At 56.3% G+C, this 51,453-nt stretch carries 57 protein-coding genes, 4 tRNA genes, 1 rRNA gene and 1 pseudogene (1 of these 63 running past the window's edge); 6 read left to right on the forward strand and 57 right to left on the reverse strand.

The window, feature by feature from the left end:
• On the reverse strand, positions 1-1,365 hold the 5' portion of the coding sequence (locus tag ACP7EE_RS14795; RefSeq protein WP_426235033.1) for a mechanosensitive ion channel domain-containing protein. 750 nt of this gene lie to the left of the window's left edge; 1,365 of the gene's 2,115 nt are visible here — the first part of the coding sequence; its start codon is at positions 1,363-1,365; its stop codon lies off the left edge, out of view.
• Between the two features lie 355 nt (positions 1,366-1,720).
• Between ACP7EE_RS14795 and ACP7EE_RS14800 the strand changes: the two are divergent.
• The 4 genes and pseudogenes from ACP7EE_RS14800 to ACP7EE_RS14815 form a co-directional block, all read left to right on the forward strand.
• Positions 1,721-1,987, forward strand: a pseudogene (locus ACP7EE_RS14800) (DUF72 domain-containing protein); the annotation flags it as partial.
• 35 nt (positions 1,988-2,022) lie between these two features.
• Positions 2,023-2,820: an endonuclease/exonuclease/phosphatase family protein gene (locus tag ACP7EE_RS14805; RefSeq protein ID WP_426235034.1), complete on the forward strand. Its 798-nt coding sequence runs from the start codon at positions 2,023-2,025 to the stop codon at positions 2,818-2,820.
• The gene (clsB, locus tag ACP7EE_RS14810; RefSeq protein WP_426235035.1) at positions 2,817-4,103 is read left to right on the forward strand and encodes a cardiolipin synthase ClsB; all 1,287 of its coding nucleotides are present in this window, start codon (positions 2,817-2,819) and stop codon (positions 4,101-4,103) included. The genes ACP7EE_RS14805 and clsB overlap by 4 nt, the downstream gene beginning before the upstream one ends.
• Positions 4,100-5,089: a lysylphosphatidylglycerol synthase domain-containing protein gene (locus ACP7EE_RS14815; protein ID WP_426235036.1), complete on the forward strand. Its 990-nt coding sequence runs from the start codon at positions 4,100-4,102 to the stop codon at positions 5,087-5,089. Before clsB ends, ACP7EE_RS14815 begins: the two co-directional genes overlap by 4 nt.
• 2 nt (positions 5,090-5,091) lie before the next feature.
• Here ACP7EE_RS14815 and ACP7EE_RS14820 read toward each other — a convergent pair whose 3' ends face one another.
• From ACP7EE_RS14820 to ACP7EE_RS14830, 3 genes are all read right to left on the reverse strand, one after another.
• The gene (locus ACP7EE_RS14820; protein WP_426204780.1) at positions 5,092-5,847 is read right to left on the reverse strand and encodes an alpha/beta hydrolase family protein; all 756 of its coding nucleotides are present in this window, start codon (positions 5,845-5,847) and stop codon (positions 5,092-5,094) included.
• The gene (locus ACP7EE_RS14825) at positions 5,837-6,946 is read right to left on the reverse strand and encodes a DUF3182 family protein (protein ID WP_426235037.1); all 1,110 of its coding nucleotides are present in this window, start codon (positions 6,944-6,946) and stop codon (positions 5,837-5,839) included. Before ACP7EE_RS14825 ends, ACP7EE_RS14820 begins: the two co-directional genes overlap by 11 nt.
• A 93-nt stretch (positions 6,947-7,039) precedes the next feature.
• Positions 7,040-8,035 carry a GlxA family transcriptional regulator gene (locus tag ACP7EE_RS14830; protein WP_426235038.1) on the reverse strand — a complete coding sequence of 332 codons (996 nt, stop codon included), beginning with the start codon at positions 8,033-8,035 and terminating at the stop codon, positions 7,040-7,042.
• Between the two features lie 101 nt (positions 8,036-8,136).
• Between ACP7EE_RS14830 and ACP7EE_RS14835 the strand changes: the two genes are divergently transcribed.
• Entirely contained in the window at positions 8,137-8,691 is a 555-nt protein-coding gene (locus tag ACP7EE_RS14835) for a cysteine hydrolase family protein (protein ID WP_426235039.1), read from the forward strand.
• A gap of 74 nt (positions 8,692-8,765) precedes the next feature.
• Here the strand turns inward: ACP7EE_RS14835 and ACP7EE_RS14840 are convergent, their stop codons facing one another.
• The 3 genes from ACP7EE_RS14840 to ACP7EE_RS14850 all read right to left on the reverse strand — a co-directional run bounded on the left by ACP7EE_RS14840 (position 8,766) and on the right by ACP7EE_RS14850 (position 12,143).
• Positions 8,766-9,971, reverse strand: coding sequence for an acyltransferase family protein (locus tag ACP7EE_RS14840; protein ID WP_426235040.1), 1,206 nt, complete (start codon positions 9,969-9,971; stop codon positions 8,766-8,768).
• Between the two features lie 240 nt (positions 9,972-10,211).
• The gene (locus tag ACP7EE_RS14845) at positions 10,212-10,736 is read right to left on the reverse strand and encodes a single-stranded DNA-binding protein (RefSeq protein ID WP_420648601.1); all 525 of its coding nucleotides are present in this window, start codon (positions 10,734-10,736) and stop codon (positions 10,212-10,214) included.
• A gap of 9 nt (positions 10,737-10,745) precedes the next feature.
• Entirely contained in the window at positions 10,746-12,143 is a 1,398-nt protein-coding gene (locus ACP7EE_RS14850; protein WP_420648602.1) for an MFS transporter, read from the reverse strand.
• Positions 12,144-12,334: 191 nt separating this feature from the next.
• Here ACP7EE_RS14850 and uvrA point away from each other — a divergent pair, with 191 nt between their 5' ends.
• On the forward strand, positions 12,335-15,169 hold the full coding sequence (gene uvrA / locus ACP7EE_RS14855; protein WP_426235041.1) for an excinuclease ABC subunit UvrA: 2,835 nt from the start codon (positions 12,335-12,337) through the stop codon (positions 15,167-15,169).
• Between the two features lie 65 nt (positions 15,170-15,234).
• On the opposite strand, the gene bfr is transcribed toward uvrA, so the two are convergent.
• The 50 genes from bfr to rrf form a co-directional block, all read right to left on the reverse strand.
• Positions 15,235-15,702, reverse strand: coding sequence for a bacterioferritin (gene bfr, locus ACP7EE_RS14860; RefSeq protein WP_420648604.1), 468 nt, complete (start codon positions 15,700-15,702; stop codon positions 15,235-15,237).
• A 149-nt stretch (positions 15,703-15,851) separates the two neighbouring features.
• Positions 15,852-17,306, reverse strand: coding sequence for a catalase (locus ACP7EE_RS14865; protein ID WP_426204792.1), 1,455 nt, complete (start codon positions 17,304-17,306; stop codon positions 15,852-15,854).
• Between the two features lie 241 nt (positions 17,307-17,547).
• Entirely contained in the window at positions 17,548-17,934 is a 387-nt protein-coding gene (gene rplQ / locus ACP7EE_RS14870) for a 50S ribosomal protein L17 (protein ID WP_007943777.1), read from the reverse strand.
• Between the two features lie 42 nt (positions 17,935-17,976).
• Positions 17,977-18,978: a DNA-directed RNA polymerase subunit alpha gene (locus ACP7EE_RS14875; RefSeq protein WP_003186012.1), complete on the reverse strand. Its 1,002-nt coding sequence runs from the start codon at positions 18,976-18,978 to the stop codon at positions 17,977-17,979.
• Positions 18,979-19,000: 22 nt separating this feature from the next.
• Entirely contained in the window at positions 19,001-19,621 is a 621-nt protein-coding gene (gene rpsD, locus ACP7EE_RS14880) for a 30S ribosomal protein S4 (RefSeq protein ID WP_003176404.1), read from the reverse strand.
• An 18-nt stretch (positions 19,622-19,639) separates the two neighbouring features.
• A complete protein-coding gene (rpsK, locus tag ACP7EE_RS14885; RefSeq protein WP_002555466.1) occupies positions 19,640-20,029 on the reverse strand; it encodes a 30S ribosomal protein S11 in 390 nt (129 codons plus the stop codon).
• A 30-nt stretch (positions 20,030-20,059) separates the two neighbouring features.
• The gene (gene rpsM / locus ACP7EE_RS14890; RefSeq protein WP_009045849.1) at positions 20,060-20,416 is read right to left on the reverse strand and encodes a 30S ribosomal protein S13; all 357 of its coding nucleotides are present in this window, start codon (positions 20,414-20,416) and stop codon (positions 20,060-20,062) included.
• 129 nt (positions 20,417-20,545) lie between these two features.
• Positions 20,546-20,662 carry a 50S ribosomal protein L36 gene (gene rpmJ, locus ACP7EE_RS14895; RefSeq protein ID WP_002555468.1) on the reverse strand — a complete coding sequence of 39 codons (117 nt, stop codon included), beginning with the start codon at positions 20,660-20,662 and terminating at the stop codon, positions 20,546-20,548.
• A gap of 27 nt (positions 20,663-20,689) precedes the next feature.
• Complete coding sequence (gene secY, locus ACP7EE_RS14900; protein ID WP_092277409.1) at positions 20,690-22,018, reverse strand: preprotein translocase subunit SecY; 1,329 nt, start codon at positions 22,016-22,018, stop codon at positions 20,690-20,692.
• Entirely contained in the window at positions 22,019-22,456 is a 438-nt protein-coding gene (gene rplO / locus ACP7EE_RS14905) for a 50S ribosomal protein L15 (RefSeq protein ID WP_042561340.1), read from the reverse strand.
• Positions 22,457-22,459: 3 nt separating this feature from the next.
• Positions 22,460-22,636 carry a 50S ribosomal protein L30 gene (gene rpmD / locus ACP7EE_RS14910; RefSeq protein WP_003176408.1) on the reverse strand — a complete coding sequence of 59 codons (177 nt, stop codon included), beginning with the start codon at positions 22,634-22,636 and terminating at the stop codon, positions 22,460-22,462.
• 2 nt (positions 22,637-22,638) lie between these two features.
• Positions 22,639-23,139: a 30S ribosomal protein S5 gene (gene rpsE / locus ACP7EE_RS14915; RefSeq protein WP_003186035.1), complete on the reverse strand. Its 501-nt coding sequence runs from the start codon at positions 23,137-23,139 to the stop codon at positions 22,639-22,641.
• A gap of 3 nt (positions 23,140-23,142) precedes the next feature.
• A complete protein-coding gene (gene rplR / locus ACP7EE_RS14920; protein ID WP_003186037.1) occupies positions 23,143-23,493 on the reverse strand; it encodes a 50S ribosomal protein L18 in 351 nt (116 codons plus the stop codon).
• A gap of 10 nt (positions 23,494-23,503) precedes the next feature.
• Positions 23,504-24,037, reverse strand: coding sequence for a 50S ribosomal protein L6 (gene rplF, locus ACP7EE_RS14925; RefSeq protein WP_003176412.1), 534 nt, complete (start codon positions 24,035-24,037; stop codon positions 23,504-23,506).
• Between the two features lie 12 nt (positions 24,038-24,049).
• The gene (gene rpsH / locus ACP7EE_RS14930; protein WP_420648606.1) at positions 24,050-24,442 is read right to left on the reverse strand and encodes a 30S ribosomal protein S8; all 393 of its coding nucleotides are present in this window, start codon (positions 24,440-24,442) and stop codon (positions 24,050-24,052) included.
• Positions 24,443-24,651: 209 nt separating this feature from the next.
• Entirely contained in the window at positions 24,652-24,957 is a 306-nt protein-coding gene (gene rpsN, locus ACP7EE_RS14935; RefSeq protein WP_007918460.1) for a 30S ribosomal protein S14, read from the reverse strand.
• A 13-nt stretch (positions 24,958-24,970) separates the two neighbouring features.
• Positions 24,971-25,510, reverse strand: coding sequence for a 50S ribosomal protein L5 (rplE, locus tag ACP7EE_RS14940; protein WP_003210069.1), 540 nt, complete (start codon positions 25,508-25,510; stop codon positions 24,971-24,973).
• Positions 25,511-25,530: 20 nt separating this feature from the next.
• Entirely contained in the window at positions 25,531-25,845 is a 315-nt protein-coding gene (gene rplX / locus ACP7EE_RS14945; protein WP_042561341.1) for a 50S ribosomal protein L24, read from the reverse strand.
• A gap of 11 nt (positions 25,846-25,856) precedes the next feature.
• A complete protein-coding gene (gene rplN / locus ACP7EE_RS14950) occupies positions 25,857-26,225 on the reverse strand; it encodes a 50S ribosomal protein L14 (protein WP_002555479.1) in 369 nt (122 codons plus the stop codon).
• Positions 26,226-26,248: 23 nt separating this feature from the next.
• The gene (gene rpsQ / locus ACP7EE_RS14955) at positions 26,249-26,515 is read right to left on the reverse strand and encodes a 30S ribosomal protein S17 (protein ID WP_003194644.1); all 267 of its coding nucleotides are present in this window, start codon (positions 26,513-26,515) and stop codon (positions 26,249-26,251) included.
• A gap of 2 nt (positions 26,516-26,517) precedes the next feature.
• A complete protein-coding gene (gene rpmC, locus ACP7EE_RS14960; RefSeq protein WP_002555481.1) occupies positions 26,518-26,709 on the reverse strand; it encodes a 50S ribosomal protein L29 in 192 nt (63 codons plus the stop codon).
• Positions 26,709-27,122 carry a 50S ribosomal protein L16 gene (rplP, locus tag ACP7EE_RS14965; RefSeq protein ID WP_003232424.1) on the reverse strand — a complete coding sequence of 138 codons (414 nt, stop codon included), beginning with the start codon at positions 27,120-27,122 and terminating at the stop codon, positions 26,709-26,711. Before rplP ends, rpmC begins: the two co-directional genes overlap by 1 nt.
• 12 nt (positions 27,123-27,134) lie before the next feature.
• Positions 27,135-27,821, reverse strand: a complete 687-nt coding sequence (gene rpsC, locus ACP7EE_RS14970; RefSeq protein ID WP_003176422.1) for a 30S ribosomal protein S3 — start codon at positions 27,819-27,821, stop codon at positions 27,135-27,137.
• Positions 27,822-27,834: 13 nt separating this feature from the next.
• A complete protein-coding gene (gene rplV, locus ACP7EE_RS14975; protein WP_003103908.1) occupies positions 27,835-28,167 on the reverse strand; it encodes a 50S ribosomal protein L22 in 333 nt (110 codons plus the stop codon).
• 11 nt (positions 28,168-28,178) lie between these two features.
• Positions 28,179-28,454: a 30S ribosomal protein S19 gene (gene rpsS / locus ACP7EE_RS14980; RefSeq protein WP_003228731.1), complete on the reverse strand. Its 276-nt coding sequence runs from the start codon at positions 28,452-28,454 to the stop codon at positions 28,179-28,181.
• A 16-nt stretch (positions 28,455-28,470) separates the two neighbouring features.
• A complete protein-coding gene (gene rplB, locus ACP7EE_RS14985; RefSeq protein ID WP_042561342.1) occupies positions 28,471-29,295 on the reverse strand; it encodes a 50S ribosomal protein L2 in 825 nt (274 codons plus the stop codon).
• A 14-nt stretch (positions 29,296-29,309) separates the two neighbouring features.
• On the reverse strand, positions 29,310-29,609 hold the full coding sequence (rplW, locus tag ACP7EE_RS14990; protein ID WP_002555488.1) for a 50S ribosomal protein L23: 300 nt from the start codon (positions 29,607-29,609) through the stop codon (positions 29,310-29,312).
• Positions 29,606-30,208 carry a 50S ribosomal protein L4 gene (gene rplD / locus ACP7EE_RS14995; RefSeq protein ID WP_150711089.1) on the reverse strand — a complete coding sequence of 201 codons (603 nt, stop codon included), beginning with the start codon at positions 30,206-30,208 and terminating at the stop codon, positions 29,606-29,608. Before rplD ends, rplW begins: the two co-directional genes overlap by 4 nt.
• 12 nt (positions 30,209-30,220) lie before the next feature.
• A complete protein-coding gene (gene rplC, locus ACP7EE_RS15000; protein ID WP_003186059.1) occupies positions 30,221-30,856 on the reverse strand; it encodes a 50S ribosomal protein L3 in 636 nt (211 codons plus the stop codon).
• A gap of 80 nt (positions 30,857-30,936) precedes the next feature.
• Positions 30,937-31,248: a 30S ribosomal protein S10 gene (gene rpsJ / locus ACP7EE_RS15005; protein WP_003186070.1), complete on the reverse strand. Its 312-nt coding sequence runs from the start codon at positions 31,246-31,248 to the stop codon at positions 30,937-30,939.
• A gap of 157 nt (positions 31,249-31,405) precedes the next feature.
• A complete protein-coding gene (tuf, locus tag ACP7EE_RS15010) occupies positions 31,406-32,599 on the reverse strand; it encodes an elongation factor Tu (protein WP_420648608.1) in 1,194 nt (397 codons plus the stop codon).
• 31 nt (positions 32,600-32,630) lie between these two features.
• Positions 32,631-34,736, reverse strand: a complete 2,106-nt coding sequence (gene fusA / locus ACP7EE_RS15015; RefSeq protein ID WP_420648609.1) for an elongation factor G — start codon at positions 34,734-34,736, stop codon at positions 32,631-32,633.
• Between the two features lie 30 nt (positions 34,737-34,766).
• Positions 34,767-35,240 (reverse strand): 30S ribosomal protein S7, encoded by a 474-nt coding sequence (rpsG, locus tag ACP7EE_RS15020; RefSeq protein WP_420648610.1) that lies wholly within the window; start codon positions 35,238-35,240, stop codon positions 34,767-34,769.
• Positions 35,241-35,347: 107 nt separating this feature from the next.
• Positions 35,348-35,719 (reverse strand): 30S ribosomal protein S12, encoded by a 372-nt coding sequence (rpsL, locus tag ACP7EE_RS15025; protein ID WP_003186084.1) that lies wholly within the window; start codon positions 35,717-35,719, stop codon positions 35,348-35,350.
• 216 nt (positions 35,720-35,935) lie between these two features.
• Positions 35,936-40,135 carry a DNA-directed RNA polymerase subunit beta' gene (gene rpoC / locus ACP7EE_RS15030; protein WP_420648611.1) on the reverse strand — a complete coding sequence of 1,400 codons (4,200 nt, stop codon included), beginning with the start codon at positions 40,133-40,135 and terminating at the stop codon, positions 35,936-35,938.
• A gap of 64 nt (positions 40,136-40,199) precedes the next feature.
• Complete coding sequence (gene rpoB / locus ACP7EE_RS15035; protein WP_420648612.1) at positions 40,200-44,273, reverse strand: DNA-directed RNA polymerase subunit beta; 4,074 nt, start codon at positions 44,271-44,273, stop codon at positions 40,200-40,202.
• 220 nt (positions 44,274-44,493) lie between these two features.
• Entirely contained in the window at positions 44,494-44,859 is a 366-nt protein-coding gene (gene rplL / locus ACP7EE_RS15040; protein ID WP_426235042.1) for a 50S ribosomal protein L7/L12, read from the reverse strand.
• A gap of 78 nt (positions 44,860-44,937) precedes the next feature.
• Complete coding sequence (gene rplJ / locus ACP7EE_RS15045) at positions 44,938-45,438, reverse strand: 50S ribosomal protein L10 (RefSeq protein ID WP_420648613.1); 501 nt, start codon at positions 45,436-45,438, stop codon at positions 44,938-44,940.
• Between the two features lie 196 nt (positions 45,439-45,634).
• The gene (gene rplA / locus ACP7EE_RS15050; RefSeq protein ID WP_420648614.1) at positions 45,635-46,330 is read right to left on the reverse strand and encodes a 50S ribosomal protein L1; all 696 of its coding nucleotides are present in this window, start codon (positions 46,328-46,330) and stop codon (positions 45,635-45,637) included.
• Positions 46,330-46,761 (reverse strand): 50S ribosomal protein L11, encoded by a 432-nt coding sequence (gene rplK / locus ACP7EE_RS15055; RefSeq protein ID WP_037017696.1) that lies wholly within the window; start codon positions 46,759-46,761, stop codon positions 46,330-46,332. The genes rplA and rplK overlap by 1 nt, the downstream gene beginning before the upstream one ends.
• A gap of 117 nt (positions 46,762-46,878) precedes the next feature.
• Positions 46,879-47,412 (reverse strand): transcription termination/antitermination protein NusG, encoded by a 534-nt coding sequence (nusG, locus tag ACP7EE_RS15060; protein ID WP_007916492.1) that lies wholly within the window; start codon positions 47,410-47,412, stop codon positions 46,879-46,881.
• A 9-nt stretch (positions 47,413-47,421) separates the two neighbouring features.
• Positions 47,422-47,790 (reverse strand): preprotein translocase subunit SecE, encoded by a 369-nt coding sequence (gene secE, locus ACP7EE_RS15065; RefSeq protein WP_420648615.1) that lies wholly within the window; start codon positions 47,788-47,790, stop codon positions 47,422-47,424.
• A 45-nt stretch (positions 47,791-47,835) separates the two neighbouring features.
• Positions 47,836-47,911 (reverse strand) — tRNA-Trp (locus ACP7EE_RS15070).
• Positions 47,912-47,964: 53 nt separating this feature from the next.
• On the reverse strand, positions 47,965-49,158 hold the full coding sequence (gene tuf / locus ACP7EE_RS15075; RefSeq protein WP_420648616.1) for an elongation factor Tu: 1,194 nt from the start codon (positions 49,156-49,158) through the stop codon (positions 47,965-47,967).
• A gap of 84 nt (positions 49,159-49,242) precedes the next feature.
• Positions 49,243-49,318, reverse strand: a tRNA-Thr gene (locus tag ACP7EE_RS15080).
• Positions 49,319-49,344: 26 nt separating this feature from the next.
• Positions 49,345-49,418: transfer RNA gene (locus ACP7EE_RS15085), tRNA-Gly, on the reverse strand.
• A 25-nt stretch (positions 49,419-49,443) separates the two neighbouring features.
• Positions 49,444-49,528, reverse strand: a tRNA-Tyr gene (locus ACP7EE_RS15090).
• 143 nt (positions 49,529-49,671) lie between these two features.
• The gene (locus ACP7EE_RS15095) at positions 49,672-50,106 is read right to left on the reverse strand and encodes a hypothetical protein (RefSeq protein WP_420648617.1); all 435 of its coding nucleotides are present in this window, start codon (positions 50,104-50,106) and stop codon (positions 49,672-49,674) included.
• 144 nt (positions 50,107-50,250) lie between these two features.
• On the reverse strand, positions 50,251-51,204 hold the full coding sequence (gene birA, locus ACP7EE_RS15100; protein WP_426235043.1) for a bifunctional biotin--[acetyl-CoA-carboxylase] ligase/biotin operon repressor BirA: 954 nt from the start codon (positions 51,202-51,204) through the stop codon (positions 50,251-50,253).
• A gap of 132 nt (positions 51,205-51,336) precedes the next feature.
• Positions 51,337-51,452: ribosomal RNA gene (gene rrf / locus ACP7EE_RS15105) — 5S ribosomal RNA — on the reverse strand.
• Position 51,453: the final 1 nt, after the last annotated feature.

Raw genomic sequence — 51,453 nt, forward strand, 5'->3', positions numbered from 1 at the left:
CCGCGTACTCGGCTGACGCGCCGAGCGTTTGCTGACCGGCGGTTTCAACGCTTCCTGAATCGCCGTGTCGAGCACCACCCACAACAGCCAGGTCACCAGAAAGATCAGGCCAATGCTGCTCAAGGCGTTGCTGATCGCCCGGCCAACCGTACTGCTCTGGGCGAAGTCGAGCAGCGACACGCCCCAGATCCGCCCGAGAATATCGATGAAGGCGACTGCCATGACGATGCGCAACAAGGCATGCGAGAGGCTGAGAAAACGCTCCTTGTAAGCGCTGCTGCGCTGTAGCGCCGTGGCTTTGCGCGACTTGAACAGGTGCTGCAGGATGGTGCTGAGAAACACCGTGCCAATCAACAGCACCATGGTGAACAACGCACAGCGCAGCGCCTTCTGGTTGTCTTCGCCGATACCAATCAGGTTGACCGCCGACACCAGCACCATCAGCACAATCGGCCAGTACCAGAGGCCGGAAAAAATCCGCAGCGATTCCTGTAGTGATGGCTGTTTCAGACGCTGACTCAGCGAGCGATTGCGGATCAAGTGTGCCACCGGCCGGCGCATGCGAATCACCACCAGGCCGAAGATGATCGAGGCGAACAGACCGGTGAATACCGCCACGCTGCTGGTGATGTTGCCGCCCAGCTGCCGCGCGATCTGCGGGCTGGTCAACGCATCGCTGAGCGCGGCGAGGAAGCCAATCAGGAACAACGGTTTCGGGCAGTAATCGCGCAGGATCTGCACGGCCGGGCGTTTATGGCCGGTGTTGAACATCACCACCACGCATAACAGTATCGAAGTGGAAAATATCCCGCTGCTGGTGGCGTAGGCCAGGCACAGCGCCAGCGCGCGGCCGACCGAGGCATCAAGAAAGTGGCTGACGTACAGCGTCAGTGGCAGGCAGACCAGCGCCGGCAATGTGTAGGGCAGCAGATAACCGATCAAATCCTGGCTGCGCTGGCGAGTGCGCAGCCAGCGACCTGCGCGCATGCGTTTGGCGAGCACGCTGCCGAGCACCGTCAACACCGCGAAGGTGCCGAGCCAGACCCCGGAGAGCATGAGGAAATCCCCGGCCACGCTCCAGCCCGAGCGGTTCGCCGGTTGATTGACCAGTTTGTCGACCTCATCCGCCGCACGGTCGGCACGCAGCCGCCAGGCATCGACCAGATGCTCGTTGAGGTCGAGTTTGTCCTGAACGTCGTCGATGCCCGAGCTGATGGCGCCGAGCAGTCCGCCCTGGACCAGCGGCTCGGGCTTGGCCGGCTCCTCGCTGGCGGCGGGGACGCCTGGCAACGTCACGGCTTGTGCGGCGGTGGCGCCGAATAACAGCAGCGCCCCGAATAGAATTGCGGCTCTGAACTTGATCAAAACGAATCGACCTCTTGGCTGAACCTGTCAGGAACTGATCAATATTTGCTCGGCAAGTTCAAGATCCCCTCACCCCTGCCCTCTCCCGGAGGGAGAGGGAGCCGACCGAAGTGTCTTGCGAGTGACATCGACCTGAAAGCCCGCAGCGCTTAGGGGTTTGGAACTCGAATTCAACTCGGTTTTTCAGGTCGATGTATAGCGCGAGACACCTCGGTCAGTCCCCTCTCCCCCGGGGAGAGGGTTAGGGTGAGGGGCTTTTGATCTTCGACCGTCCATAGCCTCACCGAAACTTTCCCCCGCCTGCCACAGTCATCAACAAACACAGGCAACACGAGGACTTTCGACGGGAGGCGACATGGCGGCGATTCACATTGGTATTTCAGGCTGGCGCTACGCCCCGTGGCGCGGGGATTTTTACCCTAAAGGACTGACGCAGGAACGCGAATTGCAATTCGCCTCGCGAGCCGTCAACAGCATCGAAATCAACGGCTCGTTCTACGCCCTGCAACGGCCGGAGCGCTATGCCCAGTGGTACGCCGAAACGCCCGCCGACTTCGTGTTCAGCGTCAAGGCACCGCGTTTCATTACCCAAGTACGCCGCTTGCGCGACATCTGCAAACCGCGCCCCGGCGAACCCGCTGCCGAAGGAGTGCTGGCATGAGCATTTCCGAGCCGGTCGGGTTTACCGACGAGACCACCGAGGTCACGCCGACCGTGCGCAGTTTCACGGTGCTGACGGTCAACACCCACAAAGGTTTCACCGCGCTGAACCGGCGTTTCATCTTGCCGGAACTGCGTGAGGCGGTGCGCAGCGTGTCGGCTGATGTGGTGTTTTTGCAGGAAGTGCACGGCACCCACGAGCACCATCCCAAGCGCTACAACAACTGGCCGACCATGCCGCAATACGAGTTTCTCGCCGACAGCCTGTGGCCGCAGTTCGCTTACGGGCGCAACGCCGTATACCAGGACGGCGATCACGGCAATGCGCTGCTGTCGAAATTCCAGATCGTGCGTCACGACAATCTCGACGTGTCGATCAGCGGCCATGAGAACCGTGGCCTGCTGCATTGTGTGCTGCGCTTGCCGGGCGATGACCGTGAACTGCACGCGATCTGCGTTCACCTGGGCCTGCACGAGAGTCATCGCAACGAGCAGCTTCGCTTATTGAATGAGCGCCTGTCCGAACTGCCGAACGATGCGCCTGTGATCGTCGCCGGTGACTTCAATGACTGGCGCCAGCGCGCCGATGCAGTGCTCAAACCGAGCGGCCTGCGCGAAGTGTTCGCCGAGCACCACGGCAAACCGGCGCGCAGTTTCCCGGCTCGGCTGCCCGTGCTGCGCCTCGACCGAATTTACGTGCGCAACCTCAAGGCCCGCCAGCCGAAAGTCCTGGCCAATCGGCCTTGGTCGCACCTTTCCGACCACGCACCGTTATCGGTGGAGATCGAACTATGAGCAGCGCACCGCTGGAGAAATCCGCCGTGGAAACCATCGCCATCACTCCGCCCGTGCGCCAGCCCGGCAACGTTGATGTCGAGTACCGCTGGCAGGGCAACAACCGTGTCGAATTGCTGGAGAACGGCGAGGAATATTTCCCGCGCGTGTTCGAAGCGATGCGCGCGGCGAAAAGCGAAATCCTGCTGGAGACATTCATCGTCTTCGAAGACAAGGTCGGCAACGAGTTGCAGCAGATTCTGATCGACGCTGCGCAGCGCGGCGTACGCACTACGGTGAGCCTCGACGGCTTCGGTTGCGGCGAATTGACCAGCGCTTATCTGACGGCGTTGAGCGATGCCGGCGTGCATCTGCAGATGTTCGATCCGGCGCCAAAACGACTGGGGATTCGCACCAATTGGTTCCGGCGTCTGCACCGCAAGATTGTGGTGGTCGACGGCACGTTGGCGTTTATTGGCGGGATCAATTTTTCCGGCGATCACCTGGCCGATTTCGGCCCTGAGGCGAAGCAGGATTACTCGGTGGAAATTCAGGGGCCGGCGGTGGCCGACATCCATCACTTCGCATTGCTGCAAAGTGGTCGTCCGGGCCGCGCACGGTTCTGGTGGCAACGCCGGCGCCAGCGTCGCGCAGACATGGCGTCGAGTGATCATGACGGCCAGATTCGCCTGGTATTCCGCGACAACGATCAGCACACCACCGACATTGAAGATGTGTACATGCAAGTGTTACGCACAGCCCAGCGGCGCGTGGTGATCGCCAACGCTTATTTCTTTCCCGGTTATCGCTTGCTGCGAGAAATCCGCAACGCCGCCCGTCGCGGTGTCGAGGTCCGGTTGATTCTGCAGGGCGAGCCGGACATGCTGGTGGCCAAACTTGCCGCGCGCATGACCTACGACTATCTGCTCAAGGCCGGGGTGCAGATTCACGAGTATTGCGAGCGGCCACTGCACGGCAAGGTCGCGCTGGTGGACGACGACTGGAGCACCGTCGGCTCGAGCAATCTTGACCCGCTGAGCCTGTCGCTCAACCTTGAAGCCAACGTGCTGATTCGCGACCGTGGGTTCAATCAGCACTTGTTCGAGCGCCTCGAAGACTTGAGCAACAATCACTGCAAGGCCATGGACGCAGACGAGCTGCCGCGCGGTCGCATCTGGCACTTGACCGTGGGCTTTCTGGTGTTCCACTTCCTGCGGGTTTTTCCGGCAATGGCCGGTTGGTTGCCGGCGCACAAGCCAAGGCTCACGCCCTTTGTGCATGTCGCCGGGAGTGTTGATAAATGAGCCAATCAGAAGCTTCCGTTGGGACGCATTCGGCTGCCGCGACCAAGTCGCGCTGGAGTCGCTGGAAACGTCCGCTGACCATCGTGTTTTTTCTGGCGCTGATTGCGCTGTTGACCACATTCGCCATGCGCATCGAATGGACCGAAGTCTTGCAAACGCTGGCCGACTTCAAGGTGCGCACGCTGATCATCGCTTCCAGCCTGACGCTGGTGAGCTTTCTGGTGTACGCCAGTTTCGACCTGATCGGCCGCACCTATATTCGGCAGGATCTGACCTGGAAACAGATCCTGCCGGTGGGCGTGATCAGCTACGCATTCAACCTCAATCTGAGCGCCTGGGTCGGCGGCATCGCCATGCGTTATCGGCTGTATTCTCGACTTGGCGTGAGCAAGGGCAACATCGCCAAGATCCTCGGCTTGAGCCTGGCGACCAATTGGTTTGGCTACATGACCATCGCCGGCGTGGTGTTCAGCAGCGGACTGGTCACCATGCCGCCGGGCTGGAAAGTCAGCAGCACTGCGTTGCAGGGTATTGGTGTGTTGTTGCTGCTGGTGAGCGCCGGATACCTCGCCGCGTGTCAGTTTTCCCGCCGTCGCGAGTGGTCGATTCGCGGGGTGGAAATCAATCTGCCGTCGTTGCGCATGGCGGTCTTGCAACTGCTGCTCGGCGCGCTGAACTGGTCGTTGATGGCGGCGGTGATCTTCACCTTGCTGCCGAGCAAACTGGACTATCCGATGGTGCTCGGGGTGCTGTTGATCAGCGCGATTGCCGGGGTCATCACGCATATCCCTGCGGGGCTCGGAGTGCTGGAAGCGGTGTTTGTGGCGCTCCTGCAACACGAGGCTTCGCGCGGAAGCCTGGTGGCGGGACTGCTCGCGTATCGGGCGATTTATTTTCTGTTGCCGTTGTTGATTACGCTGGTGATGTATCTGCTGGTTGAGGCCAAGGCCAAGTCGTTGCGGATTGAGAAGAAGCCGAGGCATTAGCATCAGGACTGGATAATACTCAAGCGCTCCCCGACCACCATCTCGGTGATCCAGTCGACCAGGATCGAGGTGTAGGCCTGCTGCGAGGTCGGCTCGCTCAACGCATGATCGGCACCGTCGATAATTCGGTGCGTCAGCGAATGGGTCTGCTGACACGCCGCGCGGTAGCTCATGATTGTCGCGTGCGGCACGTAATCATCGGTTTCCGACTCCACCAGCAACACATCCCCGGTGAAATTCGCGCAGGCGTGCAAGGCGCGATTGCTGTCGGCACGTACCAGCGTGCCGCGATAATCGCGCAGATCAGCTTTGTCCAGCTCGCGCTTGGGCGTGTGCCATTGCTCGTCGCGATACAGCGCCGGCACTCGCAGCGCCAGCCAGCGCACCGGGCGCAATGAGGTCAGGATTGCCGCCAGATAGCCGCCGTAGCTGGTACCCACGACCGCAATCGCCGAGGTATCGAGCGCCGGATGCGAAAGCAGCCGGTCATAGGCCGCCAGCAGATCGCGCAAATTGTCGTCCCGAGACACTCGACTCAGTGGAATTCCAGTACCGCCAGTGTGCCCGCGCAAGTCGAAGGTCAGGCACACACAACCCAGCCCCGCGATGCCTTTGGCCCGCTCCAGGTCGCGTTCCTGACTGCCGCCCCAGCCGTGCACAAACAACACGCCCGGCACTTTCGATTTGGGGCTGAGGAACGTTCCGCTCATCTGTTCATCATCAATGTCGATTTGAATGCTTTCGCTTCTAGCCGTCATAGGATTTGACCGTTACGTATTTGAGAAGAAAATCGCTGTTTTCCGCCGGGCCGCGATAGACCTCGATGGCGTCCGCCGGCAATGCCTGATCGATGTAGGTTTCCACCGAAGAGACGCGGATCGCACGCATCGATGGGTCATTGACGAAGCTTTGCAGCGCCGCCACTTCAGCACTACTCGCGCCGCCCATGCGCCAGGATTGTTCAAGTACGCCGCTGCGCTGCTTGCCGTTGCTGTCCAGCCCTTGGGCGATGTCGTAGTTGCGCCGCGAGGCATAGAAGCGCGGATAGGCTTCATCCGCTGCCGCGTCGAATATTCGCGCCTGCTCAATGGCCAGTCGCACATCGTCGCTCAGGTCCAGCGCCAGTAAAGCATCGTAACCCCCCTGCACTACCAGCAGGTTCGAGCCGCCGTAGACGTCCTCATCATGCGCGTCTTTGGTCAGATATTGGTCACCGCAGTAACTCAGCACCTTATCGGCGATGAAGGTCTGGCCGACGCTGTGGGTGATGACCTGACTCAGATCCTGTTCAAGTACCACGCCGTCGGCGAACAGTTGCTCGGCATCGGCACGGGCGAGCACTTGGTCGAAAGTGTCGAGGCTGTTGATAACTTCCTGACCGCGACCGGCACAAGCGTGGATCGGTTTGATACGGATCGGCCCGCTAGACAACAGATGCTCGGCAGCGGGACGTGCATCTTCCAGCGCGAACACGCTCAAGCCATCAAGCACCACATCGCGCACCCGCTCGGAAAACAGCGGCGACCAGCCTTGCGGCGCATGCGCCTGAGGGCTGCGCAAACCGTGGCTGATGGCTTTGGTGCAGATGAAATCATGCTCGACAAAACCGCCCCACAGATCGTCCGGACCTTTCACGCCCAGTTCTTGCGCGGCGGCAGCGCCGACCAGGGTTTGCGTGGGAAGTAGATACAAATCGCGCCCACGATGCTTTTGCGCATCGTAGCTGCCGCCGAACTTGAACCCGAGAATCTGCGCCAGCCAGCGGGCCAGGGCCTTGTTGGTCTGCACTTCGTGCTGTGGCGCGCCGGGGCGCACCGAATGCGCGACGACCAGTTTTCTGTGCGGTGTCGGGGTCATGCGTCCCCCTGTGATCGAATGAGTAATGTTGCCCTTAGCAACTGTAGACCGTGATCAGCGGCATGCGGCTCACACAATTGGCGGTGTTGCAGCTCATCGGGCTACGACGGCCGGCGGAGTTACCCCGAATCGACTGCGATAATCACTCGGCGCCAGCCCGGTGATTTTCTTGAATATCGCGCGAAATGCTCCCGGATCCTGATAACCCACTGTCCACGCAATGTGATCGATGGTGCCATTGGTGAACTCGAGCATTTCCCGCGCCTTGCCGACCCGCAAGTGCTGGCAGTATTCAGTGGGCTTCAAACCGCTCGCCGCGCGGAACCGACGCAGGAACGTGCGTTCTTCCAGCCCTGCCCGTTCGGCCATCGCCGTCAGTGACACATCGGTCGCACCCGTGCTTTGCAGCCAGTGCTGAACCTTGAGAATAGCGGCATCGCCGTGACTGAGGATCGGCGCGAAGTTGCTGCCGCAGGCACTCGCGCTGTCGCTGTGCTCGATGACCAGAAAGCGCGCGGTGCCGCTGGCGATGCTCGGTCCGAGCAGACGGTCGACCAGGCGCAAGCCCAGCTCCGACCAGGCCATCAGCCCGGCGGTGGTGATCAGGTCGCCGTCATCGACAATCGGTGTGTCAGCCTTGAGTTTGATCTTCGGGTATTGCTCGGCAAACGCCTTGGCCGACGTCCAATGGGTGGTGGCGCTGCGACCGTCGAGCAGACCGCTTTCGGCCAGCAGCCACGAGCCGACGCACACACCGCCGAGGGTCGCGCCGCGAGCGTGTTGCTCGCGCAGCCATTGCATCAGCGCAGGCGAGGCTTGCCCTGCCTGAAACCCGGCGATTGACGGAGGAATCAACAGCGCTACCAAGCCTGTTTCCGCGCAGGGATGGCTGTCATAGACGCGTTTCGGCGCATTGTCGCCATCGGCCAGCCAATGGCTGACCCGCAATAGCGGCAACTGCGCCGCCTGATGCTCGGCAGCGACCTGATTGGCCACCGCAAACAAATCGCTCAAGCCATGCACCGCCGCCATCTGCGCACCGGGATAGATCAGCACGCCGAGTTCGGCAACGGGAGTTTCTACGGCCATTGTCAGTTTTCCCCTGTCTATTGTCGGTGCGGCCAATCCTCGAAACCCCGGCCGGGGCCAATACTTGATCCACACCCGCACAACAATTCGAGGACACACCCATGGCCAAGCAAGCGCTCATCGTAGTCGATATCCAGAATGACTACTTCCCCCAAGGCAAATGGACGCTGGAAGGCGCCGATGCCGCCGCCGACAACGCCGCGCGACTGATCGGCGCGTTCCGCGAGGCTGGCGATTCGGTAGTGCACATCCGCCACGAATTCACCTCGCCTGATGCACCTTTTTTCATCGCTGGCTCCGAGGGCGCCAAGCTGCATCGCAAAGTGCTCAACCGCGATGACGAGCCAGTTGTGCTCAAGCACTTCGTCAACTCGTTCCGCGAAACCGAACTGCAATCGATCCTCGACGAGCAAGGCATCAAGGCGCTGGTGGTGGTCGGCAGTATGAGTCACATGTGCGTCGACGGTATTACCCGGGCGGCGGCAGATCTGGGCTACACCGTCACCGTTATTCACGATGCCTGCGCCACTCGTGACCTGGAGTTCAACGGTGTGACCGTGCCGGCAGCGCATGTCCACGCCGCATTCATGGCGGCGCTGGGCTTTGCCTACGCCAGCGTAGTATCGACCGACGAATTTCTCGCCACCCGCCAATGAACCCGGAACACTGATCTGCAGCCATGAAAAAACCCGCAGCGTGCTGACGTTGCGGGTTTTATGGCTTTCGCCGATTACGACAGTTCGGTCGAGCGGGCTGGCGTTTCTGCTGAATGCTTTTGCTTGACCACCTCGGACGCCCCGATCCGGGCCATGCGTCTGCGGGAAATCTCAGCACCGCGGCGGCGCAACGGGGTTTCAACGAACCGGTAGTTCAATTCACTGCACACCACCATGATCGCAAACGAGGTCAGCAGCAGTTCGACGGTAAACTCCGCGCCCAGCGCCACGCCTCTCTCACTGGCCACACGACTCCAGATTTCGGTGCTCAAGTGGTACGCAAACATGTGGATCACGTACAGGGCGTAGGAGCGTGAGCCGAACCATTGAGCGATTCCGCTGAGGATCGCCGGGCAGTAGATGTAGCCCTTCTGATAACTGGAAAGCCAGACCAGGATCAACGCCGTGATCGCCAGCAGCCCGACCGCAATCGGTGTCGCAATCAACTGACCAGCGATCGCCCCCAGCATGTAGAGCAGGAACAGCGTGACCGCCAGCCGCTTGACCAGGCTGCCGCCAAGCGCAACCGGTTCGATCTCTTTGTACAACGCTGTGCGAGTGAACAGACACAGCAGAATGCCCCACATCATCGCATCGAGGCGGAACGAAAAGAGCATGCCCGCCGGAGCCGCGCCAAACGCGTCACGATTCAGCGGAAATTGCACGGCAATCAACGCGAGCAAAGTGATCACGCGCCAGCGCGTCGAGGTAATCAGCAGCAGAAACAGCGGGAAGATGAAGTAGAACTGCTCCTCCAGCGCCAGGCTCCAGTAGACCGAATTCGGCCCCAGCAGTACGCCGTACTGATTCGCCAGATTACCGGTGAACGTCGCGACGGCAGTGAAGCTGCGCAAGTTGTCGAACCACGACTGAAAGGCATTCGACTGATTGAAGACAATCGAGAACGCCAGCGGGATCAGCACCCACAGCCATGCGGTTGGCAGCAGACGATAAGCGCGCCTGATCCAGAACGACGTTGCAGCGAGGCCGAAGCGGTTCTGCTCACGGTTCTTGTCGAAGTAGTCGAGGTAGGCCTTGCTGACGACGAAACCTGAAATGCAGAAAAACAGATCCACGCCCGACCATGGGGAGTACACGTTGAACAGCTTTTCAAAGAAGGCTGAATGGAACGGCAATAACAACGCGCTGTGTGCCAGCACCGTCATCAGGATCGCCACACCGCGTAAATACTCGATTTCCTTGTTCTTGCTACTGCTCATCGGTCTCTCTTGTTTTTGTGATTGATCAGGTTGCCTGGGGCGGGAAACCGGATCTTGCAATCGAAAGTGCCGGACGGATCATGGAGCGGCGCGCTGCGGCCAGCAAGACTCCTGGTGAAAATATATCGAGCTGATCGCCGACACCCGCCAGTCAGCTTATGGTCATCAATACCCTTTCAACACTCTCAAAACGACGAAACCCCCGCAATGCGGGGGTTTCGGGTTCAAACCTGTTCAGGGTCAGAACGGGATATCGTCATCAAAGCTGTCGAAATCCGGAGCTGGCTGCGGTGCGGCTTGCTGTGGAGCCGGAGCCTGACGCTGCTGCGGTGCCGACTGCTGCGGGCGTGGAGCCTGCTGGCGTGGCGCTGGAGCGGACTGCTGATAGTTGTTGCCGCCGCCTTGTTGCTCGCCCTGTTGTGGACGGCCACCCAGCAGTTGCATGGTACCTTGCATGTCGACCACGATTTCGGTGGTGTAACGCTTGATGCCGTCTTTTTCCCACTCGCGGGTCTGCAGTTTGCCTTCGATGTAAACCTGCGAGCCTTTACGCAGGTATTCGCCAGCGATTTCTGCAACCTTGCCGAACATCGACACGCGGTGCCATTCGGTCTTTTCGACTTTCTGGCCAGTCTGCTTGTCGGTCCACTGCTCGCTGGTCGCCAGACTCAGGTTGGTCACGGCGTTACCGTTGGGCAGGTAGCGTACTTCGGGATCCTGGCCGCACGTGCCGACCAATATGACTTTGTTAACCCCACGGGCCATAACGTTCTCCTAGGCTTCGCACGCATTCTGCGCCGGGTTGTTCACCAGGCGTTCGAGAGTGGTGCGATCCAATAGTTCGGTGTCCAATTTGATGTAAATCGCCGCTTCTTCCGCAACGATCACTGCATCTGTTACCCCTACAAGGGCCTTGAGGCGCTCGACCAGACCAGCTTCGCGAATCGCTTCAGGCGACAACGGCAAACGCAGGCTTGTCACGTAGGGAGGTTCGCGCATGGTAACAGCAAAGGCCAGCCAAAGTGCAGCCAGCCCGGCACATCCGAGGAACACAACCGACAGACCGCCATGCTGAAACATCCAGCCGCCGAGTATCCCGCCGAGTGCCGAACCGAGGAACTGACTGGTGGAGTACACGCCCATCGCCGTGCCTTTGCCACCCGCCGGTGAAACCTTGCTGATCAGCGACGGCAGTGAAGCTTCCAGCAGATTGAACGCGGTAAAGAACACCACCGTCCCGATCACCAGAGCCCGCAAGCTGTCGCCGAACTGCCAGAAGAATAGCTCAGTGAGCATCAACGTCATGACGGCGCCGAGCAAAACTCGTTTCATTTTGCGTCGCTTCTCGCCATAGATGATGAACGGGATCATGGCAAAGAACGAAATCAGCAGCGCGGTCAAGTAGACCCACCAGTGCTGCTCCTTGGGCAGGCCGGCCTTTTCCACCAGTGCCAGCGGCAGCGCGACGAAGCTCGACATCAACATCGCATGTAACACAAAGATGCCCAGATCGAGGCGCAGCAGATCCGGATGCTTGAGCGTCGGCAGCAACGCCTGACGCGCTACACCGGACTCACGATGCTGCAACGGCCCGGTGGATTTCGGCACCATGAACATCACGATCACGATCCCGATCAGCGCCATAGCGCCGGTGGCGAGGAACAGTCCGGACAGACCGAACGCACGGGTCAGCAACGGCCCGACCACCATGGCCACCGCGAACGACAGGCCGATGGTCATGCCGATCATCGCCATCGCTTTGGTGCGGTGTTGTTCGCGGGTCAGGTCGGAAAGCAGCGCCATCACCGCAGCGGAAATCGCGCCGGCGCCTTGCAGAATGCGGCCGGCGATCACGCCCCAGATCGAATCGGCCTGCGAGGCAAGCACGCTGCCGAGGGCGAAGACGATCAAACCAAGATAGATAACCGGTCGCCGGCCGATACGGTCGGAAATGACCCCGAACGGAATCTGGAAAAGTGCCTGGGTCAAGCCGTAAGCGCCAATCGCCAGCCCGATCAGGGCCGGGGTCGCTCCCGCCAGATCCATGCCATAGGTCGCCAGTACCGGCAACACCATGAACATGCCCAGCATACGGAAGGCGAACACCAAGGCCAGACCGCTCGCTGCGCGGGTCTCGCTGCCACTCATGCGTTCGCTGTGGGGATCGTGCATGGAAAAACCTCGTGTGAACCGGCGGCGATTCTACCAGTCCCATCGAAAGACAGGGTATATCGCGACGCTTTGCCGCGTGCAGATGAAACACTCTTCATGTGTGGCAATTCACTGCTTGTTTGATAGTGTGCATCCATCCAGTATTTGCCCGTATACTCCTACGTTTTCGACGCCCGCCGAGCGAGGCCACTTTGGACAAGATCCTGATACGTGGGGCCCGTACCCACAACCTGAAGAACATCGACCTGACCCTGCCACGGGACAAACTGATCGTCATCACCGGCCTGTCCGGATCCGGCAAGTCGTCCCTGGCCTTTGACACGCTTTACGCCGAAGGTCAGCGCCGCTATGTCGAATCGCTGTCGGCCTATGCCCGGCAGTTTCTGTCGATGATGGAAAAACCTGACGTCGACACCATTGAAGGCCTGTCGCCGGCAATCTCCATCGAGCAGAAATCGACCTCGCACAACCCGCGCTCCACAGTCGGCACCATCACCGAAATCTACGACTACTTGCGCCTGCTTTACGCACGCGTCGGTACGCCGCGCTGCCCGGATCACGACATTCCGCTGGAAGCCCAGACCGTCAGCCAGATGGTCGACCTGGTGCTGGCCCAGCCTGAAGGCAGCAAACTGATGCTGCTGGCGCCGGTGATCCGCGAGCGCAAAGGCGAGCACCTTTCAGTGTTCGAAGAACTGCGCGCTCAAGGCTTCGTCCGTGCCCGGGTAAACGGTCGCATCTGCGAGCTCGACGAACTGCCGAAGCTGGATAAACAGAAGAAGCATTCGATTGATGTGATCGTCGACCGCTTCAAGGTCCGCGCCGACCTGCAGCAGCGTCTGGCTGAATCCTTCGAGACCGCCCTGAAACTGGCGGATGGCATCGCCCTCGTGGCACCGATGGACGACGAGCAGGGCGAAGAGATGATCTTCTCCGCGCGCTTCGCCTGCCCGATCTGCGGCCATGCGATCAGCGAGCTGGAACCCAAGCTGTTTTCTTTCAACAACCCGGCCGGCGCCTGCCCGACTTGCGATGGTCTGGGGGTTAAACAGTTCTTCGACATCAAGCGTCTGGTCAACGGTGATCTGACGCTGGCCGAGGGCGCGATTCGCGGTTGGGATCGGCGCAACGTGTATTACTTCCAGATGCTTGGCTCGCTGGCCTCGCACTACGGCTTCAGCCTGGAAAAACCGTTCAATGAACTGCCCGCCGATCAGCAGAAGTTCATCCTGCACGGCAGCGGTTCGCAGAACGTGGACTTCAAATACCTCAACGACCGCGGCGACATTGTTAAACGCTCGCACCCGTTCGAAGGCATCGTGCCGAATCTGGAACGTCGTTACCGCGAAACCGAGTCGGCGAGCGTGCGCGAAGAACTGGCCAAGTTCCTCAGCCATCAGGCCTGTCCGGATTGCCGTGGCACTCGCCTGCGTCGCGAGGCGCGGCACGTCTGGGTCGGCGAGAAGACGCTGCCAGCGGTGACCAACCTGCCCATCGGCGATGCCTGCGTGTATTTCGGCGAGCTGAAATTGACTGGTCGCCGGGGCGAAATCGCCGACAAGATTCTCAAGGAAATCCGCGAGCGCCTGCAATTTCTGGTTAACGTCGGTCTCGACTATCTGTCGCTGGATCGCAGTGCCGACACGCTGTCGGGTGGTGAAGCGCAGCGGATTCGCTTGGCCAGCCAGATCGGCGCGGGTCTGGTCGGGGTTTTGTACATCCTCGACGAGCCGTCGATTGGTCTGCACCAACGCGATAACGACCGTCTGCTCGGCACCCTCAAGCACCTGCGCGATATAGGCAACACCGTGATCGTGGTCGAGCACGACGAGGACGCGATTCGCCTCGCCGACTACGTGGTGGATATCGGCCCGGGTGCCGGTGTGCACGGCGGACGGATTGTGGCGGAAGGTACGCCGGCCGAAGTCATGGCGCATCCGGACTCCCTGACGGGTAAATATCTGTCAGGCCGGGTCAAGATCGCCGTGCCAGCCAAGCGCACGCCGCGCAACAAGAAGCTGACGCTGTCGCTCAAAGGCGCACGAGGCAACAACCTGCGCAATGTCGATCTGGAAATTCCGATTGGTTTGCTGACCTGCGTAACCGGCGTGTCCGGCTCGGGCAAATCGACGCTGATCAACAACACGTTGTTCCCGCTTAGCGCCACGGCTCTCAATGGCGCGACCACGCTCGAAGCGGCAGCGCATGACAGCATCAAAGGTCTTGAACATCTGGACAAGGTCGTCGACATCGACCAGAGCCCGATCGGCCGGACGCCGCGCTCCAACCCGGCGACCTATACCGGTTTGTTCACGCCTATTCGTGAGCTGTTTGCTGGTGTGCCCGAGTCACGTTCACGCGGTTACGGTCCAGGGCGTTTCTCGTTCAACGTCAAGGGCGGTCGCTGCGAGGCTTGCCAGGGCGACGGTCTGATCAAGGTGGAGATGCACTTCCTGCCGGACATCTACGTGCCGTGCGACGTGTGCAAGAGCAAGCGCTACAACCGCGAAACCCTTGAGATCAAGTACAAGGGCAAGAACATCCACGAAACCCTCGAGATGACGATCGAGGAAGCGCGGGAGTTCTTCGATGCGGTGCCGGCACTGGCGCGCAAGCTGCAAACGCTGATGGATGTAGGTTTGTCGTACATCAAGCTGGGGCAGTCGGCGACGACGCTGTCCGGTGGCGAGGCGCAGCGGGTCAAGTTGTCTCGCGAGCTGTCCAAGCGCGATACCGGCAAGACGCTGTACATCCTCGATGAGCCGACTACCGGTCTGCACTTCGCGGACATTCAGCAACTGCTCGATGTTCTGCATCGTCTGCGCGACCACGGCAACACAGTGGTGGTGATCGAGCACAACCTTGACGTGATCAAGACTGCCGACTGGTTGGTAGATCTTGGTCCTGAGGGTGGCTCCAAGGGTGGACAGATCATTGCGGTCGGTACGCCGGAAGAAGTGGCCGAGATGAAGCAGTCTCACACTGGTTTCTATCTCAAGCCGCTGCTGATCCGCGATCGCGACTGATCGCCGAACATGAAAAAGCCCCGGTCACTTCATCAGTGGCCGGGGCTTTTTTACATCTGTAGCAATCAGGACGCGTGGGATTGCAGGTAGTTCTGCAGACCGATCAACTTGATCAGGCCCAACTGCTTTTCCAGCCAGTAGGTGTGATCTTCTTCGGTATCGTTCAGCTGAACCCGCAGGATCTCGCGGCTGACGTAATCTTTGTGCAGCTCGCATAGCTCGATGCCTTTGCACAGCGCGGCGCGAACTTTGTATTCGAGGCGCAGGTCCGTTTCCAGCATCTCCGGCACCGTGGTGCCGACATCAAGATCATCCGGACGCATGCGCGGGGTGCCTTCGAGCATCAGGATCCGGCGCATCAGGGCGTCAGCGTGCTGCGCCTCTTCTTCCATCTCGTGGTTGATTCGTTCATAGAGCTTGGTGAAACCCCAGTCCTCATACATCCGCGAATGAACGAAATATTGGTCACGCGCGGCCAGTTCGCCGGTCAGCAACGTGTTGAGGTAATCGATAACGTCTGGGTGGCCTTGCATCGCCCTACATCTCCCTGCTTGAAAGTCTGTAGTTTGAACCAAGCTGACTGCAAGGTCACTCTCCAAGCGCAATAAAAGCGAAGATATTCCGAGAAAAGAGGCCTAAATAACGCAAAAACCGCCCAAATGAGGGCGGTTCTGCTTCTCGTTTAGACTTCGTTAAGCTGTACGTTGAGCAGCTTTGCGATTGCTTCTCCATACGCCGCATCGGCTTTGTAGAAATGCTGCAACTGGCGGTCGACTACATCACTCGATACACCCGACATTGCTCCGGCGATGTTGCTCACCAGTAACGCTTTCTGCTCGTCGTTCATCAGACGGAACAGCGCACCGGCGTGGCTGTAGTAATCGGTGTCTTCGCGGTGGTCGTAGCGATCAGCGTTGCCGCTCAAGGCCAATGCCGGCTCAGCGTAGTGCGGAGCTTGTTTCGGCGATTCGATGTAGCTGTTCGGCTCGTAGTTGGGTGCGGCGCCACCATTACTGCCAAACGCCATGGAACCATCGCGCTGGTAAGTGTTGACCGGGCTGCGCGGCGCGTTCACCGGCAATTGCTGGTGATTGGTGCCAATGCGGTAGCGATGAGCATCCGCGTAAGCGAATACGCGACCTTGCAGCATCCGGTCCGGCGACAGGCCAACACCTGGCACCATATTGCTTGGGCCGAATGCGGCTTGCTCGACTTCCGCGAAGTAGTTGAGCGGATTGCGATTGAGCTCCAGCTCACCAACTTCGATCAGCGGGAATTCCTTCTGCGACCAGGTTTTGGTTACGTCGAATGGGTTTTCGTAATGCGCCGCGGCTTGAGCCTCAGTCATGATCTGAATGCATACACGCCATTTCGGGAAATCGCCGCGCTCAATGGCTTCGAACAGATCGCGCTGGGCGTAATCCGGGTCAGTGCCTGCGATGCGTGCAGCATCTGCGGGTGCGAGATTCTTGATCCCCTGTTTGGTCTTGTAGTGCCACTTGACCCAATGACGCTCGCCTTGCGCGCTGATCAGGCTGTAGGTGTGACTGCCGAAGCCGTGCATATGGCGGTAGCCGTCAGGAATGCCGCGATCAGAGAACAGAATCGTGACCTGGTGCAGCGCTTCGGGCGAGTGCGACCAGAAGTCCCACATCATCTGCGCACTTTTCAGGTTGCTTTGCGGCAGACGTTTTTGCGTGTGGATGAAATCCGGGAATTTAAGCGGGTCACGAATGAAGAATACTGGCGTGTTGTTGCCAACGATGTCCCAGTTGCCTTCTTCGGTGTAGAACTTCAGCGCAAAGCCGCGTGGATCGCGCTCGGTATCAGCCGAACCACGCTCGCCGCCTACGGTAGAAAAGCGCAGGAAGGTGGGAGTCTGTTTGCCAACAGCCGAAAACAGTTTGGCGCTGGTGTACTGAGAGATGTCATTGGTAACGGTGAAAGTACCGTAAGCGCCCGAGCCTTTGGCGTGTACACGGCGCTCTGGAATGTTTTCACGGTTGAAGTGGGCAAGCTTCTCGAGCAGATGAAAATCGTCGAGGAGCAGCGGGCCACGTGGACCGGCGGAACGGGAATTCTGGTTATCAGCGACAGGCGCGCCACTGGCGGTCGTAAGCGTCTTGTTTTGGCTCATGCGATCTTCTTCCTCTGTCAGTCTTTGAACTGCCGGCTAATCGGCTTAGTGGGCAGTATTGATCATCAATGCGACACCCACAAATTCATTAACTTGCGGACATCAATAGAAAATTACTAACGATCAAACCACAGACATAGAGTGCAGAACGATGCATGAACAAAGCTTGTATGGGCGACGCATTTCTTGCAGGCACAAAAAACCGGGCACTAGGCCCGGTTCTTCGTTTCAGACTGACGTCTTACTCAGCGGATACAGCTTCACCGCCGGTAGCACGATCAACCAACTCGACGTACGCCATAGGCGCGTTGTCGCCAGTGCGGAAACCGCACTTGAGGATGCGCAGGTAGCCACCCTCACGGGTAGCGTAACGCTTGCCCAGGTCGTTGAAGAGCTTACCAACGATAGCTTTCGAGCGAGTACGGTCGAAAGCCAGACGGCGGTTAGCCAGGCTGTCTGTCTTGGCCAGAGTGATCAGCGGCTCAGCAACGCGACGCAGTTCTTTGGCTTTTGGCAGAGTAGTTTTGATCAGCTCGTGCTCGAACAGCGACACCGCCATGTTTTGAAACATGGCCTTGCGGTGCGAGCTGGTGCGGCTCAGGTGACGACCACTTTTACGATGACGCATGGTTCATTCCTTACCAAACACTACGTTCGGTGATTACGACGATCAGGCAGTCGCCTTGTCGTCCTTCTTAAGACTTGCAGGCGGCCAGTTGTCGAGGCGCATGCCGAGGGACAGACCGCGGGAGGCTAGAACGTCCTTGATTTCAGTCAAGGATTTCTTGCCAAGGTTCGGAGTCTTCAACAGCTCTACTTCGGTACGCTGAATCAGGTCACCGATGTAGTAGATGTTTTCCGCCTTAAGGCAGTTAGCCGAACGTACAGTCAGTTCCAGATCGTCAACCGGGCGAAGCAGGATCGGATCGATCTCGTCTTCCTGCTCGACAACCACTGGCTCACTGTCACCTTTGAGGTCGACGAACGCAGCCAACTGCTGTTGCAGAATGGTTGCAGCGCGGCGAATTGCCTCTTCAGGATCCAGAGTACCGTTGGTTTCCAGATCAATAACCAGCTTGTCCAGGTTAGTGCGCTGCTCGACACGGGCGTTTTCCACCACGTATGCGATACGGCGAACCGGGCTGAACGAAGAGTCAAGCTGCAAGCGACCGATGCTGCGGCTTTCGTCTTCATCGCTCTGACGCGAGTCTGCTGGTTCATAACCACGACCACGAGCTACGGTGAGCTTCATGTTCAGGGCGCCGTTAGACGCCAGGTTAGCGATTACGTGATCGGGATTAACGATCTCGACATCATGATCCAGCTGAATATCGGCAGCGGTAACCACCCCCGAACCCTTCTTCGACAAGGTCAGCGTAACTTCGTCACGACCGTGCAGCTTGATAGCCAGACCTTTAAGGTTCAACAGGATTTCAATTACGTCTTCCTGTACACCTTCGATGGCGCTGTACTCATGGAGTACACCGTCAATCTCGGCCTCGACTACTGCGCAGCCGGGCATTGAGGACAACAGGATGCGTCGCAGCGCGTTGCCCAGGGTGTGGCCAAAACCACGCTCGAGAGGCTCGAGAGTGATCTTGGCGCGGGTTGGACTGACAACCTGCACATCAATGTGGCGGGGTGTCAGGAACTCATTTACCGAAATCTGCATGGATGCACCTATTTTCTAGCCCTTACTTGGAGTAGAGCTCGACAATCAGGCTTTCGTTGATGTCGGCGGACAGATCACTGCGAGCAGGAACGTTCTTGAAAACGCCCGACTTCTTCTCAGTGTCTACTTCTACCCATTCTACGCGGCCACGTTGGGCACACAGATCGAGAGCTTGGACAATGCGAAGTTGGTTTTTTGCTTTCTCGCGAACAGCAACCACGTCGCCAGCACGAACCTGGTACGACGGAACGTTTACGGTCTGACCGTTAACGCTGATCGACTTGTGCGATACCAGCTGACGGGATTCGGCACGAGTCGAACCAAAGCCCATACGGTATACAACGTTGTCCAGACGGCATTCGAGCAGTTGCAGCAGGTTTTCACCGGTTGCACCTTTCTTGCCAGCAGCTTCTTTGTAGTAGCCGCTGAACTGACGCTCGAGAACGCCGTAGATACGACGGACCTTCTGCTTTTCACGCAGTTGGGTGCCGTAATCGGACTGGCGACCGCGGCGTTGGCCGTGGATACCAGGTGCTGCTTCAATGTTGCACTTCGATTCGATCGCGCGCACGCCGCTCTTCAGGAAGAGATCGGTGCCTTCGCGACGAGCGAGTTTGCATTTTGGACCAATGTAACGAGCCATTCTTTACAATCTCCTGGATTACACGCGGCGCTTCTTCGGCGGACGGCACCCGTTGTGCGGGATTGGCGTCACGTCGGTGATGCTGGCGATCTTATAGCCACAGCCGTTCAAAGCACGGACAGCAGACTCACGACCTGGACCTGGACCTTTGACGTTTACGTCGAGGTTTTTCAGGCCATATTCCAGCGCAGCTTGACCAGCACGTTCAGCAGCTACTTGAGCAGCAAACGGAGTGGACTTGCGGGAACCGCGGAAACCCGAACCACCGGAGGTAGCCCAAGAAAGCGCGTTACCTTGACGGTCGGTGATGGTCACGATGGTGTTGTTAAAAGATGCATGGATGTGGGCGATGCCATCAACCACTGTCTTTTTAACTTTTTTACGAGGACGAGCAGCAGGTTTTGCCATGATTAATTTCCTGTCGATTCGCGTGGGCGATTACTTGCGGATCGGCTTACGCGGACCTTTACGGGTACGCGCGTTAGTCTTGGTACGCTGACCGCGCACTGGAAGACCACGACGATGACGCAGACCGCGGTAGCAACCGAGGTCCATCAAACGCTTGATTTTCATGTTGATTTCGCGACGCAGGTCACCTTCAGTGGTGAACTTCGCCACTTCGCCACGCAACTGTTCAATCTGCTCGTCGCTCAGATCTTTGATCTTTGCGGCTGGGTTTACCCCAGTCTCTGCGCAAATTTTCTGCGCAGTAGTGCGACCAACACCATAGATGTAGGTCAGCGAGATAACAGTGTGCTTGTTATCTGGAATGTTAACGCCTGCAATACGGGCCATTCAGTGGGACTCCAATTGACAGCTACCTACGCCCCGGAAGCCAAGAAATAGGGCGCGAGATAATATCGCTGTAATAACAAATAATCAACCCGGCAGCGCACTAGCTGCCGGGCTTCAAGCGGATCACACTCAGCCTTGGCGCTGTTTGTGACGCGGTTCCGCGCTGCAAATTACTCGAACAACACCTTCGCGGCGAATAATCTTGCAGTTACGGCACAGCTTTTTCACCGATGCACGAACTTTCATCACCAACTCCTCGAACCTTATGGGTACTCAGCGCAACATGCCGCTGCCGTAGCCCTTCAGGTTGGCTTTCTTCATCAGGGATTCGTACTGGTGCGAAACGAGGTGCGATTGTACTTGGGACATGAAGTCCATCACAACCACGACGACGATCAGCAACGAGGTCCCGCCAAGGTAGAACGGTACGTTTGCTGCAACCACCAGGAACTGGGGCAACAGACACACGGCCGTCATGTAAAGAGCACCGAACATGGTCAAGCGAGTCAGAACGCCATCAATGTAGCGCGCAGACTGCTCACCTGGACGGATGCCCGGAATAAAGGCACCGGACTTCTTCAGGTTTTCCGCTACGTCTTTCGGATTGAACATCAACGCCGTATAGAAGAAGCAGAAGAAAATAATCCCTGCACTAAACAGCAGAATATTCAACGGCTGACCAGGAGCGATCGACTGCGAGATGTCCTGCAACCAGCCCATACCTTCAGACTGACCAAACCAGGCACCCAACGAAGCCGGGAACAGCAAAATGCTGCTCGCGAAAATAGCCGGAATAACACCGGCCATGTTCACCTTCAGCGGCAAGTGGCTAGTCTGCGCAGCGAAGACCTTGCGGCCCTGCTGACGCTTGGCGTAGTGAACAGCAATACGACGCTGACCACGCTCAATGAACACCACGAAACCGATAATCGCTACTGCCAGCAAACCGATGGCAACCAAAGCGAAGATATTGATATCGCCCTGACGTGCAGACTCGAAAGACTGCCCGATTGCTCTCGGAAGACCGGCGACGATACCCGAAAAAATCAACATCGAGATACCGTTACCTACACCGCGCTCAGTAATCTGCTCACCCAGCCACATCATGAACATCGCACCAGCCACAAACGTGGATACCGCGACGAAATGGAAGCCAAAGTCACCATTGAACGCAACACCCTGCCCCGCCAGACCAATGGACATGCCAATAGCCTGAACAAGAGCGAGGATGACAGTGCCGTAGCGGGTGTACTGGCTAATCTTGCGACGGCCAGCTTCACCTTCCTTCTTCAACTGCTCCAGCTGCGGGCTGACGGCGGTCATCAGTTGCATGATGATCGATGCCGAAATGTACGGCATGATCCCCAGTGCAAAGATGCTCATCCGTTCCAGCGCGCCGCCGGAAAACATGTTGAACAAGCTAAGAATGGTCCCCTCATTCTGTCGAAACAGGTCTGCGAGTCGGTCCGGGTTGATACCTGGAACCGGGATGTGTGCGCCTATTCGGTAGACGATAATCGCCAGGAACAGAAAACGCAGACGAGCCCAAAGTTCAGACATACCGCCTTTGCCGAGCGCAGAGAGAGCACCTTGCTTAGCCATTTATTCCTCGAACTTGCCGCCAGCTGCTTCGATAGCCGAACGCGCACCTTTGGTGGCGCCGATTCCCTTGCCGATAGTGACAGCGCGAGTCACTTCACCGGACAGCATGATTTTCACACGCTGTACGTTGACGTTGATCACGTTGGCATCTTTCAGGGACTGCACGGTAACGATGTCGCCTTCCACTTTAGCCAGCTCGGACAGACGCACTTCTGCGCGGTCCATGGCCTTCAGGGAAACGAAACCGAACTTCGGCAGACGACGATGCAGCGGCTGTTGACCGCCTTCAAAGCCTGGAGCAATGGTGCCACCGGAGCGGGAGGTTTGACCTTTGTGGCCACGGCCACCAGTCTTACCCAAACCGCTACCGATACCACGGCCCGGACGATGCTTTTCGCGACGGGAACCCGGCGCTGGACTCAGATCATTGAGTTTCATCGATTAACCCTCGACACGCAGCATGTAGTAAGCCTTGTTGATCATCCCGCGATTCTCGGGAGTATCCTGGACTTCTACAGTGTGACCGATGCGACGCAGACCCAGACCCTTAACACACAGTTTGTGGTTAGGGATGCGGCCGGTCATGCTTTTGATCAGCGTTACTTTAACGGTAGCCATGATCAGAAGATCTCCTTGACGCTTTTGCCACGCTTGGCGGCAATGGATTCAGGAGATTGCATAGCTTTCAAACCTTTGAAAGTGGCGTGAACCACGTTTACCGGGTTAGTCGAGCCGTAGCACTTGGCCAGAACGTTCTGAACGCCAGCAACTTCGAGGACAGCACGCATAGCGCCGCCAGCGATGATACCGGTACCTTCAGAAGCAGGCTGCATGTACACCTTCGAAGCGCCATGAGCGGACTTCATTGCGTACTGCAGAGTGGTGCCGTTCAGGTCAACTTGGATCATGTTGCGGCGAGCAGCTTCCATTGCCTTCTGGATCGCAGCAGGCACTTCACGTGACTTGCCACGGCCGAAGCCAACGCGCCCTTTACCATCACCAACCACGGTCAACGCGGTGAAAGTGAAGATACGGCCGCCTTTAACGGTTTTGGCTACGCGGTTAACTTGAACCAGCTTCTCAATGTAGCCTTCGTCGCGCTTTTGGTCGTTATTTGACATAACTTAGAACTCCAGCCCAGCTTCACGAGCAGCATCAGCCAGCGCTTTCACGCGGCCGTGGTACTTGAAGCCAGAGCGGTCGAAAGCCACTTGCGAGACGCCAGCGGCCTTAGCACGCGTAGCGACCAGCTGGCCAACCTTTGTGGCCGCGTCGATGTTGCCAGTGGCGCCATCACGCAGTTCTTTATCCAAAGTCGAGGCGCTTGCCAGGACTTTGTTGCCGTCGGCCGAGATGACCTGGGCGTAAATGTGCTGCGACGAGCGGAACACGCAGAGACGCACGACTTCTAGTTCGTGCATTTTCAGGCGTGCTTTGCGAGCGCGACGCAGTCGAGTAACTTTTTTGTCGGTCATTTGCTATGCCCTACTTCTTCTTGGCTTCTTTACGACGGACGACTTCGTCCGCGTAGCGCACACCTTTGCCTTTGTACGGCTCTGGTGGACGGAAGTCGCGGATCTCAGCAGCCACTTGACCTACCAGTTGCTTATCGATGCCCTTGATCAGGATATCGGTCTGGCTAGGAGTCTCAGCGGTGATGCCTTCCGGCAGTTCGTAATCCACTGGGTGCGAGAAGCCAAGGGCCAGGTTCAAAACCGTGCCTTTTGCTTGCGCTTTGTAACCAACACCGACCAGCTGGAGCTTGCGCTCGAAGCCTTGGCTTACGCCTTGGACCATGTTGTTTACCAACGCACGCGTGGTACCGGCCATTGCGCGAGTTTGTTGATCGCCATTGCGAGCAGCGAAACGCAGCTCACCAGCTTCTTCAACGATCTCAACGGACGAATGGATGTTCAGTTCAAGAGTGCCCTTGGCACCCTTCACCGAAAGCTGTTGGCCTGCGAATTTTACTTCGACACCGGCTGGCAGCTTAACGGGGTTCTTAGCGACGCGAGACATGCTTATCCCCCCTTAGAACACAGTGCAAAGAACTTCGCCGCCGACACCGGCAGCGCGCGCAGCACGATCCGTCATCACACCTTTGTTGGTGGAGACGATAGACACGCCAAGACCGCCACGAACTTTCGGCAGATCTTCAACGGACTTGTACTGACGCAAGCCTGGACGACTAACGCGCTTCACTTCTTCGATAACCGGACGGCCTTCGAAGTACTTCAGCGAGATGGACAACGAAGGTTTAGCTTCGGTGGTGATCTGAAAATCCGCGATGTAACCTTCGTCCTTCAGGACTTTTGCTACAGCCACCTTCAACGTGGAAGACGGCATGCTTACAACGGCCTTTTCAGCCATCTGGGCATTACGGATTCGAGTTAGCATGTCCGCTAACGGGTCCTGCATACTCATGGGCTAGACGCTCCTAATACAAAAAAATTAGCCTTGCGGCTACTACTTGTCGCCGAGAACTTCCGGGCAGTAAAAACACGGGCTCAGGCGAGCCGGGTATTCTAGACACACCCCAGAAATGAATCAAGCCCCAAAAGGGGCTTGATTCAAGTTCAAGGCCACCGATGGTCAGGTTCTTGCGAACCCGAGCATCGAAGCTTTGACAGCAATTACCAGCTGGCTTTAACCAGACCTGGTACGTCACCACGCATTGCCGCTTCACGCAGTTTGTTACGGCCAAGGCCGAACTTGCGGTAAACGCCGTGCGGACGACCAGTCAGGCGGCAACGGTTACGCATGCGCGCAGCGCTTGCGTCACGTGGTTGCTTCTGCAGAGCTACTGTAGCTTCCCAACGCGCTTCTGGACTTGCGTTCAGATCGACGATGATAGCTTTCAGCGCTGCACGCTTGGTGGCGTACTTGGCAACGGTGAGCTGACGCTTCAGCTCACGGTTTTTCATGCTCTTCTTGGCCATTTTCCTACTCCAATCAGTTGCGGAACGGGAATTTGAAAGCACGCAGCAGAGCGCGGCCTTCATCATCGTTCTTGGCAGTGGTGGTCAGGGTAATGTCCAGACCGCGGAGAGCATCGATCTTGTCGTAGTCGATTTCCGGGAAAATGATCTGCTCTTTCACGCCCATGCTGTAGTTACCACGACCATCGAAGGACTTGGCATTCAGGCCGCGGAAGTCGCGAACCCGAGGCAGGGAGATCGACAGCAGACGATCCAGGAACTCGTACATACGCTCACGGCGCAGAGTCACCTTGACGCCGATCGGCCATCCTTCACGGACTTTAAAGCCAGCGATGGATTTACGAGCGTAGGTCACAACGACTTTTTGGCCGGTGATCTTTTCCAGGTCAGCAACAGCGTGCTCGATGACTTTTTTGTCGCCGATCGCTTCGCCCAGACCCATGTTCAGGGTGATTTTGGTAACGCGCGGAACTTCCATCACGTTCGAAAGCTTAAGTTCTTCCTTAAGTTTCGGAGCGATTTCCTTCCGGTAAATCTCTTTTAGTCGTGCCATGGTCTTCTACCTAGCAGTGTTCAAGCATCAACCGCTTTTTGGGTCGACTTGAAGACACGAATTTTCTTACCTTCTTCTACTTTGAAACCAACGCGGTCAGCCTTGTTGGTTTCGCCATTGAAGATGGCTACGTTAGAAGCGTGCAGTGGCGCTTCTTTCTCGACGATACCGCCTTGTACGCCCGACATCGGGTTAGGCTTGGTATGACGCTTGACCAGGTTCAGACCACCAACAACCAGACGGTTGTCAGCAAGAACCTTCAGCACCTTACCGCGCTTACCTTTGTCTTTGCCGGCGATCACGATGATCTCGTCGTCACGACGAATCTTTTGCATGTCGGATCTCCTTACAGCACTTCTGGGGCGAGCGAGACGATCTTCATGAACTTCTCAGTACGAAGTTCACGGGTCACTGGCCCAAAGATACGGGTGCCGATCGGCTCTTGCTTGTTGTTCAGAAGAACAGCAGCGTTGCCATCAAAGCGGATAATGGAGCCATCAGCACGACGTACGCCGTGACGAGTGCGGACTACAACAGCAGTCATCACTTGGCCTTTTTTCACTTTACCGCGAGGAATTGCTTCCTTCACGGTAACTTTGATGATGTCACCGATACCAGCGTAACGACGATGGGAGCCACCCAGCACCTTGATGCACATAACGCGGCGTGCGCCGCTGTTATCGGCCACATCGAGCATGGATTGAGTCTGAATCATATAATTTCTCCGACCCCTAGTCCTTAGACTTCCACAGCGCGTTCGAGAACATCAACCAGCGCCCAAGACTTGGTCTTGGCCATCGGACGAGTTTCACGAATAGTGACTTTGTCGCCGATGTGGCACTGATTGGTTTCGTCGTGCGCGTGCAGCTTAGTCGAACGCTTAACGTATTTACCGTAGATCGGGTGCTTAACGCGACGCTCGATCAGAACGGTGATGGTTTTGTCCATCTTGTCGCTGACAACACGGCCAGTCAGCGTACGGACAGTTTTTTCGGCTTCAGCCATGATCACTTACCTGCCTGCTGGTTGAGCACAGTCTTCACGCGAGCGATGTCACGTTTAACTTGCGAGAGCAGATGAGACTGCCCCAACTGGCCAGTTGCTTTCTGCATACGCAGATTGAACTGGTCGCGCAGCAGGCCGAGCAGTTGCTCGTTCAGCTGCTGTGCGGATTTTTCACGAAGTTCATTCGCTTTCATCACATCACCGTCCGTTTAACAAAGGCGGTGGCGAGCGGCAGCTTTGCAGCAGCCAGGGCAAAAGCCTCACGCGCCAGCTCTTCAGTTACGCCCTCGATTTCATACAGGACTTTACCTGGCTGAATCTGGGCAACCCAGTATTCCACGTTACCCTTACCTTTACCCATCCGAACCTCGAGAGGCTTTTTGGAGATCGGCTTGTCCGGGAATACACGGATCCAGATCTTGCCGCCACGTTTAACGTGACGGGTCAGAGCACGACGCGCTGATTCGATCTGACGAGCGGTGAGACGACCACGAGCTACAGACTTCAGCGCGAACTCGCCGAAGCTGACTTTGCTACCGCGCTGAGCCAGACCACGGTTGTGGCCTGTCATCTGCTTGCGGAACTTCGTACGCTTAGGTTGCAACATTTGGCGTACCCCTTACTTAGCAGCTTTTTTACGAGGCGCTGGTGCTTGTGGTTTCAGTTCTTCTTGGCGACCACCAATTACTTCGCCTTTGAAGATCCAAACCTTTACACCGATCACACCGTAAGTGGTGTGAGCTTCGTAGTTGGCATAGTCGATGTCGGCACGCAGGGTGTGCAGTGGCACACGACCTTCGCGATACCATTCAGTACGTGCGATTTCAGCACCGCCGAGACGACCGCTCACTTGGATTTTGATGCCTTTGGCACCAATGCGCATGGCGTTCTGTACAGCGCGCTTCATAGCGCGACGGAACATTACGCGACGCTCCAGCTGCTGAGCTACGCTCTGCGCAACCAGCATACCGTCGAGCTCCGGCTTACGGATCTCTTCGATATTGATGTGCACAGGCACACCCATTTGCTTGGTCAGGTCCTGACGCAGTTTCTCAACATCTTCACCTTTCTTCCCGATAACGATACCTGGACGAGCGGTGTGGATGGTGATACGTGCAGTTTGCGCCGGACGATGGATATCGATACGGCTTACGGACGCGCTTTTTAGTTTGTCTTGGAGATACTCACGCACCTTCAGATCAGCGAACAAATAGTCCGCATAAGTCCGACCGTCTGCGTACCAGACGGAGGTGTGCTCCTTGACGATTCCCAGGCGAATGCCAATGGGATGTACTTTCTGACCCATCTCTTCGACTCCGTTACTTGTCAGCAACCTTGACAGTGATATGGCAAGACCGCTTGACGATGCGATCAGCACGGCCTTTGGCACGTGGCATGATGCGCTTCAGCGAACGCCCTTCGTTGACGAAAACGGTGCTGACCTTAAGGTCATCAACGTCTGCGCCTTCGTTATGCTCGGCGTTGGCTACGGCCGACTCCAGCACTTTCTTCATGATCTCGGCGGCTTTCTTACTGCTGAAAGCCAACAAGTTGAGCGCTTCGCCCACCTTCTTCCCGCGAATCTGGTCGGCGACCAAGCGGGCTTTCTGGGCGGAGATTCGAGCGCCCGACAACTTAGCGGCTACTTCCATTTCCTAACCCCTTAACGCTTGGCTTTCTTGTCTGCCACGTGCCCACGATAAGTGCGGGTACCGGCAAACTCGCCCAGTTTGTGGCCGACCATGTCTTCGTTAACGAGAACTGGGACGTGTTGACGACCGTTGTGTACTGCGATGGTCAGACCGACCATTTGTGGCAGGATCATCGAACGACGCGACCAAGTCTTAATTGGTTTGCGATCGTTCTTTTCCGCCGCCACTTCGATCTTCTTCAGTAGGTGAAGATCAATAAAAGGACCTTTTTTCAGAGAACGTGGCACTGTCGTATCCCTCTATTTACTTGCGACGACGGACGATCATTTTGTCGGTACGCTTATTACCACGAGTCTTCGCGCCCTTAGTCGGGAAGCCCCATGGCGATACCGGATGACGACCACCAGAGGTACGACCTTCACCACCACCATGTGGGTGGTCAACCGGGTTCATGGCAACACCACGAACGGTTGGGCGAACGCCACGCCAGCGTTTGGCACCAGCTTTACCCAGCGAACGCAGGCTATGCTCGGAGTTCGAGACTTCGCCCAAGGTCGCACGGCATTCAGCCAGTACTTTACGCATTTCACCGGAACGCAGACGCAGGGTCACGTACACACCTTCACGAGCGATCAGCTGAGCCGAAGCACCAGCGGAACGAGCGATCTGTGCGCCTTTACCTGGCTTCAATTCGATGCCGTGTACGGTGCTACCAACTGGAATGCTGCGCAGTTGCAACTGGTTGCCCGGCTTGATCGGAGCCAAAGCACCCGAAATCAGCTGGTCGCCAGCGCTCACGCCTTTAGGGGCGATGATGTAACGGCGTTCGCCGTCTGCGTACAACATAAGAGCAATGTGAGCAGTACGGTTTGGATCGTATTCAATGCGCTCAACAGTGGCTGGAATGCCATCTTTGTCGTTGCGACGGAAATCGACCATACGATAATGCTGCTTGTGGCCACCACCGATGTGACGAGTGGTAATGCGACCATTGTTGTTACGACCACCAGTCTTCGATTTTTTCTCGAGCAGCGGTGCGTGAGGAGCGCCTTTATGCAGCTCCTGGTTGACCACCTTGACCACAAAACGGCGGCCAGGGGAAGTCGGTTTGCATTTAACGATTGCCATGATGCACCCCTTCCTTACTCAGCACTGCTGCTGAAATCGAGATCTTGGCCTGGCTGAAGGGAGATAACTGCCTTCTTCCAGTCATTACGCTTGCCCAGACCGCGAGCTGTGCGCTTGCTTTTACCCAGAACGTTCAGGGTAGTAACACGCTCAACTTTCACGCTGAACAGGCTTTCGACGGCCTTCTTGATTTCCAGCTTGGTTGCGTCAGTTGCAACCTTGAAAACGAACTGGCCTTTCTTGTCAGCCAGAACCGTAGCCTTCTCGGAAACGTGCGGGCCAAGCAGAACTTTAAATACGCGTTCCTGGTTCATCCCAGCAGCTCCTCGAATTTCTTCACGGCCGACACGGTGATCAACACCTTGTCGTATGCGATCAGACTAACTGGATCGGAACCTTGCACGTCACGTACATCAACGTGTGGCAGGTTGCGAGCAGCCAGGTACAGGTTCTGATCAACAGCGTCGGACACGATCAGAACGTCGGTCAGACTCATGTTGTTCAGTTTGCCCAGCAGGTCTTTGGTTTTCGGCGACTCAACGGCGAAATCCTGAACCACGACCAGACGATCAGTACGCACCAGCTCAGCAAGGATGGAACGCATTGCTGCGCGATACATCTTCTTGTTCAGCTTCTGGGAGTGATCCTGTGGACGAGCTGCGAAAGTGGTACCGCCGCCGCGCCAGATTGGGCTACGGATAGTACCGGCACGAGCACGGCCAGTACCTTTCTGACGCCAAGGGCGCTTACCGCCACCACGAACGTCGGAACGGGTCTTTTGCTGCTTGCTACCCTGACGGCCGCCGGCCATGTAGGCCACGACTGCTTGGTGAACCAGCGTCTCATTGAACTCGCCGCCAAACGTCAGTTCGGAAACTTCGATCGCTTGAGCGTCATTTACATTTAATTGCATGTCAGCTTCCCCTTAACCGCGAGCCTTGGCTGCCGGACGTACAACCAGGTTGCCGCCAGTAGCGCCAGGAACAGCACCCTTGACCAACAACAGATTGCGTTCAGCGTCCACGCGCACTACTTCCAGGGACTGCACGGTCACGCGCTCAGCGCCCATATGACCGGACATTTTTTTGCCCTTGAATACACGACCAGGAGTCTGGCACTGGCCGATAGAGCCCGGGACGCGGTGGGACACGGAGTTACCGTGGGTATTATCTTGCCCGCGGAAGTTCCAACGCTTGATCGTACCCTGGAAGCCTTTACCTTTGGACTGACCAGTTACATCAACCAGTTGACCAGCAGCGAAGATTTCAGCGTTGATCAGATCGCCAGCCTGGTACTCGCCTTCTTCAAGGCGGAACTCCATGACGGTACGACCAGCGGCAACGTTCGCCTTAGCGAAGTGGCCAGCCTGAGCAGCTGTTACACGGGAAGCACGACGCTCGCCGACAGTGACTTGCACTGCACGATAGCCATCGGTCTCTTCAGTTTTGAACTGGGTGACGCGATTCGGCTCGATCTCAATGACCGTAACCGGAATGGAGACACCTTCTTCGGTGAAAATACGGGTCATACCGCATTTACGACCGACTACACCAATAGTCATGTTGTAAACCTCATGAGTGTACGGGGCTTTCACCCGCTATGGCCGCCCATTTCAGAGCGTTACACGACTAAGACCGAGTCTTAGCCGAGGCTGATCTGCACTTCCACACCGGCCGCAAGATCAAGCTTCATAAGCGCATCAACGGTTTTATCCGTTGGCTGGACGATGTCCAGAACGCGCTTATGAGTACGGATCTCGTACTGGTCACGCGCGTCTTTGTTGACGTGCGGGGAGACCAGAACGGTGAACCGCTCTTTACGGGTAGGCAGTGGAATTGGACCACGCACTTGAGCACCAGTACGTTTCGCGGTTTCCACGATTTCCTGGGTGGATTGGTCGATCAGGCGATGGTCAAAGGCCTTCAACCTGATACGGATTTGCTGATTTTGCATTGGATTTCAGACTCCGGCTGCTATTCCCACCGAGCGCAATACGCCCGTTAAAAGGAGGCGCAATTCTATAGACGCCCCGAATAGGTGTCAACCCAATAAAAAAAGCCCCCGCTAAGCGGAGGCTTTCTTCAACTCATCATTACTAACTCAAAAAGAGTTAGGCGATGATTTTGGCTACGACGCCAGCGCCGACGGTACGACCGCCTTCACGAATAGCGAAACGCAGACCGTCTTCCATTGCGATGGTCTTGATCAGGGTGACAACCATTTTGATGTTGTCGCCTGGCATTACCATTTCAACGCCTTCCGGCAGTTCGCAGTTACCGGTCACGTCAGTGGTCCGGAAGTAGAACTGTGGACGGTAGCCTTTGAAGAACGGAGTGTGACGACCGCCTTCTTCTTTGCTCAACACGTACACTTCAGCTTCGAAGGTAGTGTGCGGCTTAACCGAACCTGGCTTGACCAGAACCTGGCCACGCTCTACGTCGTCACGCTTGGTGCCGCGCAGCAGCACGCCGCAGTTCTCGCCAGCACGACCTTCGTCGAGCAGCTTACGGAACATTTCAACACCGGTGCAGGTGGTGACGGTAGTGTCACGCAGACCAACGATTTCCAGTGGATCCTGAACCTTGACGATACCGCGCTCGATACGGCCAGTTACAACAGTACCGCGACCGGAGATCGAGAATACGTCTTCGATTGGCATCAGGAACGGCTTGTCGATAACACGAACTGGATCTGGAATGTAGCTGTCCAGAGTCTCAACCAGTTTACGAACGGCAGTGGTGCCCATTTCGTTGTCGTCTTTGCCTTCCAGAGCCATACGAGCCGAACCGATGATGATCGGAGTGTCGTCGCCTGGGAAGTCATAGGTGGACAGCAGGTCGCGAACTTCCATCTCAACCAGTTCCAGCAGCTCAGCGTCGTCTACCAGGTCAGCCTTGTTCAGGAAGACCACGATGTACGGAACGCCAACCTGGCGGGACAGCAGGATGTGCTCACGGGTTTGTGGCATCGGACCATCAGCGGCCGAGCAAACCAGGATTGCGCCGTCCATCTGGGCAGCACCGGTGATCATGTTCTTCACATAGTCAGCGTGACCTGGGCAGTCAACGTGAGCGTAGTGACGGATCAGCGAGTTGTATTCAACGTGCGCGGTGTTGATGGTGATACCACGAGCTTTCTCTTCTGGTGCGCTGTCGATCTTGTCGAAGTCAACGATTGCCGAACCGAAAACTTCGGAGCAAACGCGAGTCAGAGCAGCAGTCAGAGTGGTTTTACCGTGGTCAACGTGACCGATGGTGCCAACGTTGACGTGCGGTAGGGAACGATCAAATTTTTCTTTAGCCACGACAATTAACTCCTAGCCTAAAGGGGCTGAATCAGCCTTGTTTTTTGGTAACAGACTCGACGATGTGCGACGGGGCTGTATCGTATTTTTTGAATTCCATAGAGTAGCTTGCGCGACCCTGAGACATGGAACGAACGTCGGTCGCGTAACCGAACATTTCACCCAGCGGAACTTCCGCGCGGATTACTTTGCCGGAGACCGTGTCTTCCATACCCTGGATCATGCCGCGACGACGGTTAAGGTCGCCCATCACATCACCCATATAGTCTTCAGGCGTAACAACCTCTACCGCCATGATCGGCTCGAGCAACTCACCACCACCCTTCTGGGCCAGTTGCTTGGTCGCCATGGAAGCAGCCACTTTAAACGCCATCTCGTTGGAGTCGACGTCGTGGTAAGAACCATCGAACACGGTAGCCTTCAGGCCGATCAGCGGATAGCCGGCAACTACGCCGTTCTTCATCTGCTCTTCGATACCCTTCTGGATAGCCGGGATGTATTCCTTAGGAACCACACCACCTACTACTTCGTTCACGAATTGCAGACCTTCCTGACCTTCGTCAGCAGGAGCAAAACGGATCCAGCAGTGACCGAACTGGCCACGACCGCCGGACTGACGAACGAACTTGCCTTCGATTTCGCAGTTCTTCGTGATGCGCTCACGATAGGAAACCTGAGGCTTGCCGATGTTGGCTTCGACGTTGAACTCACGGCGCATCCGGTCAACCAGGATGTCCAGGTGCAGCTCGCCCATGCCGGAGATGATCGTTTGACCAGTCTCTTCATCAGTTTTAACGCGGAAAGATGGATCTTCCTGAGCAAGCTTGCCCAGAGCGATACCCATTTTTTCCTGGTCATCCTTGGTCTTAGGCTCTACGGCAACCGAAATAACCGGCTCCGGGAAGTCCATACGAACGAGGATGATTGGCTTGTCAGCGTTGCACAAGGTTTCACCAGTGGTGACGTCCTTCATGCCGATCAGGGCCGCGATGTCGCCAGCGCGTACTTCCTTGATCTCTTCACGGGCGTTTGCGTGCATTTGCACCATACGACCCACGCGCTCTTTCTTGCCTTTAACCGAGTTGATCACGCCGTCGCCGGAGTTCAACACGCCCGAGTAAACACGGACGAAGGTCAAAGTACCCACGAATGGGTCGGTAGCGATCTTGAACGCCAGAGCCGAGAACGGCTCCGCATCGTCTGCATGACGCTCCAGCTCGATTTCCTCGTTATCAGGGTCAGTACCCTTGATAGCAGGAATGTCGGTTGGCGCAGGCAGGTAGTCGATAACGGCGTCGAGAACCAGGGGAACACCCTTGTTCTTGAAGGAAGAACCGCAAACAGCCAAGACGATTTCGCCAGCGATAGTACGCTGACGCAGAGCGGCCTTGATTTCCTCGATGGTGAGTTCTTCACCTTCAAGGTACTTGTTCATCAGGTCTTCATTGGCTTCGGCAGCAGCCTGAACCATGTTGTCGCGCCATTCGGCAGCCAATTCCTGCATATCTTCAGGAACAGGCTTACGAACAGGAACCATACCCTTGTCGGAATCGTTCCAGTACACAGCTTCCATGTTGATCAGATCGATCTGACCCTGGAAGTTGTCTTCTGCACCGATAGCCAACTGGATTGGCACTGGCGTGTGACCCAGACGCTTTTTGATCTGTTCGATCACGCGCAGGAAGTTCGCACCAGCACGGTCCATCTTGTTTACGTAAACAAGACGTGGAACGCCGTATTTGTTGGCTTGACGCCATACGGTTTCCGACTGAGGCTCAACACCCGAAGTACCGCAGAACACAACGACCGCGCCGTCGAGTACGCGCAGGGAACGTTCAACTTCAATAGTGAAGTCTACGTGGCCCGGGGTATCGATTACGTTGAAGCGATGCTCGTCTTTGTACTGCTTGGCAGAACCTTTCCAGAAGGCGGTAATGGCAGCAGAAGTAATGGTAATACCACGCTCCTGCTCCTGAACCATCCAGTCTGTGGTCGCGGCGCCGTCATGCACCTCGCCCATTTTGTGACTTTTGCCGGTGTAAAAAAGGACGCGCTCGGTGGTGGTGGTTTTACCAGCATCCACGTGAGCGACGATACCGATGTTACGGTAGCGACTAATCGGAGTAGTACGAGCCATAAAGCCCTCGCAAAATTAGTGAAGCTAAAATTAGAAGCGGTAGTGCGAGAAAGCTTTGTTGGCTTCTGCCATACGGTGCACGTCTTCACGCTTCTTAACAGCAGCACCTTTACCTTCAGCAGCATCCAGCAGCTCGCCAGCCAAGCGCAGAGCCATAGACTTCTCGCCACGCTTACGTGCGAAGTCTACCAACCAGCGCATTGCCAGAGCGTTACGACGGGACGGACGAACTTCGACCGGAACCTGGTAAGTAGCACCACCAACGCGGCGCGACTTCACTTCGACCAGCGGAGCGATGGCGTCGAGTGCTTTCTCGAAGAGTTCCAGGGGATCGGAGCCGACCTTACGGGCCGCAACGGTTTCCAGGGCACCATAAACGATACGCTCGGCAACGGCTTTCTTGCCGCTTTCCATAACGTGGTTCATGAATTTGGCGAGGATCTGGCTTCCGTATTTCGGATCGTCCAGAATCTCACGCTTTGCTGCTACGCGACGTCTTGGCATGATAAGCCCTCAAGCGGTCTTCAGGTTAGCTCGGGACAGATCCAGAGGATGCGTGCCCGACCTTACTCTTATCGACTCAATAAAATAGAAATCTGCAAAACGACCGATTACTTCGGACGCTTGGTACCGTACTTCGAACGACCTTGGTTACGACCTTTGACGCCGGAAGTATCCAGGGAGCCGCGAACGGTGTGGTAACGAACACCTGGCAAGTCTTTTACACGACCGCCGCGGATCAGTACCACGCTGTGCTCTTGCAGGTTGTGGCCTTCACCGCCGATGTACGAGGAAACCTCGAAACCGTTGGTCAGACGCACACGGCATACTTTACGCAGTGCCGAGTTAGGTTTTTTCGGCGTGGTGGTGTACACACGGGTGCACACGCCACGACGTTGCGGGCAGTTCTGCAGCGCAGGCACGTCGGATTTCTCGACGATACGCTTACGCGGCTGACGTACCAGCTGGTTGATAGTTGCCATCTACTAGCTCCACTGTTGTCTTGCGACGCTATTGTCTTGCAAGAAAAGCAAAATGGCAGGAACGAATTCCCGCCAAATTTAGGGGTACAAGAGTCTAAAGAGGATCTTGGCCCCAGTCAAGGCAAGGCCCCGACCTCACCACTCATCGAACCTCGACAAATTGTCTCGATTCGATGAACGGTGCGATCAGGGCCTTACGCTCATTTATCGCAGAACTCAGTTACCGCTCGAGTTCAGCGCTTCGGTCAGTGCAGCTTCCACTTCACTGGCGCTTACGCGCAACGGCTTGTCTGCTTCACGGCGACGCTTGCGCTCGCTGTGATATGCCAAACCGGTACCAGCCGGGATCAGACGACCCACGACCACGTTTTCTTTCAGGCCGCGCAAGTAGTCGCGCTTGCCGGTGACTGCCGCTTCGGTCAGTACTCGAGTGGTTTCCTGGAAGGAAGCCGCCGAGATGAACGATTCGGTGGACAACGACGCCTTGGTGATACCCAGCAGTACACGAGTGAACTTGGAAACGAATTTCTCGTCGCCCGCCAGACGCTCGTTCTCTACCAGTACGTGAGTCAATTCCATCTGGTCGCCCTTGATGAAAGTGGAATCGCCGGATTCAGCGATTTCAACTTTACGCAGCATCTGACGCAGGATGGTCTCGATGTGCTTATCGTTGATCTTCACGCCCTGCAGACGGTAAACGTCCTGGATCTCGTTAACGATGTACTTGGCCAGCGCACTCACACCCAGCAGACGCAGGATGTCGTGTGGATCGCTCGGGCCGTCGGAGATAACTTCGCCGCGGTTTACCTGTTCGCCTTCGAACACGTTCAGGTGACGCCACTTCGGAATCAGCTCTTCATACGGATCGCTACCGTCGTTCGGGGTAATGACCAGACGGCGCTTGCCTTTGGTCTCTTTACCGAACGCGATGGTGCCGCTGACTTCAGCCAGAATCGACGCTTCTTTCGGACGACGAGCTTCGAACAAGTCGGCAACACGCGGCAGACCACCGGTGATGTCTCGAGTTTTCGAGGTCTCTTGCGGGATACGAGCGATAACATCACCGATCGCGATCTTCGCACCATCCGCTACACCGACCAGGGCGTTGGCTGGCAGGAAGTACTGAGCGATAACGTCAGTGCCCGGCAGCAACAGATCCTTGCCGTTGTCGTCGACCATCTTCACGGCAGGACGGATGTCTTTACCGGCAGCTGGACGATCTTTGGCGTCGAGTACTTCAATGTTGGTCATACCGGTCAATTCGTCAGTCTGACGCTTGATCGTGATGCCTTCTTCCATGCCCACGTAGGTCACGGTACCTTTCATTTCGGTAACGATTGGGTGAGTGTGCGGATCCCACTTGGCCACGATTGCGCCAGCGTCGACCTTGTCACCTTCTTTAACCGAAATCACAGCACCGTACGGCAGCTTGTAACGCTCGCGCTCACGACCGTAGTCATCAGCGATTGCCAGCTCACCGGAACGGGACACAGCAACCAGATGGCCATCCACTCGCTCAACGTGTTTCAGGTTGTGCAGACGGACGGTACCGCCATTCTTCACCTGAACGCTGTCGGCTGCGGAGGTCCGGCTTGCCGCACCACCGATGTGGAACGTACGCATGGTCAGCTGGGTACCCGGCTCACCGATGGACTGGGCAGCGATAACGCCGACCGCTTCACCGATGTTCACCTGGTGACCACGAGCCAAGTCACGGCCGTAGCACTTGGCGCAAATGCCGTAGCGGGTTTCGCAGCTGATCGGCGAGCGAACAATCACTTCGTCGATGCTGTTGAGTTCGATGAACTCGACCCACTTCTCGTCTACCAGAGTGCCGGCAGGAACGATGATGTCCTCGGTACCTGGCTTGAATACGTCACGGGCGATTACTCGACCCAGTACGCGCTCACCCAACGGCTCTACAACGTCACCGCCTTCAATGTGCGGAGTCATCAGCAGACCGTGTTCGGTACCGCAATCGATCTCGGTCACGACCAGATCCTGCGCCACGTCTACCAGACGACGAGTCAGGTAACCGGAGTTCGCAGTTTTCAACGCGGTATCCGCCAGACCTTTACGAGCACCGTGAGTCGAGATGAAGTACTGAAGTACGCTCAAACCTTCACGGAAGTTCGCAGTAATCGGCGTTTCGATGATGGAACCGTCCGGCTTGGCCATCAGACCACGCATACCGGCCAGCTGACGAATCTGTGCTGCGGAACCCCGCGCACCCGAGTCAGCCATCATGTACATCGAGTTGAACGACTCTTGGTCGACTTCGACGCCGTGACGGTCGATGACTTTCTCTTTCGAGAGGTTGGCCATCATCGCCTTGGAAACTTCGTCGTTCGCTTTCGACCAAAGGTCGATCACTTTGTTGTACTTCTCGCCCTGGGTTACCAGGCCGGAGGCGTACTGGCTCTCGATCTCTTTCACTTCGTCGGTGGCAGCACCGATGATGCGGGCTTTCTCATCCGGGATAACGAAGTCGTTAACACCGATGGAAACGCCGGAAATGGTCGAATAAGCAAAACCGGTGTACATCAACTGGTCAGCGAAGATCACGGTCTCTTTCAAACCAACCACGCGGTAGCACTGGTTGATCAGCTTGGAGATCGCCTTTTTCTTCATCGGCAAGTTGACGACGTCGTACGACAGACCTTTTGGCACAACTTGATACAGCAACGCACGGCCGACAGTGGTGTCGACGATACGAGTGCCGCTCACGCTGCCACCATCACGGTCGTTGACGGTTTCGTTGATCCGCACTTTGACCTTGGCGTGCAGTGCGGCTTCGCCGGCACGGAACACACGGTCAACTTCCTGCAGATCCGCGAACACACGACCTTCGCCTTTGGCGTTGATCGCTTCACGAGTCATGTAGTACAGACCCAATACAACGTCCTGCGACGGAACGATGATTGGCTCACCGTTGGCTGGCGACAGGATGTTGTTGGTCGACATCATCAACGCACGCGCTTCGAGCTGGGCTTCCAGCGTCAGCGGTACGTGCACGGCCATTTGGTCGCCGTCGAAGTCGGCGTTGTACGCGGCGCAGACCAGCGGGTGCAGCTGAATAGCCTTACCTTCGATCAGTACCGGTTCAAACGCCTGGATACCCAGACGGTGAAGGGTCGGTGCACGGTTGAGGAGAACCGGGTGTTCACGGATCACTTCAGCGAGAACGTCCCAAACCTCTGGCAGTTCGCGCTCGACCATTTTCTTGGCGGCTTTGATGGTAGTCGCGAGACCACGCATTTCCAGCTTGCCGAAAATGAACGGTTTGAACAGCTCGAGAGCCATCTTCTTCGGCAGACCGCACTGATGCAGACGCAGAGTCGGGCCTACGGTAATTACCGAACGACCGGAGTAGTCAACACGCTTACCGAGCAAGTTCTGACGGAAACGACCCTGCTTACCCTTGATCATGTCAGCCAAAGATTTCAGAGGACGCTTGTTCGAACCGGTGATAGCGCGGCCACGACGACCGTTGTCGAGCAGTGCATCGACAGCTTCCTGCAACATACGCTTTTCGTTGCGCACGATGATGTCCGGAGCGGACAGATCAAGCAGACGCTTCAAGCGGTTGTTACGGTTGATCACTCGACGATACAGATCGTTGAGGTCGGAAGTCGCGAAGCGACCGCCATCCAGCGGGACCAGTGGACGCAGATCTGGCGGCAGAACCGGCAGAACGGTCAGCACCATCCACTCTGGAAGGTTGCCGGAACCCTGGAAGGCTTCCATCAACTTCAGACGCTTTGACAGCTTCTTGATTTTGGTTTCGGAGTTGGTTTGCGGAATTTCTTCGCGCAGACGGCCAATCTCGTGCTCCAGGTCGATAGCGTGCAGCAATTCGCGGACAGCTTCAGCACCCATGCGGGCGTCGAAATCATCACCGAACTCTTCCAGCGCTTCGAAGTACTGCTCGTCGTTCAGCAGCTGACCTTTTTCAAGGGTGGTCATGCCTGGGTCGATAACGACATAGCTCTCGAAGTAGAGAACGCGTTCGATATCACGCAGGGTCATGTCCATCAGCAAGCCGATACGCGACGGCAGCGATTTCAGGAACCAGATGTGGGCAACTGGCGAGGCCAGTTCGATGTGCGCCATGCGCTCACGACGAACTTTTGCCAGCGCGACTTCAACGCCGCACTTCTCGCAGATCACACCACGGTGCTTCAAGCGCTTGTACTTACCGCACAGGCACTCGTAATCCTTTACCGGGCCAAAGATCTTGGCGCAGAACAGGCCGTCACGCTCAGGTTTGAACGTACGGTAGTTGATCGTTTCCGGCTTTTTAACTTCGCCGAACGACCAAGAGCGGATCATCTCAGGCGATGCCAATCCAATACGGATGGCGTCGAACTCTTCGACTTGACCCTGGTTTTTCAGCAAATTCAGTAGGTCTTTCAAGGCCTTTCCTCCTGGCGGAGCAGAGAGCGGGCAATCCTGCCCCGCTCTCGATTCGCGTCACGTGTTATTCGGTTTCCAGATCGATATCGATGCCGAGGGAACGAATTTCCTTGATCAACACGTTGAAAGACTCGGGCATGCCCGGCTCCATACGGTGATCGCCATCCACGATGTTTTTGTACATCTTGGTACGGCCGTTCACATCGTCCGACTTCACTGTGAGCATTTCTTGCAGAGTGTAAGCGGCACCGTATGCTTCCAGTGCCCAGACCTCCATCTCCCCGAAACGCTGACCACCGAACTGTGCCTTACCACCCAGCGGCTGCTGGGTAACCAGGCTGTACGAACCGGTAGAACGAGCGTGCATCTTGTCGTCTACCAAGTGGTTCAGCTTCAGCATGTACATGTAGCCAACAGTAACCGGGCGCTCGAACTTGTTGCCGGTACGGCCGTCGGTCAGCTGCATCTGGCCGCTTTCTGGCAGGTCTGCCAGTTTCAGCATGGCCTTGATTTCGCTTTCCTTGGCGCCGTCGAACACTGGGGTGGCCATTGGAACACCGCCACGCAGGTTCTTCGCCAGATCGAGGATTTCCTGATCAGAGAAGCTGTCCAGGTCTTCGTTACGACCGCCGATCTGGTTGTAGATCTCGTCCAGGAAAGTACGCAGTTCAGCGACTTTACGCTGCTCTTCGATCATCCGGTTGATCTTCTCGCCCAGACCTTTAGCCGCGAGGCCAAGGTGGGTTTCAAGGATCTGACCAACGTTCATACGCGAAGGTACGCCCAACGGGTTGAGGACGACGTCGACCGGGGTGCCATTGGCATCGTGCGGCATGTCTTCAACCGGCATGATCACGGAGACCACACCCTTGTTACCGTGACGACCGGCCATCTTGTCGCCCGGCTGGATGCGACGACGGATTGCCAGGTAAACCTTGACGATTTTCAGCACGCCTGGAGCCAGGTCATCGCCCTGCTGCAGTTTGCGCTTCTTGTCTTCGAACTTGTCGTCCAGCAGACGGCGACGATCAACGATGTAGGCCTGAGCCTTCTCGAGCTGCTCGTTCAGAGCATCTTCAGCCATGCGCAGTTTGAACCACTGACCATGCTCAAGACCGTCGAGTACTTCGTCGGTGATGTCCTGACCTTTCTTCAGACCAGCGCCGCCTTCAGCCTTGTGGCCTACCAGAGCGGAACGCAAACGTTCGAAAGTCGCGCCTTCAACGATACGGAACTCTTCGTTCAGATCCTTGCGGATCTCGTCGAGCTGAGTCTTCTCGATCGACAGTGCACGAGCATCACGCTCAACGCCGTCACGGGTGAAGACCTGTACGTCGATGACAGTACCTTTGGTACCGGTCGGTACGCGCAGGGAAGTGTCTTTAACGTCGCTGGCTTTTTCACCGAAGATTGCACGCAACAGCTTCTCTTCCGGAGTCAGTTGGGTCTCGCCTTTCGGAGTGACCTTACCAACCAGGATGTCGCCCGCGCCAACTTCAGCACCTACATAAACGATACCGGCTTCGTCCAGTTTGTTCAGTGCAGCTTCACCGACGTTCGGGATGTCTGCAGTGATCTCTTCAGGCCCAAGCTTGGTGTCACGCGCCACACAGGTCAGTTCCTGAATGTGGATCGTGGTGAAGCGGTCTTCCTGAACCACACGCTCGGACAGGCAGATGGAGTCTTCGAAGTTGAAGCCGTTCCACGCCATGAACGCGATGCGCATGTTCTGACCCAGTGCCAGCTCACCCATATCGGTGGACGGACCGTCGGCCATGATGTCGTTACGCTGAACGCGATCACCCTTGCTCACCAGCGGACGCTGGTTGATGCAGGTGTTCTGGTTCGAACGGGTGTATTTGGTCAGGTTGTAGATGTCGACACCAGCTTCACCGGTTTCAACTTCGTCATCAGCAACACGAACCACGATACGGCTGGCGTCAACAGAGTCAATCACGCCGCCACGACGAGCAACGACGCAAACGCCGGAGTCACGAGCTACGTTACGCTCCATGCCGGTACCTACCAGCGGCTTGTCAGCGCGCAGGGTTGGTACAGCTTGACGCTGCATGTTGGAACCCATCAACGCACGGTTGGCGTCATCGTGCTCCAGGAACGGGATCAGCGACGCGGCAACCGAAACTACCTGCTTCGGCGAAACGTCCATCAAGGTGACGTCTTCCGGCGCCTTGACGGTGAACTCGTTCAAGTGACGAACAGCTACCAGTTCGTCGATCAGGACTTTCTTGTCGTTCATCGTGGCCGAAGCCTGAGCGATCACGTGATCAGCTTCTTCGATGGCGGACAGGAATACGATCTCGTCGGTGACCAGAGCGTCTTTCACCACACGGTACGGGCTCTCGAGGAAACCATACTGGTTGGTGCGCGCATAGGCCGCCAGGGAGTTGATCAGACCGATGTTCGGACCTTCCGGCGTTTCAATCGGGCAAACACGACCGTAGTGAGTCGGGTGTACGTCACGGACTTCGAAGCCTGCGCGCTCACGAGTCAGACCGCCAGGGCCGAGTGCAGAGACACGACGCTTGTGGGTGATCTCGGACAGCGGGTTGTTCTGGTCCATGAACTGCGAGAGCTGGCTGGAACCGAAGAACTCTTTCACCGCCGCAGCCACTGGCTTGGCGTTGATCAGGTCTTGCGGCATCAGGCCTTCGCTTTCTGCCATCGACAGACGCTCTTTGACCGCACGCTCAACACGTACCAGGCCAACGCGGAACTGGTTCTCGGCCATTTCGCCTACGCAGCGAACACGACGGTTACCCAGGTGGTCGATGTCATCGACGATGCCTTTACCGTTACGGATGTCGACCAGAGTCTTCAGTACCGCGACGATGTCTTCCTTGCACAGCACGCCCGAACCTTCGATCTCGGTACGACCGATACGACGGTTGAACTTCATCCGGCCGACCGCAGACAGGTCATAGCGCTCAGGGCTGAAGAACAGGTTGTTGAACAGGGTCTCGGCAGCGTCTTTGGTTGGCGGCTCGCCTGGACGCATCATGCGATAGATCTCGACCAGCGCTTCCAATTGGTTGCTGGTGGAGTCGATCTTCAGAGTGTCGGAGACGAACGGACCGCAGTCGATGTCGTTGGTATACAGGGTCTCGATGCGAACAACCTGAGCCTTGGCGATTTTCGCCAGGATCTCGGTGTTCAGCTCGGTGTTGCACTCAGCCAGGATTTCGCCAGTGGCCGGGTGAACGATAACCTTGGCGGTTGTGCGGCCCAGAACGTAGTCCAGAGGCACTTCCAGCGATTTGATACCGGCCTTCTCGATCTGGTTGATGTGGCGCGCAGTAATACGGCGGCCAGCTTCAACAATCACCTTGCCGTTTTCATCCTGGATATCCAGGACGGCAATCTCGCCGCGCAGACGCGAAGCGATCAGTTCCAGCTTGAGGGTCTCGCCACTCAGGCTGAATACGTTGGTGGTGTAGAACGCGTCCAGCACTTCTTCAGTGGTATAGCCGAGCGCGCGCAGCAGTACCGATGCCGGCAGCTTGCGACGACGGTCGATACGCACGAATACGCAGTCTTTCGGGTCGAACTCGAAGTCCAACCACGAACCGCGGTAAGGAATGATGCGCGCGGAGTACAGCAGTTTGCCGGAGCTATGCGTCTTGCCGCGGTCGTGGTCGAAGAACACGCCCGGGGAACGGTGCAGCTGGGAAACGATTACACGCTCGGTACCGTTGATTACGAAGGTACCGTTCTCAGTCATCAGGGGAATTTCACCCATGTAGACTTCTTGCTCTTTGATGTCCTTGATCGCTTTGTTCGACGATTCTTTGTCGAAAATGATCAGGCGCACTTTTACCCGCAAAGGTACGGCGTAAGTCACACCGCGCAATACGCATTCTTTGACATCAAATGCCGGTTCGCCCAGGCGATAACCGACGTACTCCAGCGCAGCATTGCCGGAGTAGCTGATGATCGGGAAAACGGATTTGAAGGCCGCATGCAGGCCCACGTCGCGGAACTGATCTTTAGTCGCTCCCGCTTGCAAGAATTCACGATACGAATCCAGCTGGATGGCCAGGAGGTAAGGCACATCCATGACGTCCGGCAACTTGCTAAAGTCCTTGCGGATACGTTTTTTCTCAGTATATGAGTAAGCCATCAGCGTTCCCCAGCTTGGTCACCTGCTTGTTTGGCCCCTCCCGACGGGAGCAGCCAGAAAATCGTGCAAACCCCATGGTTTGCTCCACCGCATCGGGTGGTTACAGCTCGTTATCAGCACCGACCCAGTCGGCTGCCAATAACGGAAAAAGGCCGGTGGCAAGAGCCACCAGCCATCAGCCTTTCGCTTGACGCTCGGGCTGGAGGAGCAAAGTCGATACTTATTTCAGCTCGACTTTAGCGCCTGCTTCTTCCAGCTTCTTCTTGGCGTCTTCAGCAGCGTCTTTCGAAACGCCTTCAGCTACAACCGAAGGAGCGGAGTCTACTTTCTCTTTGGCTTCTTTCAGGCCCAGACCGGTCAGTTCACGAACTGCCTTGATCACGTTTACTTTCTTCTCGCCAGCTTCCAGCAGAACAACGTTGAACTCGGTTTGCTCTTCAACAACAGCGGCAGCAGCAGCTGGACCAGCAGAAGCAGCGGCAGCGGATACGCCGAACTTCTCTTCCATTGCCTTGATCAGTTCAACGATTTCCAGAACCGATTTTTCGCCGATTGCGTCGATGATTTGTTCGTTAGTCAGAGACATGACTTATTTCCTGAATTGGGGGACAGCCTGCAGGCCATCGAAATAAACAAAAATACGCGAAAGAGGAAACGCTCAGCCTTAGGCTGCAGCTGCTTCTTTCTGGTCGCGAAGTGCCGCCAGAGTACGAGCCAATTTGCTGGTAGCGCCTTGAATCACGCTCATCAGCTGGGAAATTGCTTCGTCACGGGTCGGCAGGCTTGCCAGCACGTCGATCTGATTAGCTGCGAGGAACTTGCCCTCGAACGCAGCTGCCTTGATCTCGAACTTATCCTGACCTTTGGCGAACTCTTTGAACAAACGGGCAGCAGCGCCAGGATGTTCGTTGGAGAATGCAATCAAGGTCGGGCCAGTGAACACGTCGTTGAGAACACTGTATTCAGTGTCTGCAACGGCGCGCTTGAGCAGGGTGTTACGTACAACACGTACGTAAACGCCAGCTTCACGAGCCTCTTTACGGAGTCCGGTCATTGCGCCTACTGTTACGCCACGGGCATCAGCCACAACAGCGGACAGAGCGACTTTGGCAGCCTCGTTGACTTCAGCGACGATGGCCTTCTTGTCTTCGAGATAAATTGCCACGGGTTAACTCCTGCTTGTTACCGTTTCATTCGATCGAAACCGAATGTCGTTTTGGTGTCTGATTCGGTAAGGAACCGGGAGCACCATCTGCGTAGGCTTGTGGTTTAAGACTTGCGTCGCCTACGGTCTTGGACAGCCCCCGCCAGGCAGGGACCCCAATCTTTCAATTGGCGCGATCACTCGCGCCAATTTTGTCTTACGCGTCCAGCGAACCTTGGTCGATGACCAGACCCGGGCCCATAGTGGTGCTCAGGGTAACGCGCTTGACGTAAATGCCTTTCGAGGAAGCTGGCTTGATACGCTTCAAATCAGCGATCAGGGCTTCAACGTTTTCCTTCAGTTGAACAGCGTCGAAACCGACCTTGCCAACGGAAGTGTGGATGATGCCGTTTTTGTCGGTGCGATAACGAACCTGACCAGCCTTGGCGTTTTTAACCGCGGTAGCTACGTCTGGAGTCACGGTGCCGACTTTCGGGTTAGGCATCAGACCACGTGGACCGAGGATCTGGCCCAACTGACCTACAACGCGCATGGCATCCGGGGATGCGATAACTACGTCATAGTTCAGGTCGCCGCCTTTCATTTCGGCAGCCAGGTCGTCCATACCAACACGGTCAGCGCCGGCAGCCAGAGCGGCTTCAGCAGCTGGACCCTGGGTGAACACAGCAACGCGAACGGTCTTGCCAGTGCCGTGCGGCAGCACAGTAGCGCTACGAACAACCTGGTCAGATTTACGCGGGTCTACGCCCAGGTTTACAGCTACGTCGAACGACTCGCTGAACTTGACAGTCGACAGCTCGGCCAACAGAGCGGCAGCGTCTACAAAGTTGTAGGACTTGCCTGCTTCGATTTTGCCGGCGATAGCCTTTTGACGCTTGGTCAGCTTAGCCATTACACACCCTCCACGTTAAGGCCCATGCTACGAGCAGAACCGGCGATAGTACGCACGGCTGCATCCATATCAGCTGCAGTCAGATCCGCGTTTTTGGCTTTCGCGATTTCTTCCAGCTGAGCACGGGTAACAGTGCCAACCTTAACGGTGTTCGGACGAGCGGAACCGCTAGTCAGACCAGCCGCCTTCTTCAGCAGAACCGAAGCAGGGGTGGATTTGGTTTCGAAAGTGAAGCTACGGTCGCTGTAGACAGTGATGATCACTGGAGTCGGCAGACCTGGCTCAATACCCTGAGTACGGGCGTTGAAAGCCTTGCAGAATTCCATGATGTTCACGCCGTGTTGACCCAGTGCAGGACCAACAGGTGGGCTTGGGTTAGCCTGAGCGGCCTTCACTTGCAGCTTGATGTAAGCGGTAATCTTCTTGGCCATGAGGCACTCCAATTACGGGTTCGATCGCCTCGAAAGGCTCCCCGGTTACTTGCGCGTTTATCCCAGTGACGACAAAACCCCACAGCCTAGGGCTGCGGGGTTGGGATGCTTTGTCAGTTAGACCTTTTCGACCTGACTGAACTCCAACTCTACCGGAGTAGAGCGACCGAAAATGAGCACCGCCACTTGGATCCGGCTCTTTTCGTAGTTAACTTCTTCGACAACGCCGTTGAAATCAGCAAACGGACCGTCATTGACACGAACAGTCTCACCTGGCTCGAACAACGTCTTCGGCTTCGGCTTGTCGCTACCATCAGCAACACGACGCAGAATCGCTTCCGCTTCTTTATCAGTGATTGGCGCAGGCTTGTCGGCGGTACCGCCGATAAAACCCATAACCCGAGGAGTATCCTTGACCAAGTGCCAAGTACCCTCATTCATGTCCATCTGAACCAGCACATAGCCTGGGAAGAACTTGCGTTCGCTTTTGCGTTTCTGGCCATTACGCATTTCAACCACTTCTTCAGTGGGAACCAGAATTTCGCCAAAGCCGTCTTCCATGCCAGCCAGCTTTACACGCTCAACCAAAGAGCGCATGACATGCTTCTCGTAACCCGAGTAAGCATGCACAACGTACCAACGCTTAGCCACGGGACACCCTTAGCCAACAATCAAGGAGACAAGCCAGCCGAGCAGGGAATCAAGACCCCACAACAGCAACGCCATAACCAGAACAACAGCCACCACAATGAGAGTGGTCTGCGTGGTTTCTTGGCGAGTTGGCCATACGACTTTACGAATCTCGGTGCGAGCTTCCTTAGCGAGTACAAAGAAAGACTTGCCCTTCGCCGTCTGCAAGCCTACAAAGGCAGCAACAGCAGCAATGGCAAGCAATGCGAGTACACGATACAGGATCGGCGAAGCGGCATAATACTGATTGCCAACCACACCAACAATCACCAAAGCGACTACTACAAGCCACTTGAGCAGATCGAAGCGAGAGCCTTGAGCTTCAGCTTTAGGAGTCATCTATGAAGATCCTGTGAAAAGAAAGCCAGACACACCGAGTGAATCTGGCAGGTCAGGAGGGAATCGAACCCCCAACCTACGGTTTTGGAGACCGTCGCTCTGCCAATTGAGCTACTGACCTAAAACAAAATCAGGCCGACCATTATGCCGGCCCGAAAAATACATTACAACCAATTACTCGATGATCTTTGCCACTACGCCGGCGCCGACGGTACGACCGCCTTCACGGATAGCGAAACGCAGACCGTCTTCCATTGCGATGGTCTTGATCAGGGTGACAACCATTTTGATGTTGTCGCCTGGCATTACCATTTCAACGCCTTCCGGCAGTTCGCAGTTACCGGTCACGTCAGTGGTCCGGAAATAGAACTGTGGACGGTAGCCTTTGAAGAACGGAGTGTGACGACCGCCTTCTTCTTTGCTCAACACGTACACTTCAGCTTCGAACTTGGTGTGCGGCTTGACCGAACCCGGCTTAACCAGAACCTGGCCACGCTCTACGTCGTCACGCTTGGTGCCGCGCAACAGTACACCGCAGTTCTCGCCAGCACGACCTTCGTCGAGCAGCTTACGGAACATTTCAACACCGGTGCAGGTGGTGACAGTAGTGTCACGCAGACCAACGATTTCCAGTGGATCCTGAACCTTGACGATACCGCGCTCGATACGACCAGTTACAACAGTACCGCGACCGGAGATCGAGAATACGTCTTCGATTGGCATCAGGAACGGCTTGTCGATAACACGAACCGGATCTGGAATGTAGCTGTCCAGAGTCTCAACCAGTTTACGAACGGCAGTGGTGCCCATTTCGTTGTCGTCTTTGCCTTCCAGAGCCATACGAGCCGAACCGATGATGATCGGAGTGTCGTCGCCCGGGAAGTCATAGGTGGACAGCAGGTCGCGAACTTCCATCTCAACCAGTTCCAGCAGCTCAGCGTCGTCTACCAGGTCAGCCTTGTTCAGGAAGACCACGATGTACGGAACGCCAACCTGGCGGGACAGCAGGATGTGCTCACGGGTTTGTGGCATCGGACCATCAGCGGCCGAGCAAACCAGGATTGCGCCGTCCATCTGGGCAGCACCGGTGATCATGTTCTTCACATAGTCAGCGTGACCCGGGCAGTCAACGTGAGCGTAGTGACGGATCAACGAGTTATATTCAACGTGCGCAGTATTAATGGTGATGCCGCGAGCTTTCTCTTCCGGGGCGCTGTCGATCTTGTCGAAATCAACGATTGCCGAACCGAAAACCTCGGAGCAAACGCGAGTCAGAGCAGCAGTCAGAGTGGTTTTACCGTGGTCAACGTGACCAATGGTCCCAACGTTGACGTGCGGTAGGGAACGATCAAACTTTTCCTTAGCCATCGATAACACCCCTAACAGAAGAATTAAGCAAACAACAAAAGCCATTAAAACAAAGGCAGATATTTTCATATCTGCCTTGTTATATGGAGCTCTTGAGCGGATTTGAACCGCTGACCTCACCCTTACCAAGGGTGTGCTCTACCAACTGAGCTACAAGAGCGTAAAACTTTGCACAACCTGCAAACTTGGAGCGGGTAGCGGGAATCGAACCCGCATCATCAGCTTGGAAGGCTGAGGTTCTACCACTAAACTATACCCGCAGAGCTTGCAGCTCACGCTAAAATCTGGTGGAGGGAGAAGGATTCGAACCTTCGAAGTCGTAGACGTCAGATTTACAGTCTGATCCCTTTGGCCGCTCGGGAACCCCTCCTAATCAGGCCGGCATTCTATATCATGCCAAACCTTTGTCAAGCATTTTCTCATTTAAAAACCTGAGGTTAGCTGCATTGACATCACCCTGCAGCATCAACCCTTTAGGGTCTTCGCTGTGGAGCGGGCGCCATTCTATGCAAACTATTCAGCAGGTGCAACCCCCTCGCACTGCATTATTTTATGTTTTAACTCATTGAATTCGTTGGAAAGGTTTTTCAGCTGTGCATCACCGAGCAATCGCTGGCTTTCAGGCGCAACGCTCAGCCAGAAACCGGGTTCCGGCAGATCTTTTTGCCCCACTTGAACCTTGACCCCCATTTCGGCCAAACGCACCTCAAGCGCCTGCGCGGATTCCGGACGAGCAAATCCTCCAAGGTAAAAGCACTGCCCTTTTGCCGAGATTGTCTTTTCTTTCTCCCGAGATCCGTCAGTCTCACTCAGCAGCCGGATATCCTGCTGAGAGCCTCGATAAAGACTCAGCGGCGTTACATCCTTCGCACGCAATGGAGCCTCCTGCTGGTGCCAGACGTAATAGAAGACATTGAGAACGAGCAACAGCAAAAACAACCAACGCATAACAACCTCAGAACAAAGTGCACGCCATCGCCAGATCAACGAATACCAAGCCAGGGGATAGCTCAGCTTGCGGAACAACATATGGAACCAACTCCGGATTCCGACCGGGAATCGACACGGAGAGATAATTACCCAAGCTTAAGCTCAGGAATCATCTCGCAACCTCAAGCTGAGCTCACCACCACTAAAAACTTTTTCCACGCCATCGACCTCCAGGCGCAGCGCGCCCTGGTTATCTATGCCTTGTACCACACCATCTATACGGGTAACGCCGGCAATCAGGGAAACCGGCTGCCCTTGCCACAGGTGAGCACTTTCCCACTCATCGCGCAGAGTAGAAAAGCCGCTGGCCTGATGACGCGCCAGATAGACCCGCAACTGTCGACTGAGCTCAGCCACAATATCGTTTCGATCGCTCCGCCTGCCCGACTCTAGCAACAACGACGTCCACTGCTGATCGACCTCTTCAGTAGACTGCATGTTCACGTTGATACCCACGCCTAGCACCACGTGACACACGTCTGCCGGATCGCCCACCAACTCTAACAAGATACCCGCAATTTTCTTGGGCCCGACCAGTACATCATTAGGCCATTTCAATCCCAAGCCTTGGACGCCTTGCTCACGGAGCGCCTGCATGACAGCCAGGCCTACGACAAGACTGAGACCCTCGAGCTGCCGCATGCCCCCGTCAATCCGCAAGACAAGACTGTAATAGATGTTTTCGGCGAAAGGACTGACCCATTTTCGCCCTCGCCTCCCGCGGCCGGAGACCTGACGCTCAGCCAAAACAAGAAAAGGCGCAGGCTGCCCCCGATCAACTGCCCGCAGAGCTTCAGCGTTGGTCGAGTCGACCGAGTCGAGGACAGTAATAGGCCAATCTGGCGCCCCCCTGCCCATTTGAACAGAATCAAGTAGCGCCAGGGGCGAAGCCAACTGATAGCCCCGACCACGAACCTTATGAATTGACAGTCCGAGCTCAGCCTCCATGTGCTGGAGCTGCTTCCAAACCGCACTTCGACTGATGCCCAAGGCAGCACCTAAAGTCTCGCCAGAATGAAATCGACCATCTTTGAGAAGATTCAACAACGTCAACATGCAGATCTCGCCTCAAAATTAGGCCGGAATAATAGCCAAGCACTGGACCGTTGCATAGAAATCAAGCAGAGAGCTTTTTCGCGGCCAAAACAAAACCCCAACTGCTTTCGCAATTGGGGTTTTGGAATTTAATCTTGACGATGACCTACTCTCACATGGGGAAACCCCACACTACCATCGGCGATGCATCGTTTCACTGCTGAGTTCGGGATGGGATCAGGTGGTTCCAATGCTCTATGGTCGTCAAGA

Origin of the sequence: Pseudomonas sp. TWP3-2, assembly GCF_049897765.1 — a bacterium.
Classification (GTDB): domain Bacteria; phylum Pseudomonadota; class Gammaproteobacteria; order Pseudomonadales; family Pseudomonadaceae; genus Aquipseudomonas.

Coding starts and splice junctions, on each gene's coding strand:
- ACP7EE_RS14805 (WP_426235034.1), top strand. CDS start 2,023: ATGAGCATTTCCGAGCCGGTCGGGTTTACCGACGAGACCACCGAGGTC.
- clsB (WP_426235035.1), top strand. CDS start 2,817: ATGAGCAGCGCACCGCTGGAGAAATCCGCCGTGGAAACCATCGCCATC.
- ACP7EE_RS14815 (WP_426235036.1), top strand. CDS start 4,100: ATGAGCCAATCAGAAGCTTCCGTTGGGACGCATTCGGCTGCCGCGACC.
- ACP7EE_RS14820 (WP_426204780.1), bottom strand. CDS start 5,847: ATGACGGCTAGAAGCGAAAGCATTCAAATCGACATTGATGATGAACAG.
- ACP7EE_RS14825 (WP_426235037.1), bottom strand. CDS start 6,946: ATGACCCCGACACCGCACAGAAAACTGGTCGTCGCGCATTCGGTGCGC.
- ACP7EE_RS14830 (WP_426235038.1), bottom strand. CDS start 8,035: ATGGCCGTAGAAACTCCCGTTGCCGAACTCGGCGTGCTGATCTATCCC.
- ACP7EE_RS14835 (WP_426235039.1), top strand. CDS start 8,137: ATGGCCAAGCAAGCGCTCATCGTAGTCGATATCCAGAATGACTACTTC.
- ACP7EE_RS14840 (WP_426235040.1), bottom strand. CDS start 9,971: ATGAGCAGTAGCAAGAACAAGGAAATCGAGTATTTACGCGGTGTGGCG.
- ACP7EE_RS14845 (WP_420648601.1), bottom strand. CDS start 10,736: ATGGCCCGTGGGGTTAACAAAGTCATATTGGTCGGCACGTGCGGCCAG.
- ACP7EE_RS14850 (WP_420648602.1), bottom strand. CDS start 12,143: ATGCACGATCCCCACAGCGAACGCATGAGTGGCAGCGAGACCCGCGCA.
- bfr (WP_420648604.1), bottom strand. CDS start 15,702: ATGCAAGGCCACCCAGACGTTATCGATTACCTCAACACGTTGCTGACC.
- ACP7EE_RS14865 (WP_426204792.1), bottom strand. CDS start 17,306: ATGAGCCAAAACAAGACGCTTACGACCGCCAGTGGCGCGCCTGTCGCT.
- rplQ (WP_007943777.1), bottom strand. CDS start 17,934: ATGCGTCATCGTAAAAGTGGTCGTCACCTGAGCCGCACCAGCTCGCAC.
- ACP7EE_RS14875 (WP_003186012.1), bottom strand. CDS start 18,978: ATGCAGATTTCGGTAAATGAGTTCCTGACACCCCGCCACATTGATGTG.
- rpsD (WP_003176404.1), bottom strand. CDS start 19,621: ATGGCTCGTTACATTGGTCCAAAATGCAAACTCGCTCGTCGCGAAGGC.
- rpsK (WP_002555466.1), bottom strand. CDS start 20,029: ATGGCAAAACCTGCTGCTCGTCCTCGTAAAAAAGTTAAAAAGACAGTG.
- rpsM (WP_009045849.1), bottom strand. CDS start 20,416: ATGGCCCGTATTGCAGGCGTTAACATTCCAGATAACAAGCACACTGTT.
- rpmJ (WP_002555468.1), bottom strand. CDS start 20,662: ATGAAAGTTCGTGCATCGGTGAAAAAGCTGTGCCGTAACTGCAAGATT.
- secY (WP_092277409.1), bottom strand. CDS start 22,018: ATGGCTAAGCAAGGTGCTCTCTCTGCGCTCGGCAAAGGCGGTATGTCT.
- rplO (WP_042561340.1), bottom strand. CDS start 22,456: ATGAAACTCAATGATCTGAGTCCAGCGCCGGGTTCCCGTCGCGAAAAG.
- rpmD (WP_003176408.1), bottom strand. CDS start 22,636: ATGGCTACCGTTAAAGTAACGCTGATCAAAAGCATGACCGGCCGCATC.
- rpsE (WP_003186035.1), bottom strand. CDS start 23,139: ATGTCAAATAACGACCAAAAGCGCGACGAAGGCTACATTGAGAAGCTG.
- rplR (WP_003186037.1), bottom strand. CDS start 23,493: ATGACCGACAAAAAAGTTACTCGACTGCGTCGCGCTCGCAAAGCACGC.
- rplF (WP_003176412.1), bottom strand. CDS start 24,037: ATGTCTCGCGTCGCTAAGAACCCCGTTAAGCTGCCAGCCGGTGTCGAA.
- rpsH (WP_420648606.1), bottom strand. CDS start 24,442: ATGAGTATGCAGGACCCGTTAGCGGACATGCTAACTCGAATCCGTAAT.
- rpsN (WP_007918460.1), bottom strand. CDS start 24,957: ATGGCCAAGAAGAGCATGAAAAACCGTGAGCTGAAGCGTCAGCTCACC.
- rplE (WP_003210069.1), bottom strand. CDS start 25,510: ATGGCACGACTAAAAGAGATTTACCGGAAGGAAATCGCTCCGAAACTT.
- rplX (WP_042561341.1), bottom strand. CDS start 25,845: ATGCAAAAGATTCGTCGTGACGACGAGATCATCGTGATCGCCGGCAAA.
- rplN (WP_002555479.1), bottom strand. CDS start 26,225: ATGATTCAGACTCAATCCATGCTCGATGTGGCCGATAACAGCGGCGCA.
- rpsQ (WP_003194644.1), bottom strand. CDS start 26,515: ATGGCTGAAGCCGAAAAAACTGTCCGTACGCTGACTGGCCGTGTTGTC.
- rpmC (WP_002555481.1), bottom strand. CDS start 26,709: ATGAAAGCGAATGAACTTCGTGAAAAATCCGCACAGCAGCTGAACGAG.
- rplP (WP_003232424.1), bottom strand. CDS start 27,122: ATGTTGCAACCTAAGCGTACGAAGTTCCGCAAGCAGATGACAGGCCAC.
- rpsC (WP_003176422.1), bottom strand. CDS start 27,821: ATGGGTCAGAAAGTACATCCCATTGGCATTCGCCTGGGAATCGTCAAG.
- rplV (WP_003103908.1), bottom strand. CDS start 28,167: ATGGAAGTAGCCGCTAAGTTGTCGGGCGCTCGAATCTCCGCCCAGAAA.
- rplB (WP_042561342.1), bottom strand. CDS start 29,295: ATGGCAATCGTTAAATGCAAACCGACTTCCCCTGGCCGCCGTTTTGTG.
- rplW (WP_002555488.1), bottom strand. CDS start 29,609: ATGAACCAGGAACGCGTATTTAAAGTTCTGCTTGGCCCGCACGTTTCC.
- rplD (WP_150711089.1), bottom strand. CDS start 30,208: ATGCAATTAAATGTAAATGACGCTCAAGCGATCGAAGTTTCCGAACTG.
- rplC (WP_003186059.1), bottom strand. CDS start 30,856: ATGACTATTGGTGTAGTCGGTCGTAAATGCGGTATGACCCGTATTTTC.
- rpsJ (WP_003186070.1), bottom strand. CDS start 31,248: ATGCAAAATCAGCAAATCCGTATCAGGTTGAAGGCCTTTGACCATCGC.
- fusA (WP_420648609.1), bottom strand. CDS start 34,736: ATGGCTCGTACTACTCCGATTAGTCGCTACCGTAACATCGGTATCGTC.
- rpsG (WP_420648610.1), bottom strand. CDS start 35,240: ATGCCAAGACGTCGCGTAGCAGCAAAGCGTGAGATTCTGGACGATCCG.
- rpsL (WP_003186084.1), bottom strand. CDS start 35,719: ATGGCAACTATCAACCAGCTGGTACGTCAGCCGCGTAAGCGTATCGTC.
- rpoB (WP_420648612.1), bottom strand. CDS start 44,273: ATGGCTTACTCATATACTGAGAAAAAACGTATCCGCAAGGACTTTAGC.
- rplL (WP_426235042.1), bottom strand. CDS start 44,859: ATGTCTCTGACTAACGAACAAATCATCGACGCAATCGGCGAAAAATCG.
- rplA (WP_420648614.1), bottom strand. CDS start 46,330: ATGGCTAAGCTGACCAAGCGTCAAAAGGCTATCGCCGGCAAAATCGAA.
- rplK (WP_037017696.1), bottom strand. CDS start 46,761: ATGGCCAAGAAGATTACCGCTTACATCAAGCTGCAAGTGAAGGCCGCT.
- secE (WP_420648615.1), bottom strand. CDS start 47,790: ATGACTCCTAAAGCTGAAGCTCAAGGCTCTCGCTTCGATCTGCTCAAG.
- tuf (WP_420648616.1), bottom strand. CDS start 49,158: ATGGCTAAGGAAAAGTTTGATCGTTCCCTACCGCACGTCAACGTTGGG.
- ACP7EE_RS15095 (WP_420648617.1), bottom strand. CDS start 50,106: ATGCGTTGGTTGTTTTTGCTGTTGCTCGTTCTCAATGTCTTCTATTAC.
- birA (WP_426235043.1), bottom strand. CDS start 51,204: ATGTTGACGTTGTTGAATCTTCTCAAAGATGGTCGATTTCATTCTGGC.